The sequence below is a fragment of the Paenirhizobium selenitireducens ATCC BAA-1503 genome (assembly GCF_000518785.1).
Classification (GTDB): Bacteria; Pseudomonadota; Alphaproteobacteria; order Rhizobiales; family Rhizobiaceae; genus Allorhizobium; species Allorhizobium selenitireducens.
This window is the reverse complement of sequence record NZ_KI912495.1, coordinates 249580-305625: the sequence shown is the minus strand read 5'-3', so window position 1 is coordinate 305625 and position 56046 is coordinate 249580. Positions and strand designations below refer to the sequence as shown.

52 protein-coding genes and 1 tRNA gene (2 of these 53 cut by a window edge) are annotated in these 56046 nt (G+C 65.2%); 25 read left to right on the top strand and 28 right to left on the bottom strand.

Annotated elements, in window-relative coordinates; translation table 11 throughout:
* From L867_RS0122485 to mscL, 7 genes are all read right to left on the bottom strand, one after another.
* Positions 1-176: the 5' portion of a class I SAM-dependent methyltransferase gene (locus L867_RS0122485; RefSeq protein WP_028738923.1), read on the bottom strand. It extends 1054 nt beyond the left edge of the window; the window shows 176 of its 1230 coding nt (coding positions 1-176); its start codon is at positions 174-176; its stop codon lies off the left edge, out of view.
* Entirely contained in the window at positions 173-736 is a 564-nt protein-coding gene (locus L867_RS0122480) for a dTDP-4-dehydrorhamnose 3,5-epimerase family protein (RefSeq protein ID WP_028738922.1), read from the bottom strand. The genes L867_RS0122485 and L867_RS0122480 overlap by 4 nt, the downstream gene beginning before the upstream one ends.
* The gene (gene rfbG, locus L867_RS0122475) at positions 733-1809 is read right to left on the bottom strand and encodes a CDP-glucose 4,6-dehydratase (RefSeq protein WP_037174215.1); all 1077 of its coding nucleotides are present in this window, start codon (positions 1807-1809) and stop codon (positions 733-735) included. Before rfbG ends, L867_RS0122480 begins: the two co-directional genes overlap by 4 nt.
* Positions 1810-1811: 2 nt before the next feature.
* The gene (rfbF, locus tag L867_RS0122470; RefSeq protein ID WP_028738920.1) at positions 1812-2582 is read right to left on the bottom strand and encodes a glucose-1-phosphate cytidylyltransferase; all 771 of its coding nucleotides are present in this window, start codon (positions 2580-2582) and stop codon (positions 1812-1814) included.
* 185 nt (positions 2583-2767) lie between these two features.
* The gene (galE, locus tag L867_RS0122465; protein WP_028738919.1) at positions 2768-3802 is read right to left on the bottom strand and encodes a UDP-glucose 4-epimerase GalE; all 1035 of its coding nucleotides are present in this window, start codon (positions 3800-3802) and stop codon (positions 2768-2770) included.
* Positions 3803-3992: 190 nt separating this feature from the next.
* Positions 3993-5162, bottom strand: coding sequence for a pyridoxal phosphate-dependent aminotransferase (locus L867_RS0122460; RefSeq protein WP_028738918.1), 1170 nt, complete (start codon positions 5160-5162; stop codon positions 3993-3995).
* A 165-nt stretch (positions 5163-5327) separates the two neighbouring features.
* Complete coding sequence (gene mscL, locus L867_RS0122455; protein ID WP_028738917.1) at positions 5328-5753, bottom strand: large conductance mechanosensitive channel protein MscL; 426 nt, start codon at positions 5751-5753, stop codon at positions 5328-5330.
* 218 nt (positions 5754-5971) lie between these two features.
* Here mscL and L867_RS0122450 point away from each other — a divergent pair, with 218 nt between their 5' ends.
* Entirely contained in the window at positions 5972-9481 is a 3510-nt protein-coding gene (locus L867_RS0122450) for a hybrid sensor histidine kinase/response regulator (protein WP_028738916.1), read from the top strand.
* A gap of 28 nt (positions 9482-9509) precedes the next feature.
* Here the strand turns inward: L867_RS0122450 and L867_RS0122445 are convergent, their stop codons facing one another.
* On the bottom strand, positions 9510-10412 hold the full coding sequence (locus L867_RS0122445; protein WP_028738915.1) for a YiiX/YebB-like N1pC/P60 family cysteine hydrolase: 903 nt from the start codon (positions 10410-10412) through the stop codon (positions 9510-9512).
* A 219-nt stretch (positions 10413-10631) separates the two neighbouring features.
* Positions 10632-12122: a pyruvate kinase gene (locus L867_RS0122440; protein WP_028738914.1), complete on the bottom strand. Its 1491-nt coding sequence runs from the start codon at positions 12120-12122 to the stop codon at positions 10632-10634.
* A gap of 235 nt (positions 12123-12357) precedes the next feature.
* On the opposite strand from L867_RS0122440, the gene L867_RS0122435 reads away from it, so the two are divergent.
* Positions 12358-13098, top strand: a complete 741-nt coding sequence (locus L867_RS0122435) for a metallophosphoesterase family protein (protein ID WP_028738913.1) — start codon at positions 12358-12360, stop codon at positions 13096-13098.
* A gap of 19 nt (positions 13099-13117) precedes the next feature.
* Positions 13118-14530, top strand: a complete 1413-nt coding sequence (locus tag L867_RS0122430) for a serine/threonine protein kinase (protein WP_028738912.1) — start codon at positions 13118-13120, stop codon at positions 14528-14530.
* Positions 14531-14537: 7 nt separating this feature from the next.
* Here the strand turns inward: L867_RS0122430 and L867_RS0122425 are convergent, their stop codons facing one another.
* Positions 14538-16253, bottom strand: coding sequence for a GH32 C-terminal domain-containing protein (locus L867_RS0122425; RefSeq protein WP_028738911.1), 1716 nt, complete (start codon positions 16251-16253; stop codon positions 14538-14540).
* Between the two features lie 105 nt (positions 16254-16358).
* A complete protein-coding gene (locus tag L867_RS0122420; RefSeq protein WP_028738910.1) occupies positions 16359-17366 on the bottom strand; it encodes an MBL fold metallo-hydrolase in 1008 nt (335 codons plus the stop codon).
* A 304-nt stretch (positions 17367-17670) separates the two neighbouring features.
* On the opposite strand from L867_RS0122420, the gene L867_RS26155 reads away from it, so the two are divergent.
* A complete protein-coding gene (locus tag L867_RS26155) occupies positions 17671-18714 on the top strand; it encodes a glycerophosphodiester phosphodiesterase family protein (RefSeq protein WP_051439164.1) in 1044 nt (347 codons plus the stop codon).
* Between the two features lie 26 nt (positions 18715-18740).
* Here the strand turns inward: L867_RS26155 and L867_RS0122410 are convergent, their stop codons facing one another.
* Complete coding sequence (locus L867_RS0122410; RefSeq protein WP_146086613.1) at positions 18741-19127, bottom strand: hypothetical protein; 387 nt, start codon at positions 19125-19127, stop codon at positions 18741-18743.
* Between the two features lie 622 nt (positions 19128-19749).
* Between L867_RS0122410 and L867_RS0122405 the strand changes: the two genes are divergently transcribed.
* From L867_RS0122405 to L867_RS0122395, 3 genes are read left to right on the top strand one after another with little or no spacing between them, the layout of a single operon-like run.
* Complete coding sequence (locus L867_RS0122405) at positions 19750-20364, top strand: hypothetical protein (protein WP_028738908.1); 615 nt, start codon at positions 19750-19752, stop codon at positions 20362-20364.
* A gap of 2 nt (positions 20365-20366) precedes the next feature.
* The gene (locus L867_RS0122400; protein WP_028738907.1) at positions 20367-21455 is read left to right on the top strand and encodes a helix-turn-helix domain-containing protein; all 1089 of its coding nucleotides are present in this window, start codon (positions 20367-20369) and stop codon (positions 21453-21455) included.
* Entirely contained in the window at positions 21452-21961 is a 510-nt protein-coding gene (locus L867_RS0122395; RefSeq protein ID WP_028738906.1) for a GNAT family N-acetyltransferase, read from the top strand. The genes L867_RS0122400 and L867_RS0122395 overlap by 4 nt, the downstream gene beginning before the upstream one ends.
* A gap of 231 nt (positions 21962-22192) precedes the next feature.
* Here the strand turns inward: L867_RS0122395 and L867_RS0122390 are convergent, their stop codons facing one another.
* The 4 genes from L867_RS0122390 to L867_RS27610 form a co-directional block, all read right to left on the bottom strand.
* Positions 22193-24409 carry an FAD-dependent oxidoreductase gene (locus L867_RS0122390; RefSeq protein WP_028738905.1) on the bottom strand — a complete coding sequence of 739 codons (2217 nt, stop codon included), beginning with the start codon at positions 24407-24409 and terminating at the stop codon, positions 22193-22195.
* Positions 24410-24583: 174 nt separating this feature from the next.
* Entirely contained in the window at positions 24584-25792 is a 1209-nt protein-coding gene (locus tag L867_RS0122385) for an acetyl-CoA C-acetyltransferase (protein WP_028738904.1), read from the bottom strand.
* A gap of 167 nt (positions 25793-25959) precedes the next feature.
* A complete protein-coding gene (locus L867_RS0122380; protein WP_028738903.1) occupies positions 25960-27753 on the bottom strand; it encodes an acyl-CoA dehydrogenase C-terminal domain-containing protein in 1794 nt (597 codons plus the stop codon).
* 47 nt (positions 27754-27800) lie between these two features.
* Positions 27801-28064, bottom strand: a complete 264-nt coding sequence (locus L867_RS27610; RefSeq protein WP_146086614.1) for a hypothetical protein — start codon at positions 28062-28064, stop codon at positions 27801-27803.
* A gap of 100 nt (positions 28065-28164) precedes the next feature.
* Between L867_RS27610 and L867_RS0122370 the strand changes: the two genes are divergently transcribed.
* The 3 genes from L867_RS0122370 (at position 28165) to L867_RS0122360 (ending at position 33867) form a co-directional block, all read left to right on the top strand.
* A complete protein-coding gene (locus L867_RS0122370; RefSeq protein WP_028738902.1) occupies positions 28165-31932 on the top strand; it encodes a peptidoglycan-binding protein in 3768 nt (1255 codons plus the stop codon).
* 211 nt (positions 31933-32143) lie between these two features.
* Positions 32144-33061, top strand: a complete 918-nt coding sequence (locus tag L867_RS0122365) for a sulfite exporter TauE/SafE family protein (protein WP_028738901.1) — start codon at positions 32144-32146, stop codon at positions 33059-33061.
* 2 nt (positions 33062-33063) lie between these two features.
* Positions 33064-33867 carry a TIGR02186 family protein gene (locus L867_RS0122360; RefSeq protein ID WP_028738900.1) on the top strand — a complete coding sequence of 268 codons (804 nt, stop codon included), beginning with the start codon at positions 33064-33066 and terminating at the stop codon, positions 33865-33867.
* On the opposite strand, the gene L867_RS0122355 is transcribed toward L867_RS0122360, so the two are convergent.
* Positions 33864-34367: a winged helix-turn-helix transcriptional regulator gene (locus L867_RS0122355; RefSeq protein WP_028738899.1), complete on the bottom strand. Its 504-nt coding sequence runs from the start codon at positions 34365-34367 to the stop codon at positions 33864-33866. The genes L867_RS0122360 and L867_RS0122355 overlap by 4 nt on opposite strands.
* A 99-nt stretch (positions 34368-34466) precedes the next feature.
* On the opposite strand from L867_RS0122355, the gene L867_RS0122350 reads away from it, so the two are divergent.
* Complete coding sequence (locus tag L867_RS0122350; protein ID WP_028738898.1) at positions 34467-35027, top strand: dihydrofolate reductase family protein; 561 nt, start codon at positions 34467-34469, stop codon at positions 35025-35027.
* Here L867_RS0122350 and L867_RS0122345 read toward each other — a convergent pair.
* Complete coding sequence (locus L867_RS0122345; protein WP_028738897.1) at positions 35003-35605, bottom strand: TetR/AcrR family transcriptional regulator; 603 nt, start codon at positions 35603-35605, stop codon at positions 35003-35005. The two genes, L867_RS0122350 and L867_RS0122345, sit on opposite strands and share 25 nt — an antisense overlap.
* A gap of 88 nt (positions 35606-35693) precedes the next feature.
* Here L867_RS0122345 and L867_RS0122340 point away from each other — a divergent pair, with 88 nt between their 5' ends.
* Both L867_RS0122340 and L867_RS0122335 read left to right on the top strand, forming a co-directional pair.
* Positions 35694-36653, top strand: coding sequence for an alpha/beta hydrolase family protein (locus L867_RS0122340; RefSeq protein WP_051439162.1), 960 nt, complete (start codon positions 35694-35696; stop codon positions 36651-36653).
* A gap of 123 nt (positions 36654-36776) precedes the next feature.
* The gene (locus L867_RS0122335; protein ID WP_028738895.1) at positions 36777-37214 is read left to right on the top strand and encodes a universal stress protein; all 438 of its coding nucleotides are present in this window, start codon (positions 36777-36779) and stop codon (positions 37212-37214) included.
* Between the two features lie 21 nt (positions 37215-37235).
* Here L867_RS0122335 and pdeM read toward each other — a convergent pair whose 3' ends face one another.
* On the bottom strand, positions 37236-37958 hold the full coding sequence (gene pdeM, locus L867_RS0122330) for a ligase-associated DNA damage response endonuclease PdeM (protein WP_051439161.1): 723 nt from the start codon (positions 37956-37958) through the stop codon (positions 37236-37238).
* A 151-nt stretch (positions 37959-38109) separates the two neighbouring features.
* A complete protein-coding gene (locus L867_RS0122325; protein ID WP_028738893.1) occupies positions 38110-40617 on the bottom strand; it encodes a ligase-associated DNA damage response DEXH box helicase in 2508 nt (835 codons plus the stop codon).
* A gap of 91 nt (positions 40618-40708) precedes the next feature.
* On the opposite strand from L867_RS0122325, the gene L867_RS0122320 reads away from it, so the two are divergent.
* Complete coding sequence (locus L867_RS0122320; protein WP_028738892.1) at positions 40709-41209, top strand: RrF2 family transcriptional regulator; 501 nt, start codon at positions 40709-40711, stop codon at positions 41207-41209.
* 25 nt (positions 41210-41234) lie between these two features.
* Complete coding sequence (locus tag L867_RS0122315) at positions 41235-41696, top strand: carboxymuconolactone decarboxylase family protein (protein ID WP_028738891.1); 462 nt, start codon at positions 41235-41237, stop codon at positions 41694-41696.
* A 35-nt stretch (positions 41697-41731) separates the two neighbouring features.
* On the opposite strand, the gene L867_RS0122310 is transcribed toward L867_RS0122315, so the two are convergent.
* The 3 genes from L867_RS0122310 to L867_RS0122300 all read right to left on the bottom strand — a co-directional run bounded on the left by L867_RS0122310 (position 41732) and on the right by L867_RS0122300 (position 44161).
* Positions 41732-42376: a YitT family protein gene (locus L867_RS0122310; protein ID WP_037174205.1), complete on the bottom strand. Its 645-nt coding sequence runs from the start codon at positions 42374-42376 to the stop codon at positions 41732-41734.
* An 85-nt stretch (positions 42377-42461) separates the two neighbouring features.
* Positions 42462-43100 carry a YitT family protein gene (locus L867_RS0122305; RefSeq protein WP_028738889.1) on the bottom strand — a complete coding sequence of 213 codons (639 nt, stop codon included), beginning with the start codon at positions 43098-43100 and terminating at the stop codon, positions 42462-42464.
* A 116-nt stretch (positions 43101-43216) separates the two neighbouring features.
* Positions 43217-44161: a class I SAM-dependent DNA methyltransferase gene (locus L867_RS0122300; protein ID WP_028738888.1), complete on the bottom strand. Its 945-nt coding sequence runs from the start codon at positions 44159-44161 to the stop codon at positions 43217-43219.
* A 146-nt stretch (positions 44162-44307) separates the two neighbouring features.
* On the opposite strand from L867_RS0122300, the gene L867_RS0122295 reads away from it, so the two are divergent.
* The 3 genes from L867_RS0122295 to L867_RS0122285 are packed head-to-tail and all read left to right on the top strand — an operon-like array spanning position 44308 to position 46464.
* Positions 44308-44574, top strand: coding sequence for a DUF6460 domain-containing protein (locus tag L867_RS0122295; RefSeq protein ID WP_028738887.1), 267 nt, complete (start codon positions 44308-44310; stop codon positions 44572-44574).
* 1 nt (position 44575) lies between these two features.
* Positions 44576-45082 (top strand): CAP domain-containing protein, encoded by a 507-nt coding sequence (locus tag L867_RS0122290; protein WP_028738886.1) that lies wholly within the window; start codon positions 44576-44578, stop codon positions 45080-45082.
* Between the two features lie 38 nt (positions 45083-45120).
* The gene (locus L867_RS0122285) at positions 45121-46464 is read left to right on the top strand and encodes an MATE family efflux transporter (RefSeq protein ID WP_028738885.1); all 1344 of its coding nucleotides are present in this window, start codon (positions 45121-45123) and stop codon (positions 46462-46464) included.
* Here the strand turns inward: L867_RS0122285 and L867_RS0122280 are convergent.
* Complete coding sequence (locus tag L867_RS0122280) at positions 46440-47528, bottom strand: quinone-dependent dihydroorotate dehydrogenase (RefSeq protein WP_028738884.1); 1089 nt, start codon at positions 47526-47528, stop codon at positions 46440-46442. The two genes, L867_RS0122285 and L867_RS0122280, sit on opposite strands and share 25 nt — an antisense overlap.
* Complete coding sequence (locus tag L867_RS0122275) at positions 47525-47872, bottom strand: DUF952 domain-containing protein (RefSeq protein WP_028738883.1); 348 nt, start codon at positions 47870-47872, stop codon at positions 47525-47527. The genes L867_RS0122280 and L867_RS0122275 overlap by 4 nt, the downstream gene beginning before the upstream one ends.
* A gap of 117 nt (positions 47873-47989) precedes the next feature.
* On the opposite strand from L867_RS0122275, the gene L867_RS0122270 reads away from it, so the two are divergent.
* The 5 genes from L867_RS0122270 (at position 47990) to L867_RS0122250 (ending at position 51231) form a co-directional block, all read left to right on the top strand.
* The gene (locus tag L867_RS0122270) at positions 47990-48418 is read left to right on the top strand and encodes a hypothetical protein (protein ID WP_051439160.1); all 429 of its coding nucleotides are present in this window, start codon (positions 47990-47992) and stop codon (positions 48416-48418) included.
* Between the two features lie 89 nt (positions 48419-48507).
* Positions 48508-49155 (top strand): response regulator, encoded by a 648-nt coding sequence (locus L867_RS0122265; RefSeq protein WP_028738881.1) that lies wholly within the window; start codon positions 48508-48510, stop codon positions 49153-49155.
* Between the two features lie 145 nt (positions 49156-49300).
* The gene (locus tag L867_RS0122260) at positions 49301-49963 is read left to right on the top strand and encodes a S24 family peptidase (RefSeq protein ID WP_028738880.1); all 663 of its coding nucleotides are present in this window, start codon (positions 49301-49303) and stop codon (positions 49961-49963) included.
* A gap of 12 nt (positions 49964-49975) precedes the next feature.
* Positions 49976-50746: a thermonuclease family protein gene (locus L867_RS0122255; RefSeq protein ID WP_028738879.1), complete on the top strand. Its 771-nt coding sequence runs from the start codon at positions 49976-49978 to the stop codon at positions 50744-50746.
* Between the two features lie 71 nt (positions 50747-50817).
* On the top strand, positions 50818-51231 hold the full coding sequence (locus tag L867_RS0122250; RefSeq protein WP_028738878.1) for a tellurite resistance TerB family protein: 414 nt from the start codon (positions 50818-50820) through the stop codon (positions 51229-51231).
* Positions 51232-51310: 79 nt separating this feature from the next.
* On the opposite strand, the gene L867_RS0122245 is transcribed toward L867_RS0122250, so the two are convergent.
* The gene (locus tag L867_RS0122245) at positions 51311-52186 is read right to left on the bottom strand and encodes a transporter substrate-binding domain-containing protein (protein WP_028738877.1); all 876 of its coding nucleotides are present in this window, start codon (positions 52184-52186) and stop codon (positions 51311-51313) included.
* Positions 52187-52383: 197 nt separating this feature from the next.
* On the opposite strand from L867_RS0122245, the gene L867_RS26150 reads away from it, so the two are divergent.
* Both L867_RS26150 and L867_RS26145 read left to right on the top strand, forming a co-directional pair.
* Complete coding sequence (locus L867_RS26150; RefSeq protein WP_104368064.1) at positions 52384-54276, top strand: glycosyltransferase family 2 protein; 1893 nt, start codon at positions 52384-52386, stop codon at positions 54274-54276.
* A 93-nt stretch (positions 54277-54369) separates the two neighbouring features.
* Positions 54370-55593 carry an MFS transporter gene (locus L867_RS26145; protein ID WP_037174202.1) on the top strand — a complete coding sequence of 408 codons (1224 nt, stop codon included), beginning with the start codon at positions 54370-54372 and terminating at the stop codon, positions 55591-55593.
* 28 nt (positions 55594-55621) lie between these two features.
* On the opposite strand, the gene L867_RS0122230 is transcribed toward L867_RS26145, so the two are convergent.
* Together L867_RS0122230 and L867_RS0122225 are read right to left on the bottom strand one after the other, a co-directional pair.
* Positions 55622-55695: transfer RNA gene (locus L867_RS0122230), tRNA-Gly, on the bottom strand.
* Between the two features lie 67 nt (positions 55696-55762).
* Positions 55763-56046, bottom strand: partial view of a 2'-deoxycytidine 5'-triphosphate deaminase gene (locus L867_RS0122225; protein WP_028738876.1) — the 3' portion only. It continues 814 nt past the right edge of the window; only the last 284 of its 1098 coding nucleotides appear in the window; the start codon falls outside the window, past its right edge; it ends in the stop codon at positions 55763-55765.

The following is a 56046-nucleotide window of genomic DNA, read 5'->3' as shown; positions in this document are numbered from 1 at the left end:
GAAGCAAAATCCTCGGTCTGCACAAGCAGGCATTCGTTGCAGACGCGGATCACCAGCGGATACCAGAGTTCAGGCTTTCCCAGATCGACCTGCCGGACATAGGAATTCGACGGCGGCGCGGTGCCGAGGTCGAGAAAGGGACCCATGTTCTGCGACTGGCAGTGACGACACTTCATGCGGCAAGTCCTCGGTAGTCGGTGCCAAGCTGGGGGTGAGCCGCATCGCGCGGCGACAGGTGCGCGACCGGCAGGGGCCAGGCGATGGCGAGCCGGGGATCGGTCGGGCTCAGGCCCCCTTCCGCCTCGGCGCGATAGGGGGCGGAATGGGCGTAGATCATCCGCACATCATCGCTCAGCGCCTGGAAGCCGTGCGCGAAGCCCTCGGGGATGAGGAAGGAACAGGCATTGTCGGCCGAAAGCTCGACCGCGACATGCTCAAGGAAGGTCGGCGAGCCGTGTCTCAGATCAACCGCCACGTCGAGAATGCGGCCGGCGACGCAGGTCACCAGCTTGATCTCGCTGTAGGGCGGGTTCTGGAAGTGCATGCCGCGAACCGTGCCGGCAAAGCGCGAGGCGCTCTCGTTGACCTGGGCGACCGGCCCGCGCCAGCCGATTTCGGCCAATTCCTCGGCGCAGAACAGACGCGAGATGTGTCCCCGCTCGTCGGCGATCTTCCGCCGCTTGAGGACCAGCAGTCCCTCGATCGGCGTCGTTTCGACTTCGAAGCGCGCGGTCATACGGCCGCTCTCAGGGGAAGGTCGTAGGCCGCCTCGAAGGCGGCGATATCGGCGAGGCAGAGGTCGAGCGCCGATCCACCCGACGCAAGCCGGCGATACCAGGCCATGGTCCGCGTCACGGTTTCGTCGAGGTTCCAGACCGGCCGGTAGCCGAGCGTGCCGCCGGCACTGGACGAATCCAGCATCAGGTAACCTGCCTCGTGCGGCCCTTCCGAGCCGTCGCCGAGAACGACCGCGCCGCCGCCATAGGCCGCCTGAGCCTTGTCGAGCACGGTCGCGACGGTTGCCGCCGCCTGGTGGTCGGGTCCGAAATTGAGGCTCGGGGCGAAGGACGGCTGATCCCACAGCCGTTCGGCCATCATCAGGTAACCGTTCAGCGGCTCCAGAACATGCTGCCAGGGTCGGACTGCCTGCGGCCGGCGCACCATCAGCGGGCAGGCGGCGCCCCAGGCCCGGACGGCGTCCGGGATCAGGCGATCCTCGGCCCAGTCGCCGCCACCGATCACATTGCCGGCACGCGCGGTCGCAAGGCCGATGCCGCGGGCGGAAAAGAAGGAGGAGCGATAGCTTGCGGTGACGATCTCGGCCGCCGCTTTGCTGGCGCTGTAGGGATCGTGACCGCCGAGCGGATCGCTCTCGACGAAGGGGGCCGCCGTCTCCGGATTGGCATAGACCTTGTCGGTGGTGACGACGACGATCGAACGCACGTCGGGGGCGATGCGCAGCGCATCAAGCAGGTTGGCCGTGCCCTGCACGTTGGTCTCGTAGGTGCCGATCGGATCGCGGTAGCCGGCGCGCACCAGCGCCTGGGCGCCGAGATGAAGGACGATTTCCGGCTTGGACAGCATGACGCGGGCCGCGACCGCATGACGATCGCGCAGGTCGCAGATCTCGGCCGCCGCCGGCTTGCCGTTGAGGAGATGGAAAAGCGACGGCTCGGTCTCGGGCACCAGCGACAGGCCGGTCACCCTGGCGCCCATTTCGGCAAGCCAAAGCGCGAGCCAGCTTCCCTTGAAGCCGGTATGACCGGTCAGAAGAACGCGCTTGCCTTTCCAGAATGCGGGATTGGCCATGGTCACCACGACTTCCACGGCGGGTTGCCGCCGTTCCACAGGCTTTCGAGATGGACCTTGTCGCGCAGCGTATCCATCGGCTGCCAGAAGCCGGTGTGGAAGAAGGCCTTGAGCTGGCCGTCATTGGCGAGCCCGGACAGGGGTTCCGCCTCCCAGCTGGTCGAATCGTCGGCGATGCGGTCGATGCATTTCGGGTCGAGCACGAAGAAGCCGCCGTTGATGAAGCCGCCCTCGCCCTCGGGCTTTTCGACGAAGCCTTCAACCGTGTCGCCGTCGAGCTTCAGCGCACCGAAGCGGGCGGGCGGGCGAACCGCCGTCACCGTCGCCTGCCGGCCATGGCTCTTGTGGAAGCGGACAGTTGCGCCGATGTCGACGTCGCACAGGCCGTCGCCATAGGTGAAGCAGAAGGCTTCCTCGTCCTTGAGATAGTCGGCGACACGCCTGAGGCGCCCGCCGGTCATCGAGTTCTCGCCGGTATCGACCAGCGTCACCCGCCAGTTCTCGGCGCTCTTGCGATGGAACTGCAGGCGGTTCTCGGCCAGGTCGAAGGTGATGTCCGACATGTGCAGGCCGTAATTGGCGAAGTATTCCTTGATGACATAACCGCGGAAGCCGCAGCAGATGATGAAGTCACGGATGCCGTGGCCGTGATAGAGCTTCATGATGTGCCAGAGGATCGGTCGTCCACCGATCTCGATCATCGGCTTGGGCTTCAGGTGGGTTTCTTCGGCAATGCGCGAACCGAGACCGCCGGCGAGAATGACGGCCTTCATTGAAAACGCCCGTCGGCCAGACCGGATTCCGGCTTGCCGGCACCCCGTTCATCATTCCCCGCAGCAAAACCCATGATTTGTCCCACGCCCCACGAACATTCCATCGTGGGCGCAGGCTAGCGGACGAAGCTGTCGTCAAACTTGACGAGCGAGAGGGGGCTCGGCGGCCCTCGGCCGCCGCTTGATCAGAACCCGCCTGCGGCGAGACGACGGCGCAAAGCGCCGATGTCGTGGGTCGCATCCTGCTCGAGGCGCTCTTCCCAGGCCAGCGCCGTTTCGACGATCACGTCAAGATCGGCGTAGTGCGGCGACCAGCCGAGTGTCTGGCGCGCCAGCGTCGAATCCGCGACGATGAAGGCTGCGTCGCCGGCGCGGCGCGGACAATATTCGACGGCAAACGGACGGCCGGCGACCCGGGCCACCGCAGCCAGCACGTCGAGCACGGAATAGCCCGATCCATAGCCGCAATTGGCGACCAGCGACGGCTCGCCACGACGCAGATAGGCGAGCGCCCGCAGATGCGCCTGAACCAGGTCGCTCACATGGATGTAGTCACGAACGCCCGTGCCGTCGTGCGTCGGGTAGTCGGTGCCATAGACCGCAACCGAGCGGCGCTTGCCGAGCGCGGTCTCGCAGGCCACCTTGATCAGATGGGTCGCCCGGTCGGTCGACTGGCCGGTCCGGCCCTTCGGATCGGCGCCGGCGACGTTGAAGTAGCGCAGCGCGACATAGCGGAAATCATGGGCGCGGGCGGTATCGCGCAGCATGAGTTCGCTCATCAGCTTGGACTGGCCATAGGGATTTTCCGGCAGGAGCGGCGCGCTTTCCTTGACCGGCTCTGCGGCCGCGGGCGTGCCGTAGACGGCGGCCGTCGACGAGAAGATCAGCTTGTCGATCCCGGCCTTGACGGCCGCCGACAGCAGGTTGCGGGTATTGCCGGTGTTGTTCTCGTAGTAGCCGAGCGGATCGGACACCGATTCCGGCACGACGATCGAACCGGCGAAATGTATGATCGCCTCGATCTGGTTCTCGAAGAAGACCTGCCGCAGCAGATCCGCGTCGCCGATGTCTCCGAGGTAGAACCGCGCCTGAGGCGCGACGGCCCAGCGGAAACCTGTCGATAGCCGGTCGATGACCACCACGTCCTCGCCTGCATCCAGCAGAGCCCAGACCATGTGGCTTCCAATATAGCCGGCCCCACCCGTTACCAAGATCGCCATGTTCATACTTCCCGCAATTCATTCACGGGACGACCCTAGGCAATCGCGGCTTTAATTTTGCTTACAATCCGCAGTCATGCTCAGTATTGGCACAGTTTAGTTACAAGTATAGAAAATACACTATTGCAAATTTCGATAGAATTTTATCGATCGGGGCGCGAAGGACCGAACCCGCGCCCGATCCCGGCGATCAGAATGCCAGGATGTAGCGGCACAGCCGGTCGGCCGCTTCCTCGATCTGTTTCGGATTGCGCAGGAAGCAGGCGCGCAGGAAGTTCTCGCCACCCTTGCCGAAGGCCGAACCCGGTGCGAGCGCCACACCGGTGCGATCGACGATGTCGAGCGCCGCCTGGCGGCTGTCGGTGATGCCGTCGATCTTCAGGAAGGCGTAGAGCGCGCCGTCGGGCTTCAGGGTCTCGACCCGGTTGGTGGCGATCAGGGCGTCGCAGAGCAGGTCGCGCGACTTGGCCGCGCGCTCGAAGTTCTCGCGAACGAAGCCGTCCCCCAGGTCGAGCGCCGCCACGGCGCCGCGCTGCATGAACTGGGCGACACCGGAGGTGGAATACTGGATCAGGTTTTCGAGAACCTGCCCCGTTTCCGGCGGGGCGACGATCCAGCCGACTCGCCAGCCGGTCATCGACCAGTTCTTGGAGAAGGAGTTGGCGAACAGCACGCGGTCGCCCTCGACCATGACGTCGAGAAAGGACGGCGCTCGATGTCCGCCGCCGTAGTAGTAGAGCGCATAGATCTCGTCGGCGAGGATCCACAGGCCATGGCGACGTGCGAGTTCGAGGATCGCCTTCAGGTCTTCGTGGGTTGCCGTCCAGCCGGTGGGGTTGGAGGGCGTGTTGATGAACAGGCCGCGCGTCTTCGGTGTGATCGCCTGTTCCAGCTTGTCGATGTCGAGCGACCAGCGACCATTGGCGAAGGTAAGCGGAAGCCCGACGGCGCGGCCGCCGGCGATCTCGATCGCCGAGATGATGTTCGGCCAGGCCGGCGAGAGGTAGATCATCTCGTCGCCGGGTTGGGTGAGCGCCTGGACCGAGAGCGCGATCGCCTGCATGCCCGAGCCGGTGACGTAGAAGTGTTCCGGCGAAAGCTCAACGCCGAAATGGCGGGCATAGTAGCGCGACAGCGCCTCGCGCAGCTCCGGAATGCCGCGCTGCCAGGTGTAAAAGGTTTCGCCGCCAAGGAGCGCATCGCTCGCCGCGCGATTGATGAAGTCCGGGCTCGGAAGGTCGCCCTCTCCCGCCCAGAGCGGCAGGAGACCGTCGCGTCCACGGGCATAGTTGATGATCTCGACGATGCCGCTTTCGGGTGCGGCAAGGGCGCGCGGGCTGAGATCATTCACAAGCGACATGGCAAGCCTCTTCAATTCGGCGTTTGTTCGTAAGCCAAGAGGTCTAGCCGATTGCGCCGGGAAAATCCCATGACAATCCGTGAGGGCAGAATCGATTTCGGTGATGGATGTGCGAACGGCCCGCTCCCGGCACCGCCGGGAGGCAAGCCTTAGCGGATGCCGATGTCAGCGCGACTTCAGCAGGTCGCGGATCTCGGTCAGGAGTTGGATGTCGGCCGGCGGCGGGGCGGCGTCCGCCTCCTTCTTCTCCTGCTTCTCAAGCGAGGCGCGCAGCGCGTTCACGCCCTTGACCATGAGGAAGATGATCCAGGCGAGGATCAGGAAGTTGATGATGACGGTGATGAAATTGCCATAGGCGAAGACGGCGCCCTGCTCGCGGGCGGCTTCGAGCGAGGTGGCGGTCACCTTGGAGCTCAGCGGCAGGAAATAGTTGGAAAAGTCGAAGCCGCCGAAGACGACGCCGACCAGGGGCATGACGATGTCCTGGACCAGGGAATTGACGATCAGGCCGAACGCCCCGCCGATGATCACACCCACCGCGAGGTCCATGACATTGCCGCGCGCAACGAAAGTTTTGAACTCATTCAGCATTTCCCGTGTCCTTTCAACTCTTCGACGATCCTCGGCCGTGCTTCTCGGCGCCCAGGCTTCCCCAATGATTAGCGAAAGATAAACCATTCGGGAACCGTGAATTTTGCGCTGCCCTTCCGGCCGCCTTCGACTTAAGGTCAATTCGCAAGCGATTTCAAAACGTCGGAACTTACCCTAAGCTCGCTCTGACATTGGAACGCCGTTCTAGAGGAGGAAGCGTGCTTCCAGGGTGGGTCATCTTTGCGTCGGCCTTCGCCTATCTGCTGCTGCTGTTTGCGGTAGCGAGCTATGGCGACCGGAAGACCCGTGCCCATGGCGTGCCCGAAGACGGCCGGCCGATCGTCTACGCGCTCAGCCTCGCCGTCTACTGCACTTCCTGGACCTATTTCGGCGGCGTGGGGCTCGCGGCCGAGCACGGCCTCGAATTCACCGCCATCTATATCGGCCCGATCCTGATGTTCACCATCGGCATGCCGATCGTCCGGCGCATCATCGATCTGGCGAAGGCGGAGAAGCTGACCTCCGGCGCGGACTTCATCGCCGCCCGCTACGGCAAGAACCCGATCGTCGGCATGCTCGTCACGATCATCTGCCTGGTCGGGACGATCCCCTATATCGCCCTGCAATTGAAGGCCGTGTCCAGTTCCGTCTCCGCCATGGTCGATCCGACCGAATACGGCATCGGCACCGGCAATCTCTATTTCATCGACCTGCCGCTGGTCGTCGCCTTCCTGCTCGCCTGCTTCGCCGTCGTCTTCGGCACACGCCACACCGACGCCACCGAGCACCAGGACGGCCTGATCCTCGCCATCGCCATGGAATCCGTGGTCAAGCTCGTGGCGTTCTGGACGCTCGGCATCTACGTGGTGTTCTTCCTGTTCAACGGTCCGAGCGACCTCTGGCAAAAGGCGACGGAGAACCAGGCGGTGATGACGGCGCTGTCGCACGAGACGCCGATCAGCCGGTGGCTGCTGCTGATCGCGCTGTCGGCTTTCGCCATCATCATGCTGCCGCGCCAGTTCCATGTCACCGTGGTGGAAAACCGCACCAACCGGGAACTGAAGCTCGCGGGCATCCTGATGCCGCTCTATCTGGTGGCGATCAACATCTTCGTCCTGCCGGCGGCGATCGGCGGGATCATGACCTTCGACGGCGGCGGCGACGCCGATCTCTACGTCCTGTCGCTGCCCCTGCATGGCGAGATGCGGATCGTCTCGCTGATCACCTTCCTCGGCGGCTTTTCCGCCGCGACCGCCATGGTCATCGTCGCCTCGGTGGCGCTGGCGATCATGGTGTCGAACGACATGATCCTGCCGATCTTCCTTCGGCAGAAGCTGCTGACGCGGCCGAGCCATCGCGACGATTTCGCCAAGACGCTGCTGCATATCCGCCGTTCGGCGATCTTCGCCGTCATGCTGCTCGGCTATGTCTATTATCGCTCGGCCGACAACACGACCGGGCTTGCCTCGATCGGCCTCCTGGCTTTCGCCGCCATCGCCCAGATTGCGCCGGCCCTGTTCGGGGGGCTTGTGTGGCGCCGGGCGAACGCCCGCGGTGCCATCGCCGGACTGAGCACCGGCATCTTCGTCTGGGCCTACCTGCTGTTCCTGCCCAGCCTTGGCGCCGAGGACAATTCGCAGATCGCCTCATCGATCCTCGGCTTCCTCATCCCCGGGGTCGAGATGTTCAACTCGGCCAAGGCCGATCCGCTGGTCAATGCGACGCTGTTGAGCCTGCTGGTCAACACCGCCGCCTTCGTCATCGGTTCGCTCAGCCGTAATCCACGCCCGGTCGAGCGCATCCAGTCCGGCATCTTCGTCAAGCGCCATCCGCGCTCGCAATTCGCCACGCGCGGCTGGAAGACCAGGGTCACCGTCGGCGACCTGAAGGCCGCCATCGCCCGCTATCTCGGCGACGAGCGGATGAACCGCTCCTTCCGCTCCTACGAACAGGCGGCCGGCCGGCGGCTGGACGACGACAGCCCGGCCGACATGGCCTTCATCCATTTCTCCGAACAATTGCTCGGCAGCGCGATCGGCTCGTCCTCGGCCCGGCTGGTGCTGTCGCTGATCCTGCAGAAGGCAGAGGACACCTCCGCCGACACGGCCTGGCTGCTCGACCAGGCGAGCGAGGCCCTGCAATATAACCAGGACATGCTGCAGACCGCGCTGTCGCAGATGGACCAGGGCATCGCCGTGTTCGACGCGAGCAACCGGTTGACGATCTGGAACCGCCGTTTCCGCAGCCTGCTCGACCTGCCCGAGCATGTCGGCCAGGTCGGCTTCCCGCTGTCCGAGATTGTGGCGATCCTGGCGCAACGCGGCGACGTCGCCGCCGGAGATCAGGCCCAGCTGGTCAAGCGCTTCCACCAGTTCGACAAGCCGTTCCGGCTGGTTACGGCGGCCGGCGAGCGCATCATCGAGGCGCGCTGCAATCCGATGCCGGACAAGGGCTTCGTCGCAACCTTCACCGACATCACCAGCCAGGTGGCGGCCGACAAGGCGCTGAAACAGGCCAACGAGACGCTGGAACAGCGGGTCGGCGAGCGCACGGCCGAGCTGACCCGGGTCAACCATGCGCTGGCCGAGGCGCGCGCGGCGGCAGACGAAGCGAATATCGGCAAGACCCGCTTCTTCGCCGCAGCCGGCCACGATATCCTGCAACCGCTCAATGCCGCCCGGCTCTATTCCTCGTCACTGGTCGAACGGCTCGGGGATTCGGATAATAGCAGCATGGTCCGCAACATCGATTCCGCGCTGGAATCGGTCGAGATCATCCTCGGCGCCGTACTCGACATTTCCCGGCTCGACACCGGCGCGATGAAGCCAAGGCTGGCGGCCGTGCCACTGCAGGGTTTGCTGGAACGCATCGAGACCGACTTCGCGCCGATCGCCCGCGAGAAGAACCTGAAGCTGGTGGTCATGCCGACCTCGCTCACCGTCCGCTCCGACCCCAACCTGTTGCGGCGGCTGGTGCAGAACCTCGTCTCCAATGCCATCAAGTATACGCCGTCCGGCCGCGTGCTCGTCGGTGCGCGGCGCAACGGCAAGGAGGTCGTCATCCAGGTGATGGATTCGGGCATCGGCATTCCGGCGTCGAAATTCCGCACCGTGTTCAAGGAGTTTGCCCGGCTCGAGGAGGGCATGCGCACGGCGTCCGGCCTCGGGCTTGGCCTGTCGATCGTCGATCGCATCGCCCGCGTGCTGAACCACCCGGTGCAACTGTCTTCCAAGCAGGGCAAGGGCACGACCTTCCGCGTCGTCATGCCGCTCGACCAGTCCGCGCCCGCGACGGCAACCGTTTCGGACATGCCGACGAGCGGCAAGGGGGCGATACCGCTGAAGGGTCTGCGGGTTCTGTGCATCGACAACGAGCCGAAGATCATCGAGGGCATGGAACTGCTGCTGTCGGGCTGGGGCTGCACCGTCACCTCCGCCGGCTCGATCGAAGCGCTCGACGCCATCGTTGCGGCCGACAAGACCCCGCCGGACGTCATCATCGCCGACTACCATCTGGGCGACGGCAGCGGCATCGGCGCGATCCTGCGGCTGAGGGCACTCTACGAGAGCGACCTTCCCGCCCTGCTCATCACCGCCGATCGCACGGCGGAGGTGCGGGCGGAAGCGGAACGGCAGAACATCACCCTGCAGCACAAGCCGGTGCGGCCGGCCGCGCTACGCGCCTTCGTCACCCAGGTCTCCGCCTTCAAGCAGACGGCGGCGGAATAGGCCGTCCGCCCCAGCCGAGATCGGCGGTCTATCGGCCGGCTATGGCGGCCACCTGCGGCGGGCGCTCCGCCGCCGGCCATGCGGCGCGAAGATCGGCGGCAACCGCCTCGCGGCCCAGCACGTCCCAACCAGTGCGGTCGGCCCGCACATAGCGCTGGAAGGCAAAGCCGGTGCGGCCACGCAGCGTTGCGGCGACGACCTCGTCGGGCAGGATGAGACGCCGGCCATAGACGCGCCGCTGCGGCAATCGCATCTCGGGCAGCACGGTGTTGATCAGTTCGGTGCAGAAGGTGCAGGCCGTGGTGTCGAGGTCGAAATAATAGTCGAAGGGCATGCCCACGCGCTTGTAGGATTCGACGAGCGCCAGGCGCCGGCGGGCCTGGCTCAGGCCCCTCGGCCGCAACTGGGCGACGGCATCGGCGTCGAGCGCCAGCGGAGCGTCCGACAGGTGAACGCCCTTGTTGTCCGCCTCGATGAACAGCGCGCCCTTGCGGATCGCGTCATGATACTTGCGGATCGCCGGCAGATCCCACACGCCGGCGCGGCGCAACTGCTGTTCGGTGCCGACATAGATGGCGGCATGGCCGAAATGGCCGGGGATGGTGTGACCCGACAGGCGCCCCTTGTTGTTCACGGTGATGATGTCGAGCGGCTGGAGCCCTGCCAGGAAGGTCTCCATGGCCGGCTCGTGGCGCAGCAGGTAGCCCTTGCGCCAGACGGTGGCGGCGACCAGCTTGCCGATCGCCGGGGCGAACGGCTCAGCCAATGTGACGAGACCCTTCGGGTAGCGTTCCGGCCGCTGGCAACAATCGCCGAGCCGGACATCGCCGGGCCGCGGGGCGGGAGCCGGCTTCTGGGCCGTCGTGCAGGCCGACATGAACAGCAACAGGCCAAGAAAGAGGGCGCGTGCCAGCAGACGAACGCGTGTCATCCCGCTAAAGGCCATAAGCGCTCCCTTTGCAGGAGGCACGCCGGCAAACGCGGCGAAAAAAAGCAATTGTCATGCGGAAGCAAGGCCTGTCCCCACCCTTGCGCCGATCCCGATCCGCACGCAGGCACCATTTATCCAAACTCTTGCAAATACCTAATCCGACGCGCGCGGCAAATCAATCACCGCGCGGACTGGCCGAAGGTCGCATAGCCGTCAGAATCACCAGGATTTCAGCGCCCGGAGCGTCGGCGTCTTCTTGAACATGTGCTCGTCCATGCGGGCAAGCAGCCGGTCCAGCAGTTCGACCGCCTGGCCGACGGCGGGCCCCTTGTTGAGCATGACGCATTCCGCCCGGGCGGCCATGGCGGCATCGGTCATTTCGCCCCGGGTCGGAATGCCCTCCCGCACCAGGTCCTCGAGCACCTGCGTCGCCCAGACCGCGGGCACCGAGGCGGCTTCGCTGATCCACAGGATCTCCTCCTGCATCTCGGCCAGCCGTTCGAAGCCGATCTCGGCGGCAAGGTCGCCGCGCGCGATCATCACCCCGAACGGGCCACGCCGGCGAGCCTTGGCGATCAGGGCCGGCAGGTTGCGTACGGCCTCTGGCTGCTCGATCTTGGCGATCAACCCGAGCGTCCGGTCGGCCATACCGTGCCGTTCCAGCATGCTGTCGAGCAGGTCGATGTCTTCCGGGCGGCTGACGAAGGAATAGCCGATCATGTCGGCGCATTCGATCACGGTGACGAGGTCGGTCTCGTCCTTGGCGGTGAGCGGCGACAGGCCGAGTGCGGTATCGGGCAGGTTGATGCCCTTTTCCGGCTTCAGCTTCGAGCCGCGCGCCTTGGTCTTTTCGACGCGGACCACCGCCTCGCCGTCCTCAAGGCTTTCCACCACGGCTTCCAGCTTGCCATCGTCATAACGCACGCGGTCGCCGACAGAGAGACGGGTGACCATTTCCGGCAGCGACACGCCGGCGGAATAGACGACATCCGCGCAGGTGCGCGGCACGCCGGATGCGACCAGGCGGATCCGGTCGCCGGCCTGGAGCCGCGCCTTCTTGTCCGGCAGGGCGACTGCGGCTGTGCGGATCTTCGGTCCGGCAATGTCCATCAGGACGGTAATGTCGCGGCCGGTTTCCTTGGCTGCGGCGCGGGCAAAACCGGCCATGGCCCGCCAGGCATCCGGGCCGTCATGCGCGCAATTGATGCGCGCCACGTCCATGCCGCGACGGGCCAGGTCGAGAATGAAGTCTGGACCGTCCGCCGCCTCGCTCGGCAGCGTGACCATGATCCGGGTGCGGCGATTGGCCGGCGGCTTGCCGAACAGGGCCGAGGATGCCTCCTCGAGGCGCACTTCGCCGTCGAAGAATTCCGCCTCGGACGGCATGGCCATCGGCTTTTCGCGGCCGGCGAGCGCCGCAAGCGCGACGATCACGGCATCCAGCGTCGGCAGCACCCGGCTTTCCAGTCGGCCGAGCGACGACAGGCCGAGGCACATCAGGCGACGTTGCAGCGGCCGGAGATCATGGTGGCGCAGGCAGAGATAGTGGGCGAGGTTGGCGATCGCGGGGTCGGCCGGCATTCCTTCGCTTCCGGCAAAACCAGCGATCAGCGGTGTCGCGGCCTCGACCACGGCCACACGCAGCGCCAGCAGCTCATCGAGCAGGGCCGAAGCCTGCAATGCCTCGCGGCGGAAATCCTGGCTGTTCATGCACTTCCCCTCTTTCACCCTGCGAATCCCGCACGGCCGGTGCTTGGGAAAACGCGGCTGGACGGGCCTCATGGAGCCGAAGCTTATCCTAACCTATCGCTTTGACCGATATATGACGAAATCCGTATGCGACAGATAGCCTCGGAAAACGACCGCCCCCTCCTTCCGGCCAATAGCGCCGGGCGCAAATCCCCCCTAGGCTGTCTGTCCGATCATTCATCGCCAGGGAGGGGCCATGCGGATCGCCATCATGTCGGACATTCACGCCAATCGCCAGGCGTTCCAGGCCGTTCTCGCCGCCGCGAGCGAGCGGGGTGCGGCGCGTCACGTGATCCTCGGCGACATCGTCGGCTATGGCGGCGATCCGGTCTGGTGCGTCGACAAGACGATGGAGCTTGCTGGCGGCGGCGCGATCGTCATTCGCGGCAACCATGACCAGGCGGTGTCTGATCCGTCCGTTTCGATGAACGAGACGGCGCGTGCGGCGATCGACTGGACGCGAACCCAGCTGAGCGATGCGCAGAAGGCCTATCTTTGCGGCCTGCCGCTGGAGGTCGAGGACGGCGAACGGCTCTATGTGCACGCCGACGCATCGGCCCCCGCCCGCTTTCACTATGTCAGCGACGCGGAGACGGCGGCCGCGCATCTGCAGGCTTGCCGCGCGCGGGTCAGCTTCTGCGGCCACATCCACCGTCCGGCGCTCTATTGTCTCGGCGCGAACGGCAAGACGACCCCGTTTGCTCCCTCGTCTTCGACCGGAATTCCGCTTTTGCCGCAGCGCCGCTGGCTTGCTGTGATGGGGGCCGTCGGTCAGCCGCGCGACGGCAATCCCGGCGCCGCCTACGGTATTCTCGACACCGATCGGGGCGAACTCGAATTTCATCGGGTCGGCTATGACATTGAGGGTGCGGCCGCGAGAATCAGGGCCGTGGGGCTTCCCGAAGGGCTGGCCACCAGGTTGTTCAAGGGAAAATGATCCGGGGGGACGGAAACGCATGCCGAAGGCCAAAGTATATCCGGGCGACGTGATAGACGGCTTCACAATTGGCGATCCTGCCCATCGCGGCGGCATGGCGCAGCTGTTCAGCGTCACCCATCCGGACCACGACTTCCCCATGCTGATGAAGGTGCCGGAAATGGGGGCCGGCACCGATCCGGCGATGATCGTCGGTTTCGAGATGGAACAGATGATCCTGCCCCGGCTCTCCGGCCGCCATGTCCCACGTTTCATCGCCAACGGCGATTTCGCCACTCAGCCTTACATTGTCTTCGAACGGCTCACCGGGAAGTCGCTCTATCCGATGCTCGACGATCTGCCGCGGCCGGCCGAGGAGGTCGCCTCGCTCGGCTGCCGGATCGCCGCGGCCCTCGTCGACCTGCACCGCCAGAACGTCGTCCATCTCGACATCAAGCCGTCGAACATCATGTTCCGCGAGACCGGTGAGGCCGTGCTGATCGACTACGGTCTCGCCCGCCACCTGCACCTGCCCGACCTGATGGACGAGGAATTCCGCCTGCCCTACGGCACGGCGCCCTATATGGCGCCGGAACAGATTCTCGGCGTGCGCAGCGACTTCCGCAGCGACATCTTCGCGCTCGGCGTGCTGATGTATTTCTTCGCCACGGCCAGGCGTCCGTTCGGCGATCCGCAGCGGCTGAAGGGGTTGAAGAAACGCCTGTGGCGCGATCCCGTGCCGCCGCGAGCACTGGCCCCCGACCTGCCGAAGCCGCTGCAGGAGGTGATCCTGCGCTGCCTCGAGGTCAACCCGTCCCGCCGCTATCCGACGGCGGCACAGCTGATGATGGACCTGCAGGATCTCTCCAAGGTCACGCTGACCACGCGGGCCGAAAAGCTCAAGCGTGACGGCTGGGGGGCGGTGATCAAGCGGCGCTTCAACCCGGACCCGATGGAACTGCTGCGCCCGCAAGCGGCAGCGGAAAGTGCGGCCGGCGCGCCGATCGTCATGGTGGCGATCGACCTTTCGGACGGCTCCGCCGAACTCGCCGATGCGCTGCGCCTTTCGGTCAGCCGCATCATCGAGAAGACGCCCAATGCCCGCATCGCCTGCCTGAACGTGCTGAAGATCGCCCGCATCAGCCTTGAGAGCGACCTTGACGCCGAGGGCAACAACAAGCACGTCGCGCGGCTCGTCCAGCTCAAGCACTGGGCCGAACCGCTGAAGGCGCCGGAGGGCTCGATCACCTATCACGTGATCGAAGCCGTCTCGCCGGCCGCCGCGATCCTCGACTATGCGCGCGAGAATATCGTCGACCACATCGTCATGGGTGCCCGCGCCAATTCCGCCATGCGCTCGCTGCTTGGCAGCGTGTCCGGCGAAGTGGCCGCGCAGGCGCCCTGTACCGTGACCGTCGTTCGGGTCCGCCACGCCGCCGAGCCTGCGGAATGAAGCCCGCCTAGAGGCGCAGCGCCCAGACCGTCGCACGGGGAACGGCATCGGGCGCCGCCGAAAGGCGGGCCGAGCGGACAGGCTCGAAGCCGGCGATCCGCTTGGTGCCGGCGATCCGGCCGTCATCGGCGAAGACCTCGATCGAGCCGTAGTCGAGGAAGATCCGCACCCGGCGCACCTGTGCGCCCTCGACGATGTAGCGCGGCGCGGTCCGGCCCTGTCGCTCATAGCGCAGCCAGAGCCCCGTCTCGTCCTGCACAAGGCCGAGCGCGACCTCCGGATGGTCGAATGTGAGGTCGAAGGGCAGACCCGCCTCGCGCAGCTCGAACAGCAGCTCCACCGCGCCGTTGACGAAGGAGACGGTTTGGCCGGCCGCCAGCCGCGTCCGGTCGATGATGTGGCTGCGCAGGCTTTCCGCCGCGCCGATCGGCGGGGTGAGCAGTTGCCCGTCCTCGAGCTTCAGCGTGCGCGGCAGGGTCATCGCCGAGGGGAAATCGATCGCCGGGCCGGTATCCGCCCAATTGCCGAGCCAGCCGATGCCGACAGGGTTTCCACCATCCATGAAGGCCTGGAAGGCATAATTGTCGGTGATGAAATCGAGTTCCCGGCAAAACTCGCGGGAGAATTCCCGGCCGTCGAACCAACCGACATCGACCATGGTGAGGTTCTGCCGGCCCGTGCGCTCGTCCGTGCCGTTCATCAAGCCATAGATCAGCGCCCAGCGCGTGGCGGGATCGGTCGCCCCGCCGTCGAGCGGCAGCAGGCAGGGGCATTCGATCGCCGTGGTGCTGTGGCGCGTTTCGACCATCAGCTTGCCGAGATAGGTCCAGCCGCCTGCCGCCTGCGGGTCCTGCGTCTCGTAAAGCAGGATCACGCCGCCTTCGTCGCTCTGGCTGCCGAGCAGCATCTTCCACCGCCCGTCGGGGCCCTTGAAGACGTAAGGATCGCGGAAATCGAGCGTCAGCCCCTCGCCCTCCGGCCGGTGCGGCAGGATGACCGAAGCCTCGCCGGCGCTGAACAGGTCGGCGGAAACGGCCGACATCTGGATCTCCTGCTCAGGCTGGCGCTCGCTCATCTTCTCGGTGAAGAACACCCTTATGCCCGGACCGCTGGGCAGGGGAATGGCCGAGCCGGAAAAGGCCCCGCCGCGCTTGTCGGGACGCGCGGAAAGCTCCTCCGAGGGGAAGAGGAAGACCGGCAGGTGGCGCCAGCGCAGATAGTCGGACGAGACCGCGTGGCCCCAGTGCATGTTGTTCCACATGCGGCCATGCGAATAGTGCTGGTAGAACAGATGTGGCCGGCCGCCGAAACGGCCGAAACCGTTCGGATCGTTCATCCAGCCGAAGGGCGGGCGGAAGTGATAGCCGGCGGGCAGATCCGGCGGGGCGTTGACCGGATTGGTGTGCAGCACGGTGATGCCGGTCTCCAGCACGTCGGCCGCAGTGAACCAGTAGGCGACCGAGACCGAGGTCTCCGCGCTGTCATAACGCAGCTCGATGCGGCCGCCGCCGAAGACGTGGTAGATGCGGAAGGAATTCTCCTCGGCATTGACCGCCTGGACCTCGCCGAACTTGCCATTGGCGCTGTGAAGCGACACCGAACCGGGCTTGTCGGCATGCACGGCCTTCAGCCACAGATGCAGCGTGGCGTTGACCGGAAGGTCGGCGGGAATGATGCGCAGGGTGTCGGCCTCCTGCGGCCCGGAAGCACCGCTTTGCGCCATCGCCTCGCCGGTCGATCCCGGGGCATCGCCCTTCTCTTGCGCCATGGCCGCTTGTCCTTCCATTTCGTTTTCTTTCGACAACGATCGGGTCGTCCTGCAGGTTCCCTAGCGACCGAGGGCTAGCGTCTCGCCGATCCGCAGGACCCGGGCGCGGCGGTGGCCGTCGCTCGCGGCGAGGAAACGGTCGGCCGGGGCACGCAGCGGTTCGGGCGAGAGCGCGAAGGTTCCCCAATGAATGCCGATGCCGAGCTTAGCGCGCAGTTCGGCCAGAATAAGGGCGGCGTCTTCCGGCGTCGAATGCATGTCGGCCACCAGCGGCGACGGCTCGAAGGCGCCGATCGGCACCAGCGCCAGGTCATAGGGCCCGCGACTCCTGCCGATCTCGCCGAAGACCGCGCCGTCATGGGCACTGTCGCCAACGAACAGCACCGAGCGGCCGGCAACGCGGATATCCCAGGAATAGGCATCGCCGTCGAGCTTGGCGAGCAGGTTGCGGCGGGTGCCGTGGACGGCCTCAAGCGCCGTCAAGCGGGCACGGCCGGCGACCACCGTCCCACCGACCAACGGATGGTCGACCGCGGCGAAACCGGCCTCCTCGCCGTATTTCTCCAACCCGTCCGGCAGCAGGATTCGGGCCTTCGGAAAGCGGTCGGCGATCGCCTTCAGCGACGGCGTGTGCAGATGGTCGTAGTCGCCATGGGAGATGACGACGATGTCGATCGGCGGCAGGTCGTCGAGGCCAAGCGGAGGTGCTGCATGGCGGTGCGGCAGCGGGCTTTCGAGCGAAAAGCCGCCGGCAAGGACCGGATCGGTCAGGATGGTCACGCCGCCGAGCCTGAGCAGGACCGAGGAATGGCCGAGCCAGGTAAGGCTGTCGCCGCGGATGCCGAGGCCGGCGAGCGCCTGTTGCCGCGGCAGAACCAGACCGTCATCCGCTTCCGCGCGGCGGACATAGAGGCCGGAGGCAATGTTGAGGTGATGCAGCGCCAGGCCGGCGGAACGCAGGCCGGGCGGCAGGAGGCCCGGATGCGGCTGAGCAGGATCGCCCTCCCCCATCGTGTGGCAGCCGGACAGCACCACCCCCAACAGGGCGACGGCGAGCAGGTGTTTCATGCCGGCGACCCACGCGCCAGATAGCCGAGCCGCAGACACACGCGGCCGGCCCGCCGGCCGATCGCCTGAACTTCCCGCAGCGCCGGCGCGCCCCTGCCCCTTGCCCATGCCATTCCCCAAAGCCCCTGCATTTGCCGGGGTATCCCCGATCCATAGAGCCGCATCGGCTTGCCCTTTGCAAGCGGGATCGGTCTGTCGGCCTCTCGTCCTTTCGTCCGTCACCGAACCGTCACCGTTTCTTCATCGGTCTGTGACCGACGCGATCTATGGCGGTTGCGTGCAACCATCCGGACCAGGAGCCGCCATGCGCTTGACCGCCCCGATTCTCGCCGTGCTTCTCTCGCTCGTTCCGCTCCTGCCCTCGGACGCCTCGATCGGCCCGGCAGCACCGGCCGGCCATGCCGGGCTGATCCGCGACCGGCTGTCGAACGCCAACCAGTGGCGCGACCACATCATGGTCGTCGCCCACCGCGCCGGCTGGAAGGAAATGGGCGAGGTGGTGCGGGCGGAGAACTCGAAGGCGGCGATCGACAATGCCGCGGCCATCGGCGTCGAAATGGTCGAGCTCGACGTGCGTCGCTCGAAGGACGGCGTTCTGGTCGTCATGCACGACGCGACGCTGGAGCGGACCACGACCTGCCGGGGCAAGGTTTCCGACACCACGCTTTCCACGCTCAGGGCCTGCCGGCTGGTCGTCGAGGGCAGCGGCATCGTCACCGACGAGACGGTGCCGACGCTTGCCGAGATGCTGATCCATGCCCGCGGCCGAATTTTCGTCAACATCGACAACAAGCTCGAGCCGGAGGACCTCGTCGAGATCGTCGCGACGGCGCGCGGGCTCGGCACAGCCGACGGCATCCTGATCAAGACGGCGATCTGGAACGACGAGCGACTGGAGCGCGCCCGGGCGGTGCTCGGCCGGATCGGCCCGGACGTCGCCTTCATGCCGATCCTCGCCGACGACGCGGTGCGCGACGCCGCCTTCGTCGAGCGGGTTGCCCGGGCCTTTTCCACCCGCGCCACCGAGATGATCCACTGGCGCAAGGACGCCTCCGAGCCGCTGACCGAAACCGGCGGGCCGCTGTTTTCACCGCAGGCGCGCGCGGCGGCGATCCGCGACGATTTCCACCTGTGGATCAACACCTATCCGATCACCGACCGGCCCGAGGGCATGGTCGCCGGCGGACGCGGCGACGGGCTCGCCTTTGCCGGCGGAAAGCCGGACGAAGTCTACGGCTTCTGGATCGCCCGCGGCGCGACCATCATCCAGACCGACGAGCCGAAGGCGCTGATCGACTGGCTGGGCCGCCAGGGCCTGCGCCGGCACTATGGCGGTGCCGGCAGCTGAGAAGCTTCCGGACGGGGCATCGCGCCTCATTTCCCTGCGGCCGCCCTGGCGGCGGCGGCCTCGTGCATCCACGTCAACAGGCGCTGGTACATGGCCTCGTCGCCATGGCAGCAGGGCGGACGCATGACATGGGCCTTTGTCGGCTCGCCCTTCGGCCAGTATTCGGCGAGGCAGTGACTGTGACGCCGGCAGATCGGGAAGGGACAGGTCCGCCAATAGCCGAACAGGTCGGCGCCCTTGCCAAGCCAGATCCAGCGGAAGGCCTCCGAACCGACCTGGATCGGCGCCTGTTCCAGCGGAATGTGCTGGAGATCGCCGAAAACATAGCGCTTCCACTCGTCCGGCGGCAGGCCCTCGAGCGTCTTCACGTGGCGCGCCTTGCGGCGCTTCTTCCTGGTCTTTCGTCCCGCCATGGCCGTTTTCCCATAGATCATCCGCCCGGCGCGGCTTCCGCCCGGGGTTTGCGTCTCAGTCCGGAGGCCCACGCAAGGGCAGCACCGCACAATAAATTAGAATAAGGCACCGCCCTTGCGTGGCCTTCGGCGTTCTCCAGGGGATTTCGCCCCTTTCAGACGGCATGCTCGCTCCGCTGCGGCCGTAGACATTCGCCCCGGCCTTCCATGGACGACCCAAACCGGGCTTTCGCCCGGGGGGAGCTTGAGGTGCGGGCTTGCGCCCGCCCCGCCTCACCGCCTCTCCGACGCCGGCTGCACGTTACAACCAACCCCGAAGCGCCGGCCCCCGCCTGCGCCGCAACGTCTCGCGACACATCCGACGACGGAGGCAGGGGGGATTATGCCACGGGGTCACGGGGCGGGGAAAATGTGGGGGGATTTTTTTGGGCGGTGGGAGGATTGGGGTTCGGGTGGGGAAGCTTTTTTGTCGGCTGGGGGCCGCATGTGCCTCGCTCAACCTAGTGCTTCCATCCGCGCAACTGCGACTCCCGCCGACCAGTTTCGCGCATAGCATTGCGCATATTATGACATTGCTTTTGTAAAAATCTATGCAATAGTGTTTTGAAGATAGGAGATTCGTATGCCTTTGCCGCTTCGGGATTTTGTACAGCAAGTGCTGCTGGAGAACGATCGCGCCTCCAAAGTTTTTGTGGCAATTCACAAGGCGTGGGCGAGTGCGGTGCTCCAATATCCCCAGCGCGCCCGATGGCTCAGGAAGTCCACATTTCGCGGAATTGTCTGGGAAGAGGCTATAAAGGAGCTTCACACTTTGGCGCTGGAAGATCCGGGCGTCAAGCTCGTACCTCACCGAGATACCATTTCGTTTATTTTAGAGGATGCTGTCCTCTTTCGCTTCAAGCATGCGGACCTCTCTCTGGCGACGTCAAACTACCCAACGCCTGAGGCGCGTGCTTTCGATGAACATGACATAGACTTGTACGGATTTTCCGGGCTGCAGCGTGTAGAACTCTGTTATGTGTTAAACGAGTTCGAAACGGCGATCGTTTGGGTTGGCGTATCTGCTCGCGCCAATGGCGAGTGGCTTTGGAAGATTGAACTCGGCACGACAGGTGTCGTGAATCAGGTCACTGAACCGGAGCTCTTTGAGGAGAGCCTTGACCCTCAGAGGCTCGCCAGCCTCAAGCAATCCAAGCCGGATAGTGAGGCGAAAGAACAGAAGAAACGTGATGGATAATTATGACAACGCAATTCAACTCTGAGTTGCTTTTGCTTGCGAGACAATACCGAGGAATGAGTCAAACGGAAGTTTCGGAGGCGGCAGGGCTCGATCAGGGACATTATTCACGAATAGAACGGGGGCTTCTGAACGGAGCCCCTTCTGAATCGACTATTGATTCAGTTTCTCGAGTTTTGAAATTCCCCAAAGGTTTTTTTTATCAGAATGATGAAATTTCCGGCCTCCCATTAAGCGTGCACGATGTAGCATGGCGTAAGCGAGCCTCGGTGCTTTCCTCCGATTTAAAGAGGCTTCATGCCGAATTAAATTTAAGAGTTATGCACCTTCGGCGATTTCTTACTTCGATTGAACTCTCATCCGAGCTTCCCCTACCTCGGATCGATGCCGACGAAGCTGGAGGCGCGGATAAGGTCGCTCAGCTTATACGTCGCTCGTGGATGATATCTGACGGACCCATTCGGAACCTGACGGCGCTATGCGAACGCGCCGGTATCCTTGTGATCATATGCGACTTCGTCGAGAACGTTGACGGAGTGACGATGAGGTTGCGCGATGTACCACCAATAATCTTCCTTAATCGCAAGGCTCCAGCAGACCGGATGAGGCATTCCCTTGCTCACGAACTTGGGCATCTCATTATGCATTCTGTTCCTACTGAAGAGATGGAAGCTGAAGCGGACCTATTCGCTGGCGAATTGCTGGCTCCTGCCGCGCAACTGCGCTCGGATTTGATAGGTGGACGCGTCACATTGGAACGGCTTGTCCAGTTAAAGCAATACTGGCGTGTATCGGTGGCATCTTTGCTCTATCGGGCGGGCGCAGCAAAGCTGATCTCGGAGAATCAATCCTCTTACCTGTGGCGCCAATTGAGCGCGAGAGGCTGGAGGAAAACGGAGCCAGCGGAAACTCAGTTTCCGCATGAGACCACACGGCTATTCGATCATATCCTCGCCTTGCACAAAGATACGTTGGGATACACTGCTTCGGACTTTTCTAGACTTCTCCAATTCGATGAAGAAGAATCCACGGTACTTTACGGAGCACCCGCTGGAGGAAGCGAAAAGCCCAGACTTCGTCTCATTAAATGATCACCACCCCTCGCCTGCGGCTGCGCCGGCCCGAACTTGGCGACTTCGAAGCCTATGAGGCGATGTGGTCGCATCCGGATATTCTGGTTCACATGAGTTCCGGCTCGTTCACCGTCGAGCAGATGTGGACGCGCTTTCTGCGGCAGGCCGGCGGCTGGCATTATCTGGGGTTCGGCTATTTCTCCATCGAGGAGCGCGAGACGAAGCGGTTTGTCGGGCAGATCGGTTTCCAGGATCTCCGGCGCGAGATTTCGCCTTCGCTTGAGGGGTCGATGGAGGCCGGGTGGACAATCCATCCGCAAGCCCAGGGGCTCGGCTATGCCAGCGAGGCAGCGAGGGGACTGTTTGACTGGGGGGCCGAGAATTTTTCCGGGAAGAGAGCGACCTGCATCATCGCGCCGGAGAACGGGCCTTCGTTGCGGATCGCGGCGAAGATGGGGATGACGGAGTTTGCCCGCAGCACCTATCAGGACAAGCCGGTGGTGATGTTTGAGCGGGTCTTGTGAGGGCGTGGCCGGCGCGCGTGGAGCGTGCGGCCCCCTCATCCGCCCTTCGGGCACCTTCTCCCCGTGGGGAAAGAAGAGGAAGTCGAGCGAGTCGTAGGCCTCAGATCAAAAAGAAACCGGCACCTGACCGTGGGCCAGATGCCGGGTGATGTGTCGCGGTGAACGTGGCGCTTGGCCCCTCATCCGCCCTCCGGGCACCTTCTCCCCGCAGGCGGGGAGAAGGACGCGGCGTCAGGCAGCTTTGGCGCTGGCGCCGTAGGGGTCGAAGCGGCCGTAGAAGGTTTCGCCCTTGGCGGCCATTTCCTTCAACAGCGGGGTCGGACGGAAGTGGTCGCCGTACTCTGCGGCGAGCTTTTCGCAGAGTTCCACGAAGGTCCTGACGCCCATGCCGTCGATGTAGGAGAGCGTACCGCCGGTATAGGGGGCGAAGCCGAAGCCGAGGATGGAGCCGACATCGGCTTCACGCGGGTCGGTGACGATGCCCTCTTCCATGGTGCGGGCCGCTTCCAGCGCGATGGTGACGAGCAGGCGCTGCTTGAGCACTTCGACGTCGACCTCGTCGGCCTTCTTCTGGGCAAACAGGTCCTTCAGGCCCGGCCAGAGGAACTTCTTGGCCGGCTTGGCCGGATATTCGTAGAAGCCCCTGCCGTTCTTGCGGCCGCGGCGGTCAAGCTCGTCGACCAGCTTGTTGATCAGCGTCATGTGCTTCGGTTCGACCGAGGCTTCACCCAGATCGGCGATCGAGGCCTTGAGGATCTTCTGGCTGAGATCGATCGCCACCTCGTCGTTGAGCGACAGCGGGCCGACCGGCATGCCGGCCATCTTGGCGGCATTCTCGATCATGATCGGCGGAACGCCCTCGATCAGCATGTCATAGGCTTCGTGGATGTAGCGGAAGACGCAACGGTTGACGTAGAAGCCGCGGGTGTCGTTGACGACGATCGGGGTCTTGCGGATCGCGGCGACATAGTCGAGCGCGACGGCCAGCGCCTTGTCGCCGGTTTCCTTGCCGAGGATGACTTCGGTCAGCATCATCTTCTCGACGGGCGAGAAGAAATGCACGCCGATGAACTGGGCCGGACGCTTCGAGTTCTTGGCCAGGCCGGTGATCGGCAGGGTCGAGGTATTGGAGGCAAAGATCGAGCCCTCGGGCAGCACGGCTTCGACCGCCTCGATGACGGCCTTCTTCACGTCGCGGTCTTCAAAGACGGCCTCGACGACGAGGGCGGCATCCGACAGCGAGGCATAGTCGGCGGAAGGGGTGATGAGGGAAAGCAGCTTTTCGCCGTCTTCCTTCGACATCTTGCCCTTGCCGACGGCGCCGGCGACCAGGCCTTCGGAATGGGTCTTGCCCTTGGTGGCGGCTTCGATGTCGCGGTCGATCAAGACGACCGGGATGCCGGCGGCAGCGGTCACATAGGCGATGGAGGCGCCCATGAAGCCGGCGCCGACCACGCCGACCTTGTTGAACTCGGACTTCGGTACGCCGGCCGGGCGGCGGGCGCCCTTGCCGAGTTCCTGCATCGAGACGAACAGCGAGCGGATCATCGAGAAGGCTTCGGTGGTCTGGACGATCTCGGTGAAGTAACGCTGCTCGATGCGAAGGCCGGTTTCGAAGGGAACCTGCAGGCCTTCATAGACGCTCTTCAGGATGGCGAGTGTTGCCGGATAATTGCCGGCGGTTTCGCGGCGCAGGATCGCCGAGGCGGCCGGCCAGAGCTGGGCAGCAGCGGGGGTCCAGATACCGCCGCCGGGGGCCTTGAAGCCCTTTTCGTCCCAGGGGGCGACGGGTTTCAGACCGTCCTTGATCATCTGCTTGGCGGCCGGGATCAGCTGGTCGGGCTCGACCACCTGGTGCACGAGGTTCATCGCCTTGGCGCGCGAGGCGGTGAGCGACTGACCGGTGGTCATCATCTGCAGGGCATCCTGCGTGCCGGTGAGGCGGGCGACACGCTGGGTGCCGCCGGCGCCGGGGAAGATGCCGACCTTGACTTCAGGAAGCGCGAGCTTCACCGACTTGGCATTGGAGGCGACGCGGCCGTGGCAGGACAGCGCCAGCTCGAAGGCGCCGCCCATGCAGGTGCCGTTGATCGCGGCGACCCAGGGCTTGCCGTTGGTCTCGATCTTGCGCCACAGCCAGGACATGCGGCCGGCGGCGTCGAACAGCTTCTTGACCGCGCTGTCGGGGTTCTTCGCCTTTTCGTCCTCGAGCATGGCGAACATGCCCTTGATCATGGTGAGATCGGCGCCGCCGGAGAAGGTCGACTTGCCCGACGTGAAGACCACGCCCTTGACGGCAGCATCGGCGACGGTCGCATCAACGATTTTCTCGATCTCGTCCATCACCTCGACGGTGAAGACGTTCATCGACTTGTCGGGCATGTTCCAGGTGACCAGCGCAATGCCGTCGGCGTCGGTCTCGATGGTGAAGTTCTTGTAGGTGCTCATGATGGGATTCCTCTTCCCTTGAATTTCGGTGTTGTGCAGAGCAGCCCCCTCACCCGGCCTCCGCTTCGCTCGGCCACCCTCTCCCCGAGGGGAGAGGAGGATCGGATGCGTTGCGGCAGTTGCTCTTCTCCCCTCGGGGAGAAGGTGCCGGCAGGCGGATGAGGGGGCGTTCCTTCAAACTCTCTCGATGATCGTCGCCGTGCCCATGCCGGCGCCGATGCAGAGCGTGACGAGCGCGGTGTTCAGGTCGCGCCGCTCCAGTTCGTCGAGCACGGTGCCGAGGATCATGGCGCCGGTGGCGCCGAGCGGATGGCCCATGGCGATCGCGCCGCCGGCGACGTTCATCACGTCGTGGCTGACGTTGAAATGCTGCATGAAGCGCAGGACGACGGCGGCGAAGGCCTCGTTCAGCTCGAACAGGTCGATGTCGGAGATCTTCATGCCGGAGCGCTTCAGCAGCTTCTCGGTGACGTCGACCGGGCCGGTCAGCATCAGGGCCGGATCGGAGCCGATATTGGTGAAGGCGCGGATGCGGGCGCGCGGCTTCAGGCCCATCGACTGGCCGCCGGCCTTGGAGCCGACCAGCACGGCTGCGGCGCCGTCGACGATGCCCGACGAATTGCCGGCATGGTGGACGTAGGAAATCTTCTCGATCTCCGGATGGGCCTGGATGGCGACGGCTTCGAAGCCGCCCATCTCACCGGGCATCTGGAAGGAGGCCTGGAGGCTTGCCAGCGACTGCATGTCGGTGCCGGGGCGCATGTGCTCGTCACGGTCGAGGATGACGAGGCCGTTCTGGTCCTTCACCGGAATGACCGACTTGGCGAAATGGCCCTTTTCCCAGGAGGCGGCGGAGCGCTTCTGGCTCTCGACGGCATAGGCGTCTACGTCGTCGCGCGAGAAGCCGTATTTGGTGGCGATCAGGTCGGCCGACACGCCCTGCGGCATGAAATAGGACGGGAAGTTGACCGAGGGGTCCATGTACCAGGCGCCGCCGGACATGCCCATGCCGATGCGCGACATGCTCTCCACGCCGCCGGCAATGACGATGTCGTCGGAACCGGCCATGACCTTGCCGGCGGCGAGGTTGATGGCGTCGAGGCCGGAGGCGCAGAAGCGCGAGATCTGGATGCCGGGGGCCGAGAAGGCATAGCCGGCTTCGAAGGCGGCGGCCTTGGGGATGACGGCGCCGGCTTCCATGACCGGGTCGACGCAGCCGAAGATGATGTCGTCGACGGTCGATGTGTCGAGGCCGTTGCGGTCGCGCAACGCTTCGAGCGCCTTGGCGGCAAGGCGGGGCGTCGGCACTTCGTGCAGCGAGCCATCCTTCTTGCCACGGCCGCGCGGGGTGCGCACGTGGTCGTAGATGAATACGTCGGTCATTGGTTCTCTCCCTTGGGGCGCGCGGGCGCCGAAATTTCCTTGTCCCTCTTCTCCCCAGTGGGGAGAAGTGCCGAGCGAATGCGAGGCGATGAGGGGGCCGGTTGCGCAAGCGCCCCCTCATCCGGCCCTGTCGGGCCACCTTCTCCCCGGTGGGGAGAAGGGGAGGATCAGAACGCTTCGGCGGCCATTTCCATGACGCTGTCGGCGCCGGCCTCGATGCGGATCTTGCGCAGTGCCGTTTCCGGCATGATCTTCTCCATGAAGAAGCGGCCGGTGAGCAGCTTGTTCTTGAAGTAGTCGGCATCGCCGGTGCCGGCGGCCAGGCTTTCGTTGGCGGCCTTGGCCATCTTCGCCCACATGTAGCCGAGCACGACAAGGCCGAACATATGCATGTAGTCGGTCGAGCCGGCGCCGGCATTGTCGGGCTTGGCCATGGCGTTCTGCATGAACCACATGGTCGAGGCCTGCAGGTCGTTCAGGCCCTTCTTCAGCGACTTGGTGAAGAAGGCCAGGTTCTCGTCGGCGCGGTTTTCCTCGCAGAAATCGCCGATCTCCTTGAACAGGGCCATGACGGCGCGGCCGCCATTGGCGCCGAGCTTGCGGCCGACGAGGTCGAGCGCCTGGATGCCGTTGGCGCCCTCGTAGATCATCGCGATGCGGGCATCGCGGACATACTGGCTCATCCCGTGTTCTTCGATATAGCCATGGCCGCCGAAGACCTGCTGGGCCATCACGGCATGGTCGAAGCCCTTGTCGGTCAAAACACCCTTCAGGATCGGGGTGGCGAGGCCGAGCAGGTCGTCAGCCGTCTGCTTTTCGGTCGCATCACCCGAACGATGGGCGATGTCGGATTTCAGCGCCGTCCACAGCGTGAAGGCGCGGCCGGCTTCGGTGAAGGACTTGATGGTCAGAAGCGCGCGACGAATGTCCGGGTGAACGATGATCGGATCGGCCTTCTTGTCCGGCGCCTTGACGCCGGAGAGAGAGCGGCCCTGGATGCGCTCGCGCGCATAGTTGACGGCGTTCTGGTAGGCGACTTCGGCAATCGACAGACCCTGGAGACCGACGCCGAGGCGCGCCTCGTTCATCATGACGAACATGGCGGCAAGGCCCTTGTTCTCGGCGCCGAGCAGGTAGCCGGTCGCCTCGTCATAGTTCATCACGCAGGTCGAGTTGCCGTGGATGCCCATCTTGTGCTCGAGCGCGCCGCAGGAAACGGTGTTACGCGCGCCGACCGAACCGTCTTCGTTGACCATGAACTTCGGAACGATGAAGAGCGAGATGCCCTTGGTGCCTTCCGGCGCGCCCTCGATGCGGGCGATCACCAGATGGATGATGTTGTCGGTCATGCCGTGTTCGCCGGCCGAGATGAAGATCTTCTGGCCGGAAATCTTGTAGGAGCCGTCGCCCTGCGGAACGGCCTTGGTGCGCAGCAGGCCAAGGTCGGTGCCGCAATGGGGTTCGGTGAGGTTCATGGTGCCGGACCAGGTGCCCTCGACCATCTTCGGCAGGTAGGTCTGCTTCTGCGCGTCGGAACCATGCACGAGGATGGCGGCGATCGCACCCTGGGTCAGGCCCGGATACATCATCAACGCCATGTTGGCGGACGACATGTATTCGCCGACGGCGGCGTGCAGCGTGTAGGGCAGGCCCTGGCCGCCATATTCCTGCGGCACTGCGAGACCGATCCAGCCGCCCTGACAATAGGCGTCATAGGCCTCCTTGAAGCCCTTCGGCACCGTCACGGTTGCGTCGTCATTGCGCTTGCAGCCTTCCTGGTCGCCAGACAGGTTGAGCGGGAAGAGCTGTCCTTCGGCCAGCTTCGCGGCCTCGCCGACAATGGCTTCGATCATGTCCGGGGTGGCGTCCTCGAAACCGGGCAGATTGTGGTAGCGGTCGAGGCCGAGCACATTGTTCAGAACGAAAAGCGTATCGTTTACCGGGGCCTTGTAGACAGGCATGGATCATCTTCCTCCGAGACTAGATGCCGGACGGGGTCCGGATGGGTTCAGGCTATATATAAAATATTGACGTTTGCGTAAACGTCAAAATCTGCAGCATGGAGGATTTTTTGCGCTTTCCCGCTGCCCGGTCGCACCTGCACAGCCGAATCCACGAGCCCCCCAGCGCAGGATAATTCAGAAAGCGTTAAAAGTTTTTTCAGTCCGGTTAACGAGTTGTTTACCACGTTTCGTGAATTGTTGCGGGCGAAAGGTGATGATCCGCACTGCGTCGCGGCGGCATCCGGATATCCGGCCCAAGCCACCGCCAAGCATCTGTTCCGGGCAAGCGACCGGAGCCGACCATCGCCGAGCATCACCACACCCCGGGACCTTCGGTCCGGGGCGACCTGAACCGAAGCGAGCAAGACCATGAACGGATCGCGATCTACTCCTTCCCGCCCCGGCGGCGCTTCATCGCTCGATGCGCTGAACCGCACGATCGAAGGGCTGGAGGCGCGCATCGAAGGCCTGATGGGAACCACGGCGCGTCCGCGCCTGCCGGAAGAGCCGAGACGCGAAGGCGTGCGCGAGCGCGTCGAGGAACGTCTTTCGCGTTCCGAGCGCGACCCGCGGCCCGATCCGCTCGCAGAGATCCGCCAGCGCCAGCGCCTGCTCGAGGAAAGCCGCTCGCGCCCGCTGGAACGCGCGGCACCCGCGCCCCGCACGGCCGAACGCGCCGATCCCTACATGCCGGCACCGCAGCCGCGCGTCGCCGCCATTCCGCCGCTGCCGCAGCCGCCGGTCGCCTTTCCGGCTGAGACGATCACCCGCGACATCACCCAGGCCCTGCTCGGGCTGCGCCAGGAACTGAAGCAGGACATTTCGGAGGGGCTGGCCCGCGAGATCAGCGGCCTGCGCAACGAGATGCGGGGCATCCGCAGCCTCGCCGAACAGCAGCGCCCGTCCGACGACGTGCGCGAGGACATTGCCCGCCTTGCCGACAGCATCCAGCACCTGGGCCAGGTCCGGGCGCCGGGCGCCGACGGACTGCGCGCCGAATTCGAGGAACTGCGCTCGCTGATGGACGGCCTGGCGCGCGAGGATTCGGTGCGCCACATGGAAAGCCGCTGGGAGCAGATCGAGGAGCGGCTGGAGGACGCCGATCCGGCAGCCCTCAGGGACGAGCTCGTGCGGCTCGCCGACCGGCTCGACGACATCAAGGCGCATCTCGGCAAGATGGGCGACAATCGCGCCATCCACGCGCTGGAAGACAAGCTCGTGACGCTGGCGGCCGCTCTCGAACATATCGGCGCCCATATCGATCCGAGTGAACGCATGCTGACCGAGCAGTTCGCCGGCATCGACATGCGGCTCGACGAGATCACCCGGGCAATCGCCGCCGGTAGCCGCACTGTCGCCAATACGCCCGACAACACGACCTTCCAGCGCATCGAGGACCGCATCACCGGGCTTGCCCGCCAGATCGAGCTTCTCGCCCAGCACCCGCACCCGCAAGAGGATCCGGCCAGCGACCTCGGCGAACGGATCGAATCGCTTGCCGCGCGCATCGAGGAACTGACCGCCGAACAGGCCGCCAATCGGCTGGAGGAACGCCTCGACCATCTGTCGCAGCTGCTGGAGCGGGCGCAGATGCCGGTGCCGCAGCCGGAACTGACCAGCTATCTCGCCGACATTTCCCGCAAGATCGACGCGCTCGACCACGGCGAAGTCAACGACCGGCTGGCCGACCGGCTGGACCTTCTGGCCCGCCGTATCGAGGAAATCGATGTCCCGGAGGCCAGCCCCGCCCGCATCGACGACAGCGTGCTTCGCCATTTCGAACAGCGGCTCAATGCCGTGGTCGACCGGCTCGAAGAAACGAACGCGACCCCGGCCAGCGACAATGCCAGCCTGCGCGGCCTAGAAGAACAGATCGCCCATCTGTCGGCGCTGATCAGCAGCCCGGCAACCGACAGCGGCTCGGGCACGCAGTTCGCCGGGCGGATCTCGGCGCTCGAAGACTACATGGCGACCAGCGACGAATACATCATCGAAGCGGCGCGCCAGGCAGCGGAAACCGTGATGGAAACCTATGCGCGGCAGGCCCCGGCGCAAGGCGGCAGCACCGCCGACGTTGCGGCGCTTTCGGCGCTGTCGGACCATCTGCGCCATCTCGAGGATTTCAGCCGGCATTCCGAGGAGCGCACCCACCGCACCTTCGAAGCCCTGCACGACACGCTGGTGCAGATCGCCACCCGGCTGGACCAGCTGGGCGAGAGCGGCCAGCGTTTTGCGCCTGAGCCCGTCGCAGCGCCCCAGGCGCCGTTGCAGCCGCAGCCGGCCGTGCAGCCCGCGCGCGCGCAGCCGGTCGCCCAGAAGGCCTTTGCCGAGAGAGCGCCGGCCATCGAGCCGGTTCAGTCCCAGCGCGAAGCCGCCGCAACCGTTCAGGTCGATACCCTGCTGGCTGAAGCGCCGATGATCGAGGCTGCGCGACCGGAGAAGAAGGCGGAAAAGCCGAGCCTGCTCGCCGGTCTCAGCAAGCGCCTGTTGCCCGGCCAGAAGAAGGACGTGCAGGCCGCTTCCGGCCGCCGCCATATCGACAAGGCACCGTCGATCGACCCGGCCGAGGTCATGCCGCCGGAAGAAGAAAACGAGTTGCTGGAGCCGGGCTCCGGCGCGCCGGACGTCCGCAAGATCCTCGAACGCGTCCGGGCCAGCCAGGCCAGCCAGCGCGGAGAGGCCGCCGGCACCGGTGACGCCGATGCCGACCGCGCCGACTATATCGCTGCCGCGCGCCGCGCCGCCCAGGCTGCGGCGCTCGAGATGGAGCATACGCCGCGCACCACCTCGGCCATGCCGTCGAACGCTGCCGAGAAGGCTTCGGCGCTCGCCCGCTATCGCCGCCCGATCCTGATGGCGGTCGGTGCGATCCTGCTCGCCGCCATGGCCCTGCCGCTGGTCAACACCCTGACGCGTGGCGAGAAATCGCCGCCCGTGATCACGGCACCGACCGACGAGAACAGCATGGCGCCGGTCGCCGACAACAAGGAAACGGCCGCGCAGACCGCGATCGAACCGTCCGCCGCGACAGAGGAGCAGCTCGCCGCGACCTCCGTTCCGGCTGAACCGACCATCACCACCGAGGCGCCTGCCCCGGCAGCCTCCGCTCTCGTCGAGCGCGCTCCGCTCGATGACGGCGCCCCGCAGACGCTGACGCCGGCCGGAACGGAACAGGCCGAACAGACCGACGGATTTGCCCCGGCGCCGAAGGCAGCCCTGCCGGAAGACGCCGTCGCAGCCGCCGATCCGCAGGCCGAAACCGCAACGCCGCCGGCAGCCGAGATCGTCGTTCCGGCGGAGATCACGCCGCCGTCGCTGTCGCTTGCCGCCAAGCAGGGCGATCCGCTGGCGCTGTTCGAAATCGGCTCGCGCTATACCGATGGCCGCGGCGTGGCGAGCGACTTCGCCGAAGCGGCGAAGTGGTACAAGCTCTCCGCCGACAAGGGTTTCGCCCCGGCCCAGTATCGTCTCGCCAACCTCCTGGAAAAGGGCACCGGCGTGCCGCGCGACATCCAGGCGGCCAAGACGCTCTACCAGCAGGCCGCCGACGCCGGCAATGCCAGCGCCATGCACAATCTCGCCGTGCTCTACGCTTCAGGCAGCGACGGCGCGCAGGACTATGCCAAGGCCGCCGAATGGTTCGGCAAGGCCGCCGATCTCGGCGTATCGGACAGCCAGTTCAACCTGGCGATCCTCTTTGCGCGAGGCAACGGCGTGCCGCAGGATCTCGAGGCTTCCTACAAGTGGTTCGCGCTGGTCGCCAAGGAAGGCGACAAGGACGCCGCCCAGAAGCGCGACGAAGTGGCCAATGCGATGAAGCCGGACCAGTTGGAGCGGGCCCGCGCCCAGGTCGACCTGTGGAAGGCAAAGCCGCTCGACGTCAACGCAAACTCCGCCAACACGCCGGACGAATGGGTCGGCAAGGGCCTGAAAACCGCCAGCGTCGACATGAAGAAGGCGATCCGCAACATTCAGGCGATCCTCGGCAAGAATGGCTTCGATGCGGGCACGCCGGACGGCGTGATGGGCGAGAAAACGGTCTCCGCCATCAAGGCCTTCCAGACGTCGATCGGCCAGGAACCGACCGGCCAGATTACCGACAAACTGGTGAACGAGCTGCTGGCGCGCAACAAATGAGGGCGGCGCGTCATAAAATTGGAAAAAAGCCAGCGTAAGGCAGCTTCCAAGAATTGACTCGCCCTGCCTGCGGGCGCAAGAAAGAACTGATATAGGTCAAGTCCGATCAAAGACTTGAGCCTGTTTCGCTTTCTGCCGAACACAGGCGGCATCCCCGACTTGACCCCCTATTGAACCCGCTTCGGCGGGCTGGCGCATTTGAGGTCCGAGCGTGACGATCTACCTGCCGATCGCAGAACTGTCGGTGAACATCTTCATCGTGCTCGGAATGGGTGCCGCCGTCGGGTTTCTGTCCGGCATGTTCGGCGTGGGCGGCGGCTTTCTGATCACGCCGCTCTTGATCTTCTACAACATCCCGCCCGTGGTCGCTGTTGCGACCGGCGCCAACCAGGTGGTGGCCTCGTCGGTCTCCGGCGCAATCACCCATTTCCGCCGCGGCACGCTCGACGTGAAGCTCGGCCTGGTGCTGCTGGTCGGCGGTCTGGCGGGCGCCTCGGTCGGTGTGTTCATCTTCTCCTGGCTGAGGCGGCAGGGCCAGCTCGACCTCGTCATCTCGCTTCTCTACGTGATCTTCCTCGGGACCGTCGGCATCCTGATGCTAATGGAAAGCCTCAACGCCATGCGCCGGGCGGCGCGCAACCAGCCGGCGAGCCTCAAGCGGCCGGGCCAGCACAACTGGGTGCACCGCCTGCCCTTCAAGATGCGGTTCAAGAAGTCGAAGATCTATCTGAGCGTCCTGCCGATCATCGCGCTCGGCTTCGCCATCGGTATCCTCACTTCGGTGATGGGCGTCGGCGGCGGTTTCATCATGGTGCCGGCAATGATCTATCTGCTGCGCATCCCGACGAGCGTCGTCGTCGGCACGTCGCTGTTCCAGATCATCTTCACCACCGCCTACACCACCATCGTCCAGGCGGCGACCAACTATTCGGTCGACATCGTGCTCGCCTTCATCCTGATGCTGGCCGGCGTCATCGGTGCGCAATACGGCGTGCGCGTCGGCCAGAAGCTGCGCGGCGAACAGTTGCGCGCGCTGCTCGGCCTGCTGGTGCTGGCGGTGGGGCTGAGGCTCGCCGTCGAGCTGGTAGTGACGCCGGACGACCTGTACTCCATCGCGATCGGAGGCTGACGATGCGCCGGCTCCTCCTCACGATCGCGACCCTCTCCGTCCTTCTCGTCGGGGGCGAAAGCCGCGCCCAGGTTCCGCTCGCGACCGACATGACCGGCAAGGAGGGCCTCGACATCGGCACCTCCACCAGCGAAATCGCCATCACCTCGGATTTCCGCGGCGCCGATCTCACCATTTTCGGCGCCGTGACCAACAGCGACACGCTGCTTCTGGCGATCGGCCAGTATGACGTGGTGGTGACGCTCGAAGGGCCGCGCGACGACACGACGGTGCGGCGCAAGGACCGGCTGTTCGGCATCTGGGTCAACCGCACATCCATGACCTTCGAGCGCATGCCGACCTCCTATTCGCTGGCAAGCACCCGGGCCCTTTCGGAAGTCACCAAGCCGCAGACGCTGACCCAACTCGGCATCGGCACCGACCACATGGCGCTGACACCGACCGGTTACCTGAGCAATGCCGCGAATCTGAAGGATTTCCGCGAGGCCTTCCGGCGGCTGAAGCAGACGGGCGGCCTCTACCAGGGCGAGGAGGCGGGCGTGCGCTTCGTCAGCTCCAGCCTGTTCAAGGCGACGCTCCGGCTGCCGGCCAACATCCCCGACGGGGTGCATATCGCCCATGCCTATCTGTTCAAGACGGGCGAGTTCATCGCCGAGCGGGAGCTGCCGCTCCGGGTGATCAAGACGGGCCTCGAGGATTCCATTTCGCGGGCGGCGCACGAGAACCCGCTGACCTACGGCATGTTCTCGGTGTTGCTGGCGCTGATCACCGGCTGGGGTGCGAGCCTGATCTTCCGCCGCGACTAGAGCGTTTCCATCTTCGCCTTGACCGCGAGATAGGCCGCGGTCAGCCGTGCGAGCGCCGACGGCGTGCCCGCGGGCATGGGTTTGCCGAGATGCAGCGCCCTGAGCTCGGCCATGAAATCCCGCCAGAGGTCGCGCCCGCCCTTTTCCAGAAGCTCGGCGCGGATCGCCAGGTCTTCCGACACGTCCAGATATTTGCGGCCCCAGGCGCCCATTTCGGCGAACAGCGGCACGAGGTCGATCGACATTTCGGTAAGGCTGTAGATCGCCTTCTGCTTGTGGCTCGGATCGTCGGCGCGGCTGAGCAGCCCCTTGTCGACCAGCTTCTTCAGGCGGCCGGCGAGAATGTTGGAAGCGATCCCCTCCTCGGAATTCTGCAAAAGTTCGCGGAAGTGACGGCGGTTGCCGAACATGACATCGCGAATGACGATCAGGCTCCAGCGGTCGCCGAGAACCTCCAGCGTCAGATTGATCGGGCATCCGGAGCGGTGGGCTTCAGACATGGCGTCTCCTCTCGACCAGTTGCGATCTGCCATCAGTTGAGCTAAAAGACAACCGCTTGCATATTGCAATCAGTTTTTGAGATTCAAAGGGAGGACCCCATGCGCAAACTGATCATCTGGAACCTGATGACGCTCGACGGCTATTTCGAGGGCAAGTCGCCCTGGGACCTCGGCTATCACCAACTCGCCTGGGGCGACGAATTGAGGGCCTATGCGCTGGAGATCGGCCGGCAGGCGGACCTGCTGGTGTTCGGCCGGAAGACCTATGAGGGCATGGCGGCGCACTGGACCGAGGCGACCGAAGAGCTGGAGATCAAGGCCTACATGAACGCGATCGCCAAGATCGTCGTCAGTCGCAGCCTTGACAGAGCGGACTGGAACAACACCCGCATCGTCCGCGACGTCGTCGGCGAAATCACCGCGCTCAAGGCACTGCCGGGCAAGGACATCTTCGTCTTCGGAAGTGCGGAACTCACGGACAGCCTGTTGAAAGCCGGGCTGGTCGACGAGATCCGGCTGTGCATCGTGCCGGTGGTGCTCGGCGGCGGCAACCCACATTTCAAGCCGGCCGAGACGCCGAGGGTGTTCACGCTGCTCGAGACCCGTCCGCTGAAGACCGGCGGGGTGGTGCTGCGCTATGCGCCGGCGGCGGCAGGCTGAAGCCTTGAAGAGGCGGCACCGACCAGGGTCGCCGCCGCATCGCCCGCGGTCTCCATGTAACCCGGATCGCGATTGAGCAGCACGACGGCAAAGGCGCCGTCGAGCAGCAGGATGATCTGGCGGGCGAGCATGCGCGGTTCGCCCAGGCCCTCCGCTTCGAACAGCCCGGCGAGCCAGTCCTCGACGCGCCGCTTGTGGGCCGCGCCGATCTTGATCGCGGGATGGCCGGGCATGTTGGCAAGTTCGGCGGAGGTGCGCAGAAAGCCGCAGCCTTTCCATTTCGGGTGACGGGCGAAGGCCGCGAGCCGGATGAAGATGGTCCTGATCCGTTCCGGCAGCGGACCCTCCGCCTCGGCGAACCATTGCTGGAACCGGGCGAAGCTCGGCTGGTCGCGCTGTTCGAGATAGGCGGCGACCAGATCGTCCTTGCTCTCGAAGTGATAGTAGAGCGTGCGCTTGGTGATGCCGGCCTCGTCGGCGATGGCATCAACGCTGACGCGCCGGATGCCCTCGTCATAGAAGAGCTTCGCGGCAGCGGAGATTATGCTTTCCCGGGTCTGTCTCGGCGGTGCTGTCATGCGGGCAATGTATACCGACCAGTGAGTGTGCACAATCCGCTCGTCTTGCTAGCCTTGAGTGACGGCAGGACATTGCGGAGGCAAGGGCATGGGACGGCAGGACGAGGCCGGTGTGGCGTGGGTCGCACCGGTGACAACACGGATACCAAGGCCCGCACAGGGAACGGCCGTCGAGATCGCCTGCCGGGACGGGGTCATGCTCGGCGGGCATGTCTGGAGCGGCGCGGACGGCGCGCCGAACGGCACGGTCATCATCAATCCGGCGACCGGCGTGCTTGCCCGCTATTATCACTATTTCGCCGGCTTCCTCGCCGATCACGGCTTCGAGGTCCTGACCTACGATTATCGCGGGATCGGCCTTTCCCGGCCGGCGCAGCTCAAGGGGTGCGGCTACCGATGGCGCGACTGGGGCGAACGCGATTTCGAAGCTGCGGTGGATTTCATGTCGGCCCGGCGCATGGACGGAACGCTCCTCGTCGTCGGCCACAGCATAGGCGGCTTCCTGCCCGGTCTGGCGCGCAATGCCGAGCGGATCGACCGGATGCTGACGGTCGGCGCGCAATATGCCTATTGGCGCGACTATGCGGCGGAGCAAAGATTGCGGCTGTTCTTCAAGTGGCACGTGGCCATGCCGGTACTGACCGCCATGTTCGGCTTCTTTCCCGGCAAGCGCCTCGGCTGGCTGGAAGACCTGCCGGGGCCGGTCGCCAACGAATGGAGCTTTCGCCGGGCTCGCATGGAACTCAGCCATCCGCGGCACGAACGGGCGGAGGTGCTTCGACGCTTCGCCGCCGTGAGGGCGCCGATCCTGGCCATTGCTGTGTCGGACGACGAACTGGGAACCGTGCCGGCCATTCGGCGGGCCCTTGCCTATTATCACAATGCCGCGCCTGCCGAAGCCCTGCTGAGACCGGCCGATCTCGGCTTCGACAAGATCGGACATTTCGACCTGTTCCATGCCCGCCATGCCAACGGCTTCTGGCTCGACGCCCTGCTCTGGTTGCGGGACGGCATCAACCCCTGGCCGGATGGTCCCGGAGATCGGTGAAGGCCTCGTGGCGGAGGTCGGAGCCGCCGGTCCGCGCGCGAAGGCCGGTTCGTGGCGATGGATCAAAGTCCATGCGCCCCGAACGATTGAGGTGTATGATCCTCCGCCTGGGAGGACATTGCCATGTATAAACACATGCTCGTGCCTACGGATGGGTCGCCGCTTTCGACGGCGGCCGTGGAGAACAGCCTTTCCTTCGCCAAGGAGATCGGCGCGAAGGTTACCCTGCTGACAGTGATCGAGCCGTTCCACATTCTCTCGGCCAATGCCGAACAGCTTGCCGGGACGCGCAGCACCTATGAAGAGCACGCCAAGGCCGAAGCCGAAACGCATCTGACCGGCTTAAGGGAAAAGGCCGGTTCGATGGGCGTCGCCTGCGAGGCGGTCCATGTCGTCAGCGGCGAGCCCTATCAGTGCATCATCGATACGGCGGTCAGGAACAATTGCGACCTGATCACCATGGCCTCGCATGGTCGTCGAGGCGTCAGCGCCCTGGTTCTCGGCAGCGTCACCATGAAAGTGCTGACGCATTCGAAGATCCCGGTGCTGGTCTATCGGTAACAGCCGGATCTGAAAACCCGATCAGCCGATCAGGTTGGCAAAGCGAACCGAATAGACCCGGTCGCGGCCGAGCAGGTGGGCGATCAGGGCGGCGCGGTCGAAGAGGCCGGTAAAGGCCTTGTGGCGCAGGTCGAGGCCGCCGGTCAGGACGCCGAAGGCCGGCATCATCAGGCGTATGCCGTCGCTGGCGAAGCAGGGACGGCGGACCGATTTTTCGCGGCGGCGCACCGTGGCGCAAGGGTGCAGATGGCCGGCCACCTCGCCTTTGGCCGCTGCAAGGCTCGGCTCGTGGCGGAAGGTCAGGCCGCCATAGGCGAGCTCGTCGACCGAGATGCCGGGCAGGCTGGACACGCCGTCCGGGTCGTGGTTGCCGTTGATCCAAATCCATTCGCGGCCCGCCGCCATCAGCGCGATGCGCTGGCGATAGGCCTCGGGCATCAGCGCCGAGCCGACCGGATCGTGGAAATTGTCGCCGAGGCTGACGACGATCTTCGGATCATGGCGAAGGATCACCCCTTCGAGGATCTTCAGCGTCGCGAGCGTGTCATAGGGCGGTAGAAGCTGGCCGCGTCGGGCGAAGGCGGCGCCCTTTTCCAGGTGCAGGTCGGAGACGACCAGCATGGACAGATCGGGAAGATAGAGCGCGCCGGACGGATCGCAGACGGCGCTCACTCCGTGAAACGCGATCTCCACCGAGGGTGGCATCTCGTCGGCGGCCAGACGCCGTGCTGTCAAACTGGTCATTCCGTGTTCCCGGCCGCCGAGGCGGCTGTGTTTCATTCCAATGGGCTGCGAACTTGGTCGCAGTTGCTTCGCCCCCCTCATCCGGCGCTGCGCGCCACCTTCTCCCCGATGGGGAGAAGAGGGGTCGAGGGCGGCGCTGCCGAACCACCGCTTACCCCATGGCCTCGGCGATCAGATCGTCGGCGGCCTCGGCCAGCACATGCTCATGGGCCTCGCCGGCGACCGGTTCGCGGCCGATCTCCAGCATCACCGGCACGGCGAGCGGCGAGATATGCTCCAGCCGCTTGTGGGTGATGTGGCCCCTGATTCTCTTTAGCATATCGGCGAGCCGGGCAATATCGAGAAGACCGGCGGCGGCATCCTGTCGCGTCGCCTGCATCAGGATGTGATCCGGCTCGTGGCTGCGCAGCACATCGTAGATGAGGTCGGCCGAGACGGTGACCTGGCGGCCGCTCTTTTCCTTGCCCGGATGGCGCTTCTCGATCAGGCCGGCAATCACGGCACAGGTGCGGAAGGTGCGCTTCAGCATCCAGGATTCGGCAAGCCAGGCCTCGAGGTCGTCGCCCAGCATGTCCTCGTCGAGCAGGTCGGCGAGGGTCAGGCGCCCTGAGGCGATCATCGTGCCCATGTCTTCCAGCCCCCAGACGGCGAGCGAATAGTCGGTGGCGACGAAGCCGAGCGGCTTGGCGCCCATGCGCTCCAGCCGGCGGGTCAAGAGCATGCCGAGCGTCTGGTGGGCAAGCCTTCCCTCGAAGGGATAGGCAACGAGGAAAAAACGGTTGCCGCGCGGAAAGGTCTCGACCAGCAGTTCGCCGCGCTTCGGCAGGATGGATTTTTCGCGCTGGATCTCCAGCCAGTCGCGCACCTGATCCGGCAGGCCCTGTCGACGCTCCGGATCGTCCAGCATGGCGCGCACCTGTTCAGCGAGATAGGTCGAGAGCGGGAACTTGCCGCCGGCATAGGCCGGGATCTTCGGATCCTGCGAAAAGGCATTGGAGACGAGACATTCATTGTCGCGCAGGGCCTCGAAGCGCAGCACCTTGCCGGAAAAGAGGAAGGTGTCGCCGGGGCTCAGCTGTTCGAAGAAATATTCCTCGACCTTGCCCAGCATCATGCCGCCGCGGCCGAGCGAGCCCAGATGGTTGCGCTTGACGAGCCTGACGTTGAGCATCGGCATCTCGACGATGGTGCCGAGGTTCAGGCGATATTGCTGGATAACCTGCGGATTGGAGACGCGCCAACGGCCGTCCTTGGTCAGGCGGATGCGGGCATAGCGCTCGTAGGTCTTCAGGGCATAACCGCCGGTGGCGACGAAATCGACGATGCGGTCGAAGCTGTGTCTCGGCAGCGCCGCGTAGGGCGAGGCGCTCACCACCTCGGCATAGAGTTCGTCGGCGAGGAAGGGGGCGGCGCAGGCCATGCCGAGCACATGCTGGGCGAGCACGTCGAGCGAGCCCTCCCCCACCGGTGGCGTGTCCTGGGCGCCGAGATAGTTGGCGTCGAGGGCGGCCTGGCACTCCATGACCTCGAAGCGATTGGCCGGCACGAGGATCGCCCGGCTCGGCTCGTCCATGCGGTGATTGGCGCGGCCGATGCGCTGGGCCAGGCGCGAGGCGCCCTTCGGCGCGCCGACATGGACGACAAGATCGACATCGCCCCAGTCGATGCCGAGATCGAGCGTCGAGGTGGCGACCACGGCCCGCAGCCTGTTGTCTGCCATGGCGGCCTCGACCTTTCGCCGCTGAGAGACGTCAAGCGAGCCGTGGTGCAGGGCGATCGGCAGGTTGTCGTCGTTGATCGTCCAGAGTTCCTGGAACAGCATCTCGGCCTGGGAGCGGGTGTTGACGAAGATCAGCGTCGTCTGGAAGTCCTTCAAGACCGCATAGAGTTCGGGCATGGCATAGCGGGCAGAATGGCCCGACCAGGGAATGCGCTCCTCGGTCGTCAGGATGGTGATGTTCGGCTTGGCGCCGCCGTCGACGGTGATCAGACCGGCATGGCGCTCGCCCTCGGGCGCTTGCGCCACCAGCCAGCGCTGCAGGTCGAGCGGTGAAGCGACGGTGGCCGAAAGGCCGATGGTCTGGACGGACGGCGCGAGCTTCCTCAGCCGCGCCAGGCCGAGGGACAGCAGGTGGCCGCGCTTCGAGGTGACGAGCGAATGCAGCTCGTCGAAGATCACATACCGCAGATCCTTGAAGAAGCGCTCGGCGTCATTGGCCGAGATCAGAAGGGCCAGCTGTTCCGGCGTGGTCAGCAGGATGTCCGGCGGGTTGAGCTTCTGGCGCTGGCGCTTTCCGCTCGGCGTGTCGCCGGTGCGGTTCTCGATCGAAATCGGCAGGCCCATCTCGGTGACGGGCTTCATCAGGTTGCGCTCGATGTCGACGGCGAGCGCCTTCAAGGGCGAGATGTAGAGCGTGTGGATGCCGGTAAACGGCGCACCCGGGGCCGGGCGGCGGCGCTCGGCCAGTTCGGTCAGCGACGGCAGGAAGCCGGCGAGCGTCTTGCCGGCGCCGGTGGGGGCGATCAACAGCAGGCTCTCTCCGCCGCGCGCACGGGCAAGCAGTTCCAACTGATGGGCGCGCGGCTGCCAGCCCTTTTCCGCGAACCAGCGGAGGAAGGGCTTGGGCAGGAGGGATATGGCGCGCTCGCTGATGGACACGGGGTAAACCTAGCGGAGTCGCTTCAAAAAAGAAGCGCTGTTGACGGACGAAAGAATCATGGATATTATTTATCTACGATAGGAGCGCACGATGAAACTAGGCGACGGCGTCGAACAGGCCATCCACAGCATGACCATGCTGGCCACCCTGCCCGAGGACGGGGTCCTTTCGGCGGCAGCGCTTGCGGAGTTCCACGGGGTTTCGCCGAGCTACCTGCTGAAACACCTCCAGGCGCTGTCCAGCGCCGGCCTGGTCGACACCGTTCCGGGGCCAAAGGGCGGCTATCGCCTGGCACGCAAGCCCGAGGCGATCACCCTGCTCGACATCGTGCTTGCCGTGGAAGGGCCGCAGCCGGCCTTCCGCTGTCGCGAGATCCGCCAAAGGGGGCCTGATCCCCTCCCCCAGCGGTACTTCGAGAAACCATGCGGGATTGCCGCAGCGATGCTGGCGGCGGAGCGGGTTTATCGGGCCGAGCTCAAGAAAACGAGCATCGCGGATCTGATTTCGGATCTGAAGGCGAACGACGACGGAGGGATCGCGGCACGCGGCTGCGCCTTCCTGGAAATCCACGAACGCAAGACCGCCCGCTGAAGGGCAAATGGAAAGGAAACGCATCATGCATCCGCGCCTCGACATCGGAAAGGCCGCCCCCGCCGCCTACAAGGCCGTGCTCGGCCTCGAAAACTACGTCCAGACCAGCGGGCTTTCCCGCGCCGACATTCACCTGATCAAGCTGCGCGCCTCGATCATCAACGGTTGTGCCTACTGCGTCGACATGCATGTGAAGGAATCGCGCCATGACGGCCTGTCCGAACAGTGGATCAACATGATGTCGGTCTGGCGAGAATCACCGATCTACACGCCGCGCGAACGCGCTGTTCTCGGCTGGGTCGACGCGGTGACGAACATCGCCGGCACCGGCGCGCCGGACGTGGCCTTCGAGGCGCTGAAGGCGCATTTCGATGACTGCGAGATCGCCAACATCACCGTTGCGATCGGCACCATCAATGTCTGGAACAGGATCGCCGTCGGCTTCCGCTTCCCGCATCCGATCGACCAGCCGGCCGTTGCCGCCTGATCAGCCGATCTCCGCTCTTGCCTCCGCAGGGACCGTTACATCGCGATGTAGCGGTCCCTGCGGTGGTTGATGGCGAGCGTGAGGTTGAGCACCACGGCGCCGACGACCGAGCAGAAGATGATGAAGGGCGTGGCGACGAAGAAGGAGAAGACCAGCACCGTGCCGTCGAACACCAATTGCACCAGGCCGGCGCGCCAGCCGAAGCGGTCCTGCAGGTAGAGCGCCAGGATGCCGAAGCCGCCGAGGCTGGCGCGGTGGCGAAAGAGCGCCAAGAGGCCGGCACCGATGACCAGCCCGCCGAAGATCGCCGCGACCAGCGGGTCGATGTGGGAAAAGCCGATGGCCCGCGGCACCGCTTCCGTGAGGAAGGAGGTGAATGCCACGGCTGAGAAGGTCTTCAGCGTGAAGCCGAGCCCGAAGCGGCGGAAGGCCAGCCAGTAGAAGGGCAGGTTGATGACGAAGAACAGCAGACCGAAGGCATAGCCGGTGGCATAATGCAGCAGGAAGGCGACGCCGGTGGTGCCGCCGGTGAGCAGGCCGGCGCTTGACAGCAGCAGCACGCCGAGCGAGGCCATCATCGAGCCGGCCGCCAGGCCCTGGACGTCATCGACGAGCGAATGGCGCTCCGAAGAGGAGGTCATCATGTCCTTCAGGCGGGTCTTCACTTCGACATTGGCCATGTCATATCCTGCCGTTCAATGCGCTTGCTTGCCCAGTCGGTAGCGCGCCGCCGCGCCGATCTCAAGGGGTATGCCGCCGAAAGCCTCAGCGCAGGGCGATGTAACGATCGGAGCGGTGGTTGATGGCGAGGAAGAGGTTGAGCACGACGGCGCCGAGCACCGAATAGGCGACCACCTGCGGGCTGACGACGGCAAAGGCGGTGGCCATGACGACGAGATCGAAGGCGAGCTGGACCAGGCCGGCGCGGATGCCGAAACGATCCTGCACATAGACGGCGAGGATGCCGAGCCCGCCGAGGCTGGCGCGGTGGCGGTAGAGCGCCAGAAGGCCGAAACCGAGCAGCAGGCCGCCAAGCACCGCAGCCCAGACCGGAGCGATGCTCTCGATCACCAGGAAGCGGCTTTCGATTTCCACGAGGAACGAGGTGAAGCCGACGGCGGCAAAGGTCTTCAGGGTGAAATCGACGCCGACGCGGCGCAGCGACAGGATGTAGAAGGGCAGGTTAAGCACGAAGAAGAGCAGGCCGAAGCTCAGACCGCTCCAGTAGTGCAGGACGAAGGCCAACCCCGCCATGCCGCCGGTGAGAAGCCCGACCTTGGCCAGCAGATAGAGGCCGAGCGCGGCGATCATGCTGCCGGCGATGAGCCCCTGCAGATCCTCGGCCGCCGTATGGCGGGTCGGATTGGAATTCCAGATACCCAGCATGCTCGTCAAATGCGCCATGACACGTCTCCGAAAAAGCTCTTCCGCTGTGCAAAAAATACTCCGGATCCCCTGAGACGCAAGGGCGATAGGTAAGGAATACTGACCTATCGTGCAGTTCGCAATTTTCGGTTCCCTCAGGGCGTCCGGATCGCAAGAAACAGAATGCCGAGGACCGGTTTTCCGCCATCCATGCGAATGGTCGTACGCTCGATTTCGCGGATCTCGAAGCCGGCGGCGGCAAGCGCGGCGCGGACATAGGCTTCCGAATGGGCATAACGCAGCGAAGGGGCAAGGTGAAAGCCGTCCGGCGTGCCGGCATCCTCGACCGAAAAGGCGAAGAATGCGCCGGGGGCCGAAAGCTCCGCGGCCAGGGAAAAGGCGTTCGACAGGTCGCCGAGATACATCAGCACGTCGGCGGCGGCGACGAGATCGGCACGGCCGCGCGTCAGACCGCCTTCGAAAAGCCGGGAGCCTTCGCCATCGAGCGACAGGTCGGAGCGCGCCAGGTGGTCGTAGATCCCCTTCTCCTCGGCCTTGGCGAGCATGTTGACCGAGAGATCGAAGCCTTCAAGCCGGCTGACACTGGAGCGGATTTCGACGCCGAACAGGCCGGTGCCGCAGCCGAGATCGATGGCGCGGGCAAAGGGGCCGCCCTCGCCGCGCGCCTTGCGCACCAGCGCCGCGAGCTTGCCGGGGACGGTATAGTCCAGCCGCTTGACGAGGGCCGCCTCGAAACGGTCGGCATAGTCGTCGAACAGGGCCTCGACATAGCGGCTCGGCGGCTTGTCGGGCGTCTCTGCGGCGCCGAGGAGGGCGAGCTTCAGGCCGGCCCCGAAGATGTCCTCCGGATCGAGCGCCAGCACCTGCCGGAGCGCCTCCGCCGCCTCTGCGCCAAGGCCGGCCTTCTGGCGATATTCGCCGAGACGCAGCCAGCCGGCGGCCCAGGCGGGCGCCAGTTCCAGCGCCTGCTCCATCAATTCGGCGGCCGCCGCAGGATCGCCACTTTCGGCGAGCATCCGGGCATAGTCGGCGCGACGGTCGGCAATGACGTCGCCGGAGGAAAACTGGGTGGGCTGCATGATGAAATCCCGTGGATCAGGCGGCACTTGACCGAAGGGCCGAAAAAACACAAGAGCTAAGTTGTCCGGCGCAAAGCTTGGCGTTCGCGCGCCTTGCTTGCGGGAAACGGCGCCTCTTCCTATGTGAGGACAAACAGGAGATTGCCATGGCCGATCAGGTCAACAGATTTCTCGGCGACACGCCGGGCCGCACGATCATCAAGCTCGTCGTCGTCTCGCTGATCGTCGGCTTCATCATGCATGTGTTCGGCATCTATCCGGTCGACATCCTCGAAGGCATCCGCCACTTCTTCATCGAGCTCTGGTATCGCGGTTTCGCCGCGCTCGGACGGGTCGGCGACTATCTTCTGCTCGGCGCGACCATCGTCATCCCGGTCTTCATCGTGCTGCGTCTGATCAGCGCAAGGAACTGAGATGCAGCCTGCGACCGTTCAGCCCTTTCCGCGGCGCACGCTTCTGATCCTGTCGGCCGGCGGCCTTGTCGCCGCGCTTGCCGGCTGCCGTAGCACGGACGTCCTGCCGACCGGTGACGACCTCGCCGAGGTGCAGACCGAAGGCGCGCTGCCGATCGTCAACACCCTGCGGCAGAAGAAGGGACTGGGAGGCCTCTCCCGCAAGCCCGAGGCCGAGGTCGCGGCTCTCATCCAGGCGAGGCGCATGGCGAAGGCCGGAAAGATGGCGCATCTGATCGGCTTCAACGACAGTTTCCTCGAGCGCATGAAATCGACCGAAGTACCGCTGCCGGCGGCCGAGAACATTGCCACCGGCCAGGACAGCGTCGAGCGCGCGGTCCAGGCGTGGATCGATTCGAAGAAGCATCTCGAGAACATGCTCGGCACCTATCAGGGCCTCGGCGTCGCCGTTGCGCGCCACCCCTCTTCCGCCAACCGCCCCTATTGGGCCATGGTGCTGTCGGCCTGAGCGATTCCCGCCCCGGCGCGAAGTCAGTGGGCGCATGCATGGACACGAGAAGCCAGCCGGTTCGGATCATCGAAGTAACACATCGCTCGGTGCTGGCGATCGCCGTGCCGATGACGCTCGGTTACGTCACCACGCCGCTGCTCGGCCTGACGGATACCGCCGTGATCGGCCGCACCGGCGAGGCGGCGGCGCTGGCCGGGCTTGCCATTGCCGCCGCGCTCTTCGACCTGCTGTTCGGCAGCCTGAATTTCCTGCGAGCCTCGACCACGGCGCTCGTCGCCCAGGCTCAGGGACGCGGCGACGGGGACGAATTGTTTGCCGTTTTCTGGCGCTCGATTGCGCTTTCGCTCGGCTTCGGCCTGCTCATTCTCGCCTTGTCGCCGCTGATCATCTCCGGCGGCCTGACGATGATGGGCGCCGAAGGCCGGGTTGCCGAGGCGTCGGCCACCTATATCGCCATCCGCATCATTGCCGCACCGGTGACGCTGTCCAACTTCACCCTGCTCGGCTTCGTGCTCGGGCGCGGGCTCGGCTCGATCGGGCTCGGACTGCAGATCCTGCTGAACGGCATCAACATCGTCATGTCGATCCTGCTCGGCCTGACCTTCGGCTGGGGGATCGCCGGCGTCGCCTGGGGAACGGTGATCGGCGAGACCGTGGCGGCACTCGCGGGCCTCGCCTTCGTCTTCTGGCGCTACGGTCCGTCCGCGATGCCGCGGCTGGCCATGCTGACCGATACGGCGAAGCTGAAAGAACTCTTCCACCTCAACCGCGACATCCTGATCCGCACCTTCTCGCTGATCACCGCCTTCACCGTGATGACCCGGGTGGGCGCGAGCTTCGGCCCGGTGACGCTCGCCGCCAACGCGGTGCTTCTCAACTTCTTCATGATCTCGAGCTTCTATCTCGACGGGATCGCCACCGCGGCCGAGCAGATCGCCGGCCAGACCATCGGGGCGCGTTATCGCCCGGGCTTCGAACGCGCGGTGAAGCTCACCGGCATCTGGTCGCTCGGGCTGGCGCTGGCGAGCCTTGCCTTCTTTCTCGGGCTCGGGGAGTCGATCATCGGCTTCATCACCACCGCGCAGGAGGTTCGCATCGTCGCCGACCTCTATCTGCCCTATGCGGCGCTGACCGCGCTGACCGGGGCGCTGGCCTTCCAGATGGACGGCATCTTCATCGGCGCCACCTGGTCGCGCGAGATGCGCAACATGATGATCGTGGCGCTGGCCGGCTATCTCGCGACACTGGCTGCCCTCGTGCCGAGCTTCGGCAATCACGGCTTGTGGATCGCGCTCAACGTGTTTCTGGCGCTGCGCGGCCTGCTGCTGCTGTCGCGGCTGAAACCGAAGCTCGATCAGACCTTTGCGGCCAGCCAGTAGTCGAGGCGGGTGTCGCGCAGCTCGCGGATCGAGGAGACCTTTTCGCGGTCGAGCAGCGCCGACAGGCCGCGCACGATGCGTGCCGGAAGGCCGGGCCCCTCATAGACCATGCAGGAATAGAGCTGCACCAGATCGGCGCCGGCGCGGATCTTTTCCAGCGCCGTCTCGGCCGAGGACACGCCGCCGACGCCGATGATCGGCATGGCCGGGCCGACGCGCTTGCGCATGCGGGCGAGCACCGCCGTCGACTTGTCAAACAGCGGCATGCCCGACAGCCCGCCCGCCTCACCGGCGAGACGCGGATCGGTAAGGCCGTCGCGGGACAGCGTCGTGTTGGAGACGATCAGCCCGTCGAGCTGGTGCGCCAGCGCTTCGGCGGCAATGTCGTCCATGCCCTCTTCGGTGAGATCCGGCGCGACCTTCAGAAAGACCGGGCGACGCACGCCCGATGCCGCGGCGATTTCGTCGCGCGCGGCGAGCACGGCCGACAGCAGCGTCGACAGGCTCTCGCGGGCCTGCAGGTCGCGCAGGCCCGGCGTGTTGGGCGAGGAGATGTTGGCGGTGAAATAGGAGGCGACGCCCGAGAAGCGGCGGATGCCCTCGACATAGTCGGCGATGCGGTCGGCGCTGTCCTTGTTGGCGCCGATATTGACGCCGACGATGCCGGCGGGCCGGCGGGCCAGCAGTCGGGCAAGGGCGGCCGCATGGCCTTCATTGTTGAAGCCGAGCCGGTTGATCACGGCGAGGTCCTTTTCCAGCCGGAAGATGCGCGGCCTGGGATTGCCGGCCTGCGGCTTCGGCGTCAGCGTGCCGACCTCGGCAAAGCCGAAGCCGAGACGCAGCAGCGCGTCGGGCACTTCGGCATTCTTGTCATAGCCCGCGGCCATGCCGAGCGGATTGGGGAATTGGAGGCCGGCGACGGTTATGGCGAGCCGCGGATCGGCCTTCAGCGTGCAGCCCGGCACGAGGCCGGATTTCAGCGCCGCGATCGACATGCCGTGGGCGGTTTCGGCGTCGAAAAGGAACAGGCCGCGGCGGGCAATCGTCTTGAAAGCATCGATCATCGGTCCATCTCCGGAAAGACATGCTGGCCGTCGCCGCCAAGCGGCAGGGGCTTTTCCCACAGGACGGCATCGAGCGGCAGGTTGGCATAGAGGTGCGGAAAAAGATCGCCGCCGCGCGACGGCTCGAAGCGCAGCGCCGCGCCGAGCGCTGCCGCCTCGACGGCGACCAGCAGCAGGTTCTCGACCCCGGCAAAGTGGCGCGCGGCCGTTTCGACCGCCTGGGCGGCCGTGGAAAAATGGATGCAGCCGTCGTGAAGATCGATCGCCGCCCCGCGAAATACTCCCTCGTCGCGCGCTTCCTGCCATAATTCGCGCGGCACGATCTTGTATATGATCCGATCCAAGGGCTTGTCCTTCCGTCAGCGGCGTTTCCGCTGGCGGTTTGCCGCAAACCGACCGGCTTGTCCACGCTTGTTATACCGGCGGACGAGCCATCCGTGACGAATTCGAGGAGATCGCCGATGCGCCCGATGCCCATGCCAACGACCCTTTTCCTCATGATCGCAACCGGCCTCGCAGCACCGGCCCTGGCCGAGGACACCGATGTGGCGCGCTTCGCGCTGGAGAAGACCGACGGCGGCTTCGTTCGCCTCGACCGCAAGACCGGCGCGCTGACGCTTTGCCAGGAGAATGACGGAACGCTCACCTGCCGCATGGCCGCCGACGAGCGCGCCGCCTACGAGGAAGACCTTGCCCGCCTGGAAAAACGCGTGGAGGCGCTGGAGAAAAGCCTCTCCACCGGCCGCCCACTGGCGAATGCCGAGCCCCTGCCGAGCGACGAAGAGGTCGAGCGCTCGATCGGCATCATGGAACGCTTCATGCGCAGCTTCTTCGGTCTGGTGGAAGAGTTCAAGCAACAGGAAGAAGGCGGAACGCCCGACAAAACATAGACTATTGTATATATTCCCACTAATCGCTAAATAGATGAAGAGCCGCGGACGCGGCGTACAAGACATCGCTCTTGGGAGGGGGCTCCGACATGACGGCATCGACCTTCATCATTGCAGACGATCATCCGCTCTTCCGCGGCGCCTTGCGTCAGGCCGTCAGCGGCATTGACGGAGAACAGACGATTATCGAAGCGGGTGATTTCGAAGCCGCCCGCAAGGCGGCAGCCACCCATTCCGACGCTGAACTGATGATGCTCGACCTGTCCATGCCGGGCGTGTCCGGCTTTTCCGGTCTGATGTCGCTCAGAGCCGAATTCGCCAGCCTGCCGATCGTCATAGTCTCGGCCAGCGACGACCCCACCACCATTCGCCGCGCGCTCGAACTCGGCGCCTCCGGCTTCATCTCCAAGTCGTCCGGCATCGAGGACATCCGCGCCGCCATCCAGTCCGTGCTGGAGGGCGACATCTGGACACCGAAATTCTACCAGGGCGGCCAGGAACAGGATCCCGACGTCGCCGACCTGATCAGCCGCCTGAGGACGCTCACCCCGCAGCAGAGCCGCGTGCTCGGCATGCTCGGCGAAGGCCTGCTCAACAAGCAGATCGCCTATGAGCTCGGCGTGTCGGAAGCCACCATCAAGGCCCATGTCTCGGCCATCCTGCTGAAGCTCAAGGTCGACAGCCGCACCCAGGCCGTCATCCAGCTCGGCAAGATCAACATGGCCATGGTCGCCTGACGAAAGGACGCGTCAAGCGCTCCTGCGAGGAGGATTTTATTCCTTTTCGCCTTTACTGGACAACCTGCATTGGCTAAAGTTCCGGTATCTCGCCGGGGCAAGGCATTTCGTTGCCGTCGCAGCCGGCCCTGGAGCATGAGCGACGATGCTTTCGCATGACAAGATCTGGGCCGCGATCGACAGGCTCGCCGAAAGCCACCAGCTGACGACGTCGGGTCTGGCGCGGCGGGCGGGCCTCGACCCGACATCGTTCAACAAGTCGAAGCGGACCGGCCCGGACGGGCGCATGCGCTGGCCTTCGACCGAGTCCATTTCCAAGGTGCTCGAGGCGACCGGAACCGGCATCGACCAGTTCATGGGCTTCATCCTGCCGGAGGCGGGCGGCGCGGTGCCGAACGGCGCGTTTCCGCCGCAGGCCGGATCGATCCCCCTGCTCGGCTTTGCCCAGGCGGGCGCCGGCGGCTTCTTCGACGACGGCGGATTTCCGGCAGGCCAGGGATGGGACGTGGTCGAATTCCCCGCCTCGCCGGCCCGCAAGTCCGGCGTCTACGCGCTGGAGGTCCAGGGCGACAGCATGAAGCCGCTCTATCGCGACGGCGACGTGCTGATCGTCGAGCCGGGCGCCCAGGTCAGACGCGGCGACCGCGTGGTGGTCAAGACCCGTGAAGGCGAGGTCATGGCCAAGGTCCTGGCGCGCCAGTCGGCCAAAACCATCGAACTGATATCGCTCAACCCGGAGCATCCGAACCGCAACCTCGACATGACGGATGTCGAGTGGATCGCGCGGATCATCTGGGCCAGCCAGTAGGAAAATCGGCCTATGCGTCCTTTCGGTACCATCGTCGTCGGCGTCGCCGGCTTAGCCCTTTGGGCCGTCTTGCTGACGGCTGCCGGCCGCAATGTCGGAAAGGAGGAAGCAGCGGGCTTCGAGATCGAGGACATGCCGACCGAATGGGCCGAGCCGAATGCGCCGGCGGATGCCACGGCGGAGCAGTCCCCGGCATCGGCCGACGGCGCCCCGGAGATCCCAGTCGAGGCGGCCCCGCAGACAGGCGAGCAAGCCGCGCCGGATGCGGCTGGGGAAGGTGCCGGCGTGCGGCCGGTCAATCCCGAACTCTTTGCCTCGCCGCTCGCCGCTGCGCCCGAAAAGCTCGAGCGTATCGAACCGCGTGCGCCGCTTGAGACCATTCAGCCCAAAACCGAGCGGGTGAAGGTCGTGCTCTTGCCTCGGCCGGAATCGGTCGAGGCCGGGCTGATCGCGTTTGGCCCGAGAAACCTCAAGATCGCCGATATCGCCACCACTGATCGGATGCGCATGTGCCCGACATCGAAGGGCGGTGACTGGCCGTGCGGCATGGTGGCGCGCACCCAGCAGCGGCTGTTCCTGCGCAACCGCACCATTTCCTGCGACACCGACAGCGCCGAATGGGAGGGCATGATCGAGGCCCGCTGCCGTGTGGGCGAACTCGACATCGCCACATGGCTCGCCGAGAACGGCTGGGCCGAGGCACCGGCGGGCTCGCCGCTTGTCGCACTCACGGACAAGGCGCGCACCGAGCGGCGTGGGCTTTTCGGCGACGATCAGCGGTGAGCCAAAGCCCGGCTTGAAAGCGGAGCCGGCAAACCCTACTCTCCCGGAAAACAACGAGGAATGCCCGACAGATGACAACGCCCGTAACGCCGCACGACGCCCTGATCTTCGTCATGGTGATGGCTTCTGCCGTCGACAATTCGATGAACGACAAGGAGTTGCGCCGCATCGGCCAGCTGATCGACCTGCTGCCGGTCTTCGACGGCTTCGACAAGGACGGGCTGATCGCGGTTTCTCAGCGCTGCGCCGATATCCTGGCTGGCCCCGAGGGCCTCGATATCGCACTCGAAGTCATCCGCGACGCCGTGCCGGCACGGTCCTACGACACCGTCTATGCGCTGGCCGTCGAGGTCATGGCGGTCGACATGGCGGTGAAGCCCGAGGAGATCCGGTTTCTGCAATTGCTGCGCGACCGGCTTGACCTCGACAAACTGACCTGCGCGGCGATCGAGCACAGCGCGATTGCCCGCTACCGCCCCATGTGACCAGCGACGCGGCATCCCCGCCCTTGCCGGGGATGCCGCCTGAAGCGCTGGCAGTGGAACCGAAGGATCGCGTCGCGCCTCAGAACAGGCCGTAGGGAAAATAGCGCAGATAGATTTCCTGCAGCCGGCCGTTTCGCGACAAGGCCGCCAGTGCGCTGTCGAAGGCGGCGGCGAGCACGGGATCGTCGCGGCGGAGCATGATCGTCAGCCCCTCCCCCAGAAAGCGCTCCGAGACATAGGCCTGACCGAAGAGCGCGCAGCAATTGCCCGCGGCATCACCAGCCGTCCAGAAGGACAGCTGCAGCGAATCGGCGAACACGGCGTCGATCTTCTTCGCCTTCAGTTCCTCCAGCATCTTTTCCCGATCCGGAAAGCCGACCGCCCGGATGTCGGGAAAAAACGCCTTCAGCATGGCCTCGTGCGCCGTGCCGCTGACGACACCCACACGATGGCCGAACAGCGTGTCGGCATCCTCACCGCCAAGCTCCACCGCCTTGTTGCGGGCAAAACGCGCCGGCAGCAGCAGATAGGGCCGGGTGAAGGAAAAGCGGGCGCGCAGGTTGTCGCTGACCGCCATGCCGGCCAGCACCGCCTCGCCCTGTCCGGCAGCGAGGGCCGCCTCGAGCTCGCCATAGGGCAGCGCCTGGATCTGGCATTTTGCCTCGATGCCGAGTTCCGCACAGATGGCGCGCGCCAGATCGATGTGAAAGCCGGCGAGCCTGCCCGTCTGGTCGGCGAAATTGAAGGGCGGAAAATCGGTCGTCGTCAGGAACCGCACGCGCAGCACGCTGGACAGGTCGGGGCGCGGCAGGCGCTCGCGAGCATCGAACAGCACCGGCAGATCCCCCGCCCGCGACGGGTGCGACAGCGGCAGGGCCGCAAGAATCGCGCACGCCACTACAACTAAAAAGCGCAACCCCTGAAAATGCAGGGATGAAACTACCATGCGTATCATTATGATCCATTTCCGGGGACAGCTGGGGCGTCATCACCCGATGACGGTGTAACAGAGTCATGCAAATCGGGGAATATGGCGGCCGCGCAAGAGCGACCGCCGGGGGTGCCAGTGCTGCATCGCATCAAGCGCCTGTCCCCGGGGAAAGAGCCGCGGACGGAACGGCCTTATCGGCGCTACGCGACGAAGCGCTGGTGATGAAATCGCTCGGATTTTCCAAACCGTTCATCGCCCGCATGGCAAGGTGCGCCGCGACGCACGGCACGACGATAGAACAGGAAGTGCTGGCAAGCGGCCATGTGCAGGAAGAAGCCTACTATGGGGCGCTGGCGCGGCTTGCAGGCCTGCCCTTTCTCGACGCCATCCCGGACGGCGCCGTTGTCGACGGCAAGGGGCTGGACAGCCAGCTCAAAAGGCCCTGCTCGGTGCGCCTCTACGACAAGACGCGTCCGCCGGTCACCGTGATCGCCCCCGAGGCGCGGCGCATCGACCACCTGCTCGCCAGTCTCGAACGGCATCCCGGGCTTCGCCAGTCGCTTGCCATCGCCTCCGCTTCGTCGATCCGGCGTGCCGCCTGGCAGGCGGGGGCGGAACGGCGGGTGAAGGCGACCATCGACGCGCTGTTCGAGGAGCGCCCGGACTTTTCGGCCCGCACGGTGCTGACCGGACGGCAGGGCTTCTGGGCGGGCGCGATGACGAGCGGCGTGTTTGCGCTGCTCTTGGGCGCACCGGGGATCGCCGTCGCCGTCCTGCATCTCACGCTATCCCTGCTCTATCTCGCGGCGCTGTGTCTGCGTATGGCCGCCCTGGGGCATGGCCAACGCTCCAAAGGCGCGAGGCAAAGGCCAGCCGCGCCAGCGGTCGCTGCGGCGGAAGAGACCCTACCCATCTACACGGTGATGGTGGCGCTCTACCGCGAGGCCGAAGTCGTGGCCCAACTGATCGGCGCGCTCGAGCGGCTCGACTGGCCGCGCGCCCGGCTCGACATCAAGCTGGTCTGCGAGGCCGACGATACGGCGACGCTTTCGGCGATCCGGGCCCTTGATCCGCCCCGGCATTTCGAGATCGTCGAGGTGCCGCCGATGGCGCCGCGCACCAAGCCGAAGGCGCTGAGCTATGCGCTCTCCGGCGTGCGCGGGGACTATGTGGCGATCTTCGATGCCGAGGACCGGCCGCATCCTGGTCAGTTGACGGAAGCCTACCATACGTTTCGCGCCGCACCTGCCGATGTCGCCTGCCTGCAGGCGCCGTTGGTGATCGCCAATATGCGCCAGTCCTGGACCAGCGCGCTGTTTGCGCTCGAATATGCCGCCCTGTTTCGCCGCATGCTGCCGATCCTGGCACGCTATCGCATGCCGCTGCCCCTTGGCGGCACGTCCAATCATTTCCGCGCAGGTCTGCTGAGGGCAGTCGGCGGTTGGGATCCGTTCAACGTCACGGAAGACGCCGATCTCGGCATGCGGCTCTATCGGCTCGGCTATCGATCGGGAACGATCCGCCGGCAGACGCTGGAGGATGCGCCGACGACAGGCGCCGTCTGGCTCGGCCAGCGGACCCGCTGGTTCAAGGGCTGGCTGCAGACATGGCTGGTGCTGATGCGCGATCCGGCCCGGACGATCGACGAAATGGGCTTCGCCGCCTTCGCCACCTTCCAGCTGCTGATCGGCGGCATGCTGATCTCGGCGCTCAGCCATCCGCTCATCCTGGTCTTCATCGCCACATCGGCGGTCGCCATGCTGCAGAAGCCGGCCGAGACGATCGGCCCGTTCGAGGCGATCCTGTTCATCATCGACGTCACCAACATTCTCGGCAGCTACGCGGCCTTCGTGACGCTCGGCACGACGACGATGACGGCGCACGAAAGGAAACTCGTCGGCAACCGCTGGATGGGCGTACCGCTCTACTGGATGATGACCTCGCTGGCGGCCTGGAAGGCGGTGGTCGAACTGCGCTGCAAGCCCTTCTTCTGGAACAAGACGCCGCATCAGCCGCGCCAGACCACCGGGCCGTCCGAGAAGGCGCAAACGCAGATGCAAGCCGGAGCCGTTCTGGTCAAAGAGCCCTGTGATCCTGCCTGCCAACCGTCTTGACTGGAAATGAGCGAGCGCGCACTGATTGGCTTCAGCGGACCGGAAACGATTTCGCCCGGTGCGGTCTGGGCTCTATCATCAGGAGACGCCGGTTTGCCGAAGACACGAGACGCGGGCGCGACAGCCACCTGGCGCAGGCTCCCGGGCGCCATATGGGCGATCGGATTCGTCTCGCTGTTCATGGATATTTCCTCCGAAATGATCCACGCCGTGCTGCCGCTCTACCTGGTGACGGTGCTCGGCACGTCGACGCTGACCGTCGGCATCATCGAGGGGATCGCCGAGGCAACCGCGGCGATCACCAAGGTGTTTTCCGGTGCGCTCAGTGACTGGCTGGGAAAACGAAAGCTGCTGGCCGCCCTCGGCTACGGGCTCGCAGCGCTCACCAAACCGATCTTCCCGCTCGCGCCGAGCGTCGCCTGGCTGATCGCCGCCCGCTTCGTCGATCGCATCGGCAAGGGCATCCGCGGCGCGCCGCGCGACGCGCTGGTCGCCGACATTTCGCCACCGGAGCTGCGCGGCGCGAGCTTCGGGCTCAGGCAATCGCTGGACACGCTTGGCGCCCTTCTCGGCCCACTGCTGGCCATCGTTTTCATGTGGGCGCTCAGCAATGATTTCACCCTCGTCTTCTGGATCGCCGTCATTCCCGCCTTCATCTCGGCCGGGCTGATCATTGTTGCGGTAAAGGAGCCGAAGCGGGAGGCGCCGGTGCGCAAGGTGCGCATGCCGCTCAGCCGCCGCGAACTTCGGCGGCTCAGCACCAGCTATTGGGGGGTGGTGGCGGTCGCGTCGGCCTTCACGCTCGCCCGTTTCAGCGAAGCCTTCCTCGTCCTCAAGGGCCAGGATATCGGCCTGTCGCTCGCCTTCGTCCCGGCTGTCATGGTGGTGATGAATGCCGCCTATTTCCTCTCCGCCTATCCGGTCGGCGCGCTTTCGGACAAGATGAGCCGGACGAGACTGCTCGTCGCCGGCCTTATGCTGTTGCTCGCTGCCGACCTGGTGCTCGCCTTTTCTTCGGGTCTCGCCGGTCTTGCGCTCGGGGCGGCGCTCTGGGGCCTGCACATGGGCTTCACCCAGGGGCTGCTCGCGACCCTCGTCGCCGACACGGCGCCGGCGGAGCTGCGCGGCACGGCCTTCGGCATGTTCAACCTCGTGACCGGCGTCGCATTGCTGGCGGCCAGTGTCATCGCCGGACTGCTGTGGGACGCCACCGGCCCGACCGGCACGTTCCTCGGAGGCGCCGGTTTTACCGTGCTGACGCTCGCGGGCCTGCTGCTGCTCGAAGCCAGACGTCGGAGAAATAGCGTGGCGCGGTGAGCGGGCGGTCTTGAGGATCGGAGGAGGCTGGAGCGGGTGAAGGGAATCGAACCCTCGTATTCAGCTTGGGAAGCTGCTGCTCTACCATTGAGCTACACCCGCGCGGCCCGCACAGTTCCAACAGATGCGACGCGCTGTCAAGGGCGAAACCGACCTGCGCGGGCGCCGATCAGCCGAGGCGGAAATGCTTGGACAGCTTCAGGCCCTGAGCCTGGTAGTTGGAGCCGAGGCCGGAGCCGTAGAGACCTTCAGGGCGCTCCTGCATGTGTTCGTAGACGAGACGGCCGATCACCTGGCCATGCTCGAGGATGAAGGGCACTTCGTGGCTGCGCACTTCGAGCACGGCGCGGCTTCCCGAGCCGCCGGCGGCGGCATGGCCGAAACCGGGATCGAAGAAGCCGGCATAGTGCACGCGGAACTCGCCGACCAGCGGGTCATAGGGCGTCATCTCAG

Excerpts from the sequence above, each read along its gene's own strand:
- L867_RS0122480 (WP_028738922.1), bottom strand. The coding sequence starts at position 736 with ATGACCGCGCGCTTCGAAGTCGAAACGACGCCGATCGAGGGACTGCTG.
- rfbG (WP_037174215.1), bottom strand. The coding sequence starts at position 1,809 with ATGGCCAATCCCGCATTCTGGAAAGGCAAGCGCGTTCTTCTGACCGGT.
- rfbF (WP_028738920.1), bottom strand. The coding sequence starts at position 2,582 with ATGAAGGCCGTCATTCTCGCCGGCGGTCTCGGTTCGCGCATTGCCGAA.
- galE (WP_028738919.1), bottom strand. The coding sequence starts at position 3,802 with ATGGCGATCTTGGTAACGGGTGGGGCCGGCTATATTGGAAGCCACATG.
- L867_RS0122460 (WP_028738918.1), bottom strand. The coding sequence starts at position 5,162 with ATGTCGCTTGTGAATGATCTCAGCCCGCGCGCCCTTGCCGCACCCGAA.
- mscL (WP_028738917.1), bottom strand. The coding sequence starts at position 5,753 with ATGCTGAATGAGTTCAAAACTTTCGTTGCGCGCGGCAATGTCATGGAC.
- L867_RS0122445 (WP_028738915.1), bottom strand. The coding sequence starts at position 10,412 with ATGACACGCGTTCGTCTGCTGGCACGCGCCCTCTTTCTTGGCCTGTTG.
- L867_RS0122440 (WP_028738914.1), bottom strand. The coding sequence starts at position 12,122 with ATGAACAGCCAGGATTTCCGCCGCGAGGCATTGCAGGCTTCGGCCCTG.
- L867_RS0122435 (WP_028738913.1), top strand. The coding sequence starts at position 12,358 with ATGCGGATCGCCATCATGTCGGACATTCACGCCAATCGCCAGGCGTTC.
- L867_RS0122430 (WP_028738912.1), top strand. The coding sequence starts at position 13,118 with ATGCCGAAGGCCAAAGTATATCCGGGCGACGTGATAGACGGCTTCACA.
- L867_RS0122425 (WP_028738911.1), bottom strand. The coding sequence starts at position 16,253 with ATGGCGCAAAGCGGTGCTTCCGGGCCGCAGGAGGCCGACACCCTGCGC.
- L867_RS0122420 (WP_028738910.1), bottom strand. The coding sequence starts at position 17,366 with ATGAAACACCTGCTCGCCGTCGCCCTGTTGGGGGTGGTGCTGTCCGGC.
- L867_RS26155 (WP_051439164.1), top strand. The coding sequence starts at position 17,671 with ATGCGCTTGACCGCCCCGATTCTCGCCGTGCTTCTCTCGCTCGTTCCG.
- L867_RS0122410 (WP_146086613.1), bottom strand. The coding sequence starts at position 19,127 with ATGGCGGGACGAAAGACCAGGAAGAAGCGCCGCAAGGCGCGCCACGTG.
- L867_RS0122405 (WP_028738908.1), top strand. The coding sequence starts at position 19,750 with ATGCCTTTGCCGCTTCGGGATTTTGTACAGCAAGTGCTGCTGGAGAAC.
- L867_RS0122400 (WP_028738907.1), top strand. The coding sequence starts at position 20,367 with ATGACAACGCAATTCAACTCTGAGTTGCTTTTGCTTGCGAGACAATAC.
- L867_RS0122395 (WP_028738906.1), top strand. The coding sequence starts at position 21,452 with ATGATCACCACCCCTCGCCTGCGGCTGCGCCGGCCCGAACTTGGCGAC.
- L867_RS0122390 (WP_028738905.1), bottom strand. The coding sequence starts at position 24,409 with ATGAGCACCTACAAGAACTTCACCATCGAGACCGACGCCGACGGCATT.
- L867_RS0122385 (WP_028738904.1), bottom strand. The coding sequence starts at position 25,792 with ATGACCGACGTATTCATCTACGACCACGTGCGCACCCCGCGCGGCCGT.
- L867_RS0122380 (WP_028738903.1), bottom strand. The coding sequence starts at position 27,753 with ATGCCTGTCTACAAGGCCCCGGTAAACGATACGCTTTTCGTTCTGAAC.
- L867_RS0122370 (WP_028738902.1), top strand. The coding sequence starts at position 28,165 with ATGAACGGATCGCGATCTACTCCTTCCCGCCCCGGCGGCGCTTCATCG.
- L867_RS0122360 (WP_028738900.1), top strand. The coding sequence starts at position 33,064 with ATGCGCCGGCTCCTCCTCACGATCGCGACCCTCTCCGTCCTTCTCGTC.
- L867_RS0122355 (WP_028738899.1), bottom strand. The coding sequence starts at position 34,367 with ATGTCTGAAGCCCACCGCTCCGGATGCCCGATCAATCTGACGCTGGAG.
- L867_RS0122350 (WP_028738898.1), top strand. The coding sequence starts at position 34,467 with ATGCGCAAACTGATCATCTGGAACCTGATGACGCTCGACGGCTATTTC.
- L867_RS0122345 (WP_028738897.1), bottom strand. The coding sequence starts at position 35,605 with ATGACAGCACCGCCGAGACAGACCCGGGAAAGCATAATCTCCGCTGCC.
- L867_RS0122340 (WP_051439162.1), top strand. The coding sequence starts at position 35,694 with ATGGGACGGCAGGACGAGGCCGGTGTGGCGTGGGTCGCACCGGTGACA.
- L867_RS0122335 (WP_028738895.1), top strand. The coding sequence starts at position 36,777 with ATGTATAAACACATGCTCGTGCCTACGGATGGGTCGCCGCTTTCGACG.
- pdeM (WP_051439161.1), bottom strand. The coding sequence starts at position 37,958 with ATGACCAGTTTGACAGCACGGCGTCTGGCCGCCGACGAGATGCCACCC.
- L867_RS0122320 (WP_028738892.1), top strand. The coding sequence starts at position 40,709 with ATGAAACTAGGCGACGGCGTCGAACAGGCCATCCACAGCATGACCATG.
- L867_RS0122315 (WP_028738891.1), top strand. The coding sequence starts at position 41,235 with ATGCATCCGCGCCTCGACATCGGAAAGGCCGCCCCCGCCGCCTACAAG.
- L867_RS0122310 (WP_037174205.1), bottom strand. The coding sequence starts at position 42,376 with ATGGCCAATGTCGAAGTGAAGACCCGCCTGAAGGACATGATGACCTCC.
- L867_RS0122305 (WP_028738889.1), bottom strand. The coding sequence starts at position 43,100 with ATGGCGCATTTGACGAGCATGCTGGGTATCTGGAATTCCAATCCGACC.
- L867_RS0122300 (WP_028738888.1), bottom strand. The coding sequence starts at position 44,161 with ATGCAGCCCACCCAGTTTTCCTCCGGCGACGTCATTGCCGACCGTCGC.
- L867_RS0122295 (WP_028738887.1), top strand. The coding sequence starts at position 44,308 with ATGGCCGATCAGGTCAACAGATTTCTCGGCGACACGCCGGGCCGCACG.
- L867_RS0122290 (WP_028738886.1), top strand. The coding sequence starts at position 44,576 with ATGCAGCCTGCGACCGTTCAGCCCTTTCCGCGGCGCACGCTTCTGATC.
- L867_RS0122285 (WP_028738885.1), top strand. The coding sequence starts at position 45,121 with ATGGACACGAGAAGCCAGCCGGTTCGGATCATCGAAGTAACACATCGC.
- L867_RS0122280 (WP_028738884.1), bottom strand. The coding sequence starts at position 47,528 with ATGATCGATGCTTTCAAGACGATTGCCCGCCGCGGCCTGTTCCTTTTC.
- L867_RS0122270 (WP_051439160.1), top strand. The coding sequence starts at position 47,990 with ATGCGCCCGATGCCCATGCCAACGACCCTTTTCCTCATGATCGCAACC.
- L867_RS0122265 (WP_028738881.1), top strand. The coding sequence starts at position 48,508 with ATGACGGCATCGACCTTCATCATTGCAGACGATCATCCGCTCTTCCGC.
- L867_RS0122260 (WP_028738880.1), top strand. The coding sequence starts at position 49,301 with ATGCTTTCGCATGACAAGATCTGGGCCGCGATCGACAGGCTCGCCGAA.
- L867_RS0122255 (WP_028738879.1), top strand. The coding sequence starts at position 49,976 with ATGCGTCCTTTCGGTACCATCGTCGTCGGCGTCGCCGGCTTAGCCCTT.
- L867_RS0122250 (WP_028738878.1), top strand. The coding sequence starts at position 50,818 with ATGACAACGCCCGTAACGCCGCACGACGCCCTGATCTTCGTCATGGTG.
- L867_RS0122245 (WP_028738877.1), bottom strand. The coding sequence starts at position 52,186 with ATGATACGCATGGTAGTTTCATCCCTGCATTTTCAGGGGTTGCGCTTT.
- L867_RS26150 (WP_104368064.1), top strand. The coding sequence starts at position 52,384 with ATGAAATCGCTCGGATTTTCCAAACCGTTCATCGCCCGCATGGCAAGG.